At 73.7% G+C, this 47,885-nt stretch carries 47 protein-coding genes and 1 pseudogene (1 of these 48 cut by a window edge); 15 read left to right on the top strand and 33 right to left on the bottom strand.

What is annotated here, in order from left to right; translation table 11 throughout:
- On the top strand, window positions 1–920 hold a 920-nt coding region (locus tag E1212_RS09170), incomplete at its 5' end, for a L,D-transpeptidase family protein (RefSeq protein ID WP_203416686.1).
- Here the strand turns inward: E1212_RS09170 and E1212_RS09165 are convergent.
- The 6 genes from E1212_RS09165 to E1212_RS09140 all read right to left on the bottom strand — a co-directional run bounded on the left by E1212_RS09165 (window position 908) and on the right by E1212_RS09140 (window position 6,136).
- Window positions 908–1,546: a class F sortase gene (locus E1212_RS09165; RefSeq protein ID WP_131981513.1), complete on the bottom strand. Its 639-nt coding sequence runs from the start codon at window positions 1,544–1,546 to the stop codon at window positions 908–910. The genes E1212_RS09170 and E1212_RS09165 overlap by 13 nt on opposite strands.
- Window positions 1,547–1,615: 69 nt before the next feature.
- Entirely contained in the window at window positions 1,616–2,467 is an 852-nt protein-coding gene (locus tag E1212_RS09160; RefSeq protein ID WP_131981511.1) for a DUF4397 domain-containing protein, read from the bottom strand.
- Window positions 2,464–4,416 carry a phospholipid carrier-dependent glycosyltransferase gene (locus E1212_RS09155; protein WP_131981509.1) on the bottom strand — a complete coding sequence of 651 codons (1,953 nt, stop codon included), beginning with the start codon at window positions 4,414–4,416 and terminating at the stop codon, window positions 2,464–2,466. The genes E1212_RS09160 and E1212_RS09155 overlap by 4 nt, the downstream gene beginning before the upstream one ends.
- A 207-nt stretch (window positions 4,417–4,623) precedes the next feature.
- Window positions 4,624–5,367, bottom strand: coding sequence for an anti-sigma factor (locus E1212_RS09150; protein WP_131981545.1), 744 nt, complete (start codon window positions 5,365–5,367; stop codon window positions 4,624–4,626).
- Window positions 5,364–5,957 carry an ECF RNA polymerase sigma factor SigK gene (gene sigK / locus E1212_RS09145; RefSeq protein WP_131981507.1) on the bottom strand — a complete coding sequence of 198 codons (594 nt, stop codon included), beginning with the start codon at window positions 5,955–5,957 and terminating at the stop codon, window positions 5,364–5,366. The genes E1212_RS09150 and sigK overlap by 4 nt, the downstream gene beginning before the upstream one ends.
- A complete protein-coding gene (locus tag E1212_RS09140; protein ID WP_131981505.1) occupies window positions 5,951–6,136 on the bottom strand; it encodes a hypothetical protein in 186 nt (61 codons plus the stop codon). The genes sigK and E1212_RS09140 overlap by 7 nt, the downstream gene beginning before the upstream one ends.
- Before the next feature lie 82 nt (window positions 6,137–6,218).
- On the opposite strand from E1212_RS09140, the gene E1212_RS09135 reads away from it, so the two are divergent.
- On the top strand, window positions 6,219–7,667 hold the full coding sequence (locus E1212_RS09135) for an SDR family oxidoreductase (RefSeq protein WP_131981503.1): 1,449 nt from the start codon (window positions 6,219–6,221) through the stop codon (window positions 7,665–7,667).
- Here the strand turns inward: E1212_RS09135 and E1212_RS09130 are convergent.
- From E1212_RS09130 to E1212_RS09120, 3 genes and pseudogenes are all read right to left on the bottom strand, one after another.
- Window positions 7,664–7,816, bottom strand: a pseudogene (locus E1212_RS09130) (MMPL family transporter); the annotation flags it as partial. The gene E1212_RS09135 and the pseudogene E1212_RS09130 overlap by 4 nt on opposite strands.
- A gap of 186 nt (window positions 7,817–8,002) precedes the next feature.
- Window positions 8,003–8,695, bottom strand: coding sequence for a fasciclin domain-containing protein (locus E1212_RS09125; protein WP_131981501.1), 693 nt, complete (start codon window positions 8,693–8,695; stop codon window positions 8,003–8,005).
- 73 nt (window positions 8,696–8,768) lie between these two features.
- Window positions 8,769–10,340 (bottom strand): molybdopterin-dependent oxidoreductase, encoded by a 1,572-nt coding sequence (locus E1212_RS09120; protein ID WP_131981499.1) that lies wholly within the window; start codon window positions 10,338–10,340, stop codon window positions 8,769–8,771.
- Between the two features lie 285 nt (window positions 10,341–10,625).
- Between E1212_RS09120 and E1212_RS09115 the strand changes: the two genes are divergently transcribed.
- Entirely contained in the window at window positions 10,626–14,354 is a 3,729-nt protein-coding gene (locus E1212_RS09115) for an ABC transporter ATP-binding protein (RefSeq protein WP_131981497.1), read from the top strand.
- A gap of 177 nt (window positions 14,355–14,531) precedes the next feature.
- Here the strand turns inward: E1212_RS09115 and E1212_RS09110 are convergent, their stop codons facing one another.
- Window positions 14,532–15,821, bottom strand: a complete 1,290-nt coding sequence (locus tag E1212_RS09110) for a TIM barrel protein (RefSeq protein WP_131981495.1) — start codon at window positions 15,819–15,821, stop codon at window positions 14,532–14,534.
- 228 nt (window positions 15,822–16,049) lie between these two features.
- On the opposite strand from E1212_RS09110, the gene E1212_RS09105 reads away from it, so the two are divergent.
- The gene (locus E1212_RS09105; protein WP_131981493.1) at window positions 16,050–16,415 is read left to right on the top strand and encodes a hypothetical protein; all 366 of its coding nucleotides are present in this window, start codon (window positions 16,050–16,052) and stop codon (window positions 16,413–16,415) included.
- A gap of 3 nt (window positions 16,416–16,418) precedes the next feature.
- Here E1212_RS09105 and E1212_RS09100 read toward each other — a convergent pair whose 3' ends face one another.
- Window positions 16,419–17,108 (bottom strand): FadR/GntR family transcriptional regulator, encoded by a 690-nt coding sequence (locus tag E1212_RS09100; protein ID WP_131981491.1) that lies wholly within the window; start codon window positions 17,106–17,108, stop codon window positions 16,419–16,421.
- A 76-nt stretch (window positions 17,109–17,184) separates the two neighbouring features.
- Here E1212_RS09100 and E1212_RS30385 point away from each other — a divergent pair, with 76 nt between their 5' ends.
- Together E1212_RS30385 and E1212_RS30380 are read left to right on the top strand one after the other, a co-directional pair.
- On the top strand, window positions 17,185–18,396 hold the full coding sequence (locus E1212_RS30385; protein WP_131981489.1) for an alpha-hydroxy acid oxidase: 1,212 nt from the start codon (window positions 17,185–17,187) through the stop codon (window positions 18,394–18,396).
- A 30-nt stretch (window positions 18,397–18,426) separates the two neighbouring features.
- Window positions 18,427–19,281 carry a fumarylacetoacetate hydrolase family protein gene (locus E1212_RS30380; RefSeq protein ID WP_131981487.1) on the top strand — a complete coding sequence of 285 codons (855 nt, stop codon included), beginning with the start codon at window positions 18,427–18,429 and terminating at the stop codon, window positions 19,279–19,281.
- A gap of 123 nt (window positions 19,282–19,404) precedes the next feature.
- Here E1212_RS30380 and E1212_RS09085 read toward each other — a convergent pair whose 3' ends face one another.
- The 3 genes from E1212_RS09085 to lysS form a co-directional block, all read right to left on the bottom strand.
- Window positions 19,405–19,740 carry a histone-like nucleoid-structuring protein Lsr2 gene (locus tag E1212_RS09085; protein ID WP_119659182.1) on the bottom strand — a complete coding sequence of 112 codons (336 nt, stop codon included), beginning with the start codon at window positions 19,738–19,740 and terminating at the stop codon, window positions 19,405–19,407.
- A gap of 76 nt (window positions 19,741–19,816) precedes the next feature.
- The gene (locus tag E1212_RS09080; RefSeq protein WP_131981485.1) at window positions 19,817–20,407 is read right to left on the bottom strand and encodes an amino-acid N-acetyltransferase; all 591 of its coding nucleotides are present in this window, start codon (window positions 20,405–20,407) and stop codon (window positions 19,817–19,819) included.
- Complete coding sequence (gene lysS, locus E1212_RS09075; protein ID WP_203416680.1) at window positions 20,404–21,897, bottom strand: lysine--tRNA ligase; 1,494 nt, start codon at window positions 21,895–21,897, stop codon at window positions 20,404–20,406. The genes E1212_RS09080 and lysS overlap by 4 nt, the downstream gene beginning before the upstream one ends.
- Before the next feature lie 107 nt (window positions 21,898–22,004).
- Here lysS and E1212_RS09070 point away from each other — a divergent pair, with 107 nt between their 5' ends.
- Window positions 22,005–22,340: an STAS domain-containing protein gene (locus tag E1212_RS09070; RefSeq protein ID WP_131981483.1), complete on the top strand. Its 336-nt coding sequence runs from the start codon at window positions 22,005–22,007 to the stop codon at window positions 22,338–22,340.
- Window positions 22,341–22,343: 3 nt separating this feature from the next.
- On the opposite strand, the gene E1212_RS09065 is transcribed toward E1212_RS09070, so the two are convergent.
- Together E1212_RS09065 and E1212_RS09060 are read right to left on the bottom strand one after the other, a co-directional pair.
- Window positions 22,344–23,264, bottom strand: a complete 921-nt coding sequence (locus E1212_RS09065) for an acetylxylan esterase (protein WP_420814362.1) — start codon at window positions 23,262–23,264, stop codon at window positions 22,344–22,346.
- Window positions 23,261–24,196, bottom strand: coding sequence for an NAD-dependent epimerase/dehydratase family protein (locus tag E1212_RS09060; protein WP_131981481.1), 936 nt, complete (start codon window positions 24,194–24,196; stop codon window positions 23,261–23,263). Before E1212_RS09060 ends, E1212_RS09065 begins: the two co-directional genes overlap by 4 nt.
- A 69-nt stretch (window positions 24,197–24,265) precedes the next feature.
- Here E1212_RS09060 and E1212_RS09055 point away from each other — a divergent pair, with 69 nt between their 5' ends.
- Window positions 24,266–25,177: an RNA polymerase sigma-70 factor gene (locus E1212_RS09055; RefSeq protein ID WP_203416676.1), complete on the top strand. Its 912-nt coding sequence runs from the start codon at window positions 24,266–24,268 to the stop codon at window positions 25,175–25,177.
- Window positions 25,178–25,198: 21 nt separating this feature from the next.
- On the opposite strand, the gene E1212_RS09050 is transcribed toward E1212_RS09055, so the two are convergent.
- The 4 genes from E1212_RS09050 to panC form a co-directional block, all read right to left on the bottom strand.
- Window positions 25,199–25,978, bottom strand: coding sequence for a type III pantothenate kinase (locus tag E1212_RS09050; protein ID WP_131981479.1), 780 nt, complete (start codon window positions 25,976–25,978; stop codon window positions 25,199–25,201).
- Between the two features lie 5 nt (window positions 25,979–25,983).
- The gene (gene nadC, locus E1212_RS09045) at window positions 25,984–26,874 is read right to left on the bottom strand and encodes a carboxylating nicotinate-nucleotide diphosphorylase (protein ID WP_203416674.1); all 891 of its coding nucleotides are present in this window, start codon (window positions 26,872–26,874) and stop codon (window positions 25,984–25,986) included.
- A gap of 84 nt (window positions 26,875–26,958) precedes the next feature.
- On the bottom strand, window positions 26,959–28,626 hold the full coding sequence (locus tag E1212_RS09040; RefSeq protein ID WP_131981537.1) for an L-aspartate oxidase: 1,668 nt from the start codon (window positions 28,624–28,626) through the stop codon (window positions 26,959–26,961).
- A 53-nt stretch (window positions 28,627–28,679) separates the two neighbouring features.
- Complete coding sequence (panC, locus tag E1212_RS09035; protein WP_238992286.1) at window positions 28,680–29,525, bottom strand: pantoate--beta-alanine ligase; 846 nt, start codon at window positions 29,523–29,525, stop codon at window positions 28,680–28,682.
- 75 nt (window positions 29,526–29,600) lie between these two features.
- Here panC and E1212_RS09030 point away from each other — a divergent pair, with 75 nt between their 5' ends.
- The 3 genes from E1212_RS09030 to E1212_RS09020 are packed head-to-tail and all read left to right on the top strand — an operon-like array spanning window position 29,601 to window position 32,246.
- Window positions 29,601–30,395, top strand: a complete 795-nt coding sequence (locus E1212_RS09030) for an ABC transporter permease (RefSeq protein WP_131981473.1) — start codon at window positions 29,601–29,603, stop codon at window positions 30,393–30,395.
- Complete coding sequence (locus E1212_RS09025; protein WP_203416670.1) at window positions 30,388–31,191, top strand: ABC transporter permease; 804 nt, start codon at window positions 30,388–30,390, stop codon at window positions 31,189–31,191. The genes E1212_RS09030 and E1212_RS09025 overlap by 8 nt, the downstream gene beginning before the upstream one ends.
- Window positions 31,188–32,246 (top strand): ABC transporter ATP-binding protein, encoded by a 1,059-nt coding sequence (locus E1212_RS09020; protein ID WP_131981471.1) that lies wholly within the window; start codon window positions 31,188–31,190, stop codon window positions 32,244–32,246. The genes E1212_RS09025 and E1212_RS09020 overlap by 4 nt, the downstream gene beginning before the upstream one ends.
- On the opposite strand, the gene E1212_RS09015 is transcribed toward E1212_RS09020, so the two are convergent.
- Genes E1212_RS09015 through E1212_RS09005 form a run of 3 tightly spaced genes read right to left on the bottom strand, consistent with a single transcriptional unit; the run spans window position 32,247 to window position 36,067 of the window.
- Window positions 32,247–33,164: a Rossmann-like and DUF2520 domain-containing protein gene (locus E1212_RS09015; RefSeq protein ID WP_131981469.1), complete on the bottom strand. Its 918-nt coding sequence runs from the start codon at window positions 33,162–33,164 to the stop codon at window positions 32,247–32,249.
- The gene (locus E1212_RS09010) at window positions 33,161–35,296 is read right to left on the bottom strand and encodes an ABC transporter permease (protein ID WP_131981467.1); all 2,136 of its coding nucleotides are present in this window, start codon (window positions 35,294–35,296) and stop codon (window positions 33,161–33,163) included. The genes E1212_RS09015 and E1212_RS09010 overlap by 4 nt, the downstream gene beginning before the upstream one ends.
- Before the next feature lie 3 nt (window positions 35,297–35,299).
- Window positions 35,300–36,067, bottom strand: coding sequence for an ABC transporter ATP-binding protein (locus E1212_RS09005; RefSeq protein ID WP_131981465.1), 768 nt, complete (start codon window positions 36,065–36,067; stop codon window positions 35,300–35,302).
- 101 nt (window positions 36,068–36,168) lie between these two features.
- Here E1212_RS09005 and add point away from each other — a divergent pair, with 101 nt between their 5' ends.
- A complete protein-coding gene (add, locus tag E1212_RS09000; protein ID WP_203416668.1) occupies window positions 36,169–37,146 on the top strand; it encodes an adenosine deaminase in 978 nt (325 codons plus the stop codon).
- 4 nt (window positions 37,147–37,150) lie between these two features.
- On the opposite strand, the gene E1212_RS08995 is transcribed toward add, so the two are convergent.
- A complete protein-coding gene (locus tag E1212_RS08995) occupies window positions 37,151–38,206 on the bottom strand; it encodes a LacI family DNA-binding transcriptional regulator (protein WP_131981463.1) in 1,056 nt (351 codons plus the stop codon).
- Between the two features lie 124 nt (window positions 38,207–38,330).
- On the opposite strand from E1212_RS08995, the gene E1212_RS08990 reads away from it, so the two are divergent.
- Entirely contained in the window at window positions 38,331–39,551 is a 1,221-nt protein-coding gene (locus E1212_RS08990) for an MFS transporter (RefSeq protein WP_203416666.1), read from the top strand.
- Here E1212_RS08990 and E1212_RS08985 read toward each other — a convergent pair.
- Genes E1212_RS08985 through E1212_RS08975 form a run of 3 tightly spaced genes read right to left on the bottom strand, consistent with a single transcriptional unit; the run spans window position 39,544 to window position 41,821 of the window.
- Window positions 39,544–39,948 (bottom strand): VOC family protein, encoded by a 405-nt coding sequence (locus E1212_RS08985; protein ID WP_131981461.1) that lies wholly within the window; start codon window positions 39,946–39,948, stop codon window positions 39,544–39,546. The two genes, E1212_RS08990 and E1212_RS08985, sit on opposite strands and share 8 nt — an antisense overlap.
- A gap of 23 nt (window positions 39,949–39,971) precedes the next feature.
- Window positions 39,972–40,646 (bottom strand): response regulator transcription factor, encoded by a 675-nt coding sequence (locus E1212_RS08980; protein ID WP_203416664.1) that lies wholly within the window; start codon window positions 40,644–40,646, stop codon window positions 39,972–39,974.
- Entirely contained in the window at window positions 40,643–41,821 is a 1,179-nt protein-coding gene (locus tag E1212_RS08975; RefSeq protein WP_203416662.1) for a sensor histidine kinase, read from the bottom strand. The genes E1212_RS08980 and E1212_RS08975 overlap by 4 nt, the downstream gene beginning before the upstream one ends.
- Window positions 41,822–41,893: 72 nt before the next feature.
- Between E1212_RS08975 and E1212_RS08970 the strand changes: the two genes are divergently transcribed.
- The gene (locus E1212_RS08970; protein ID WP_131981459.1) at window positions 41,894–42,574 is read left to right on the top strand and encodes an NADPH-dependent F420 reductase; all 681 of its coding nucleotides are present in this window, start codon (window positions 41,894–41,896) and stop codon (window positions 42,572–42,574) included.
- On the opposite strand, the gene E1212_RS08965 is transcribed toward E1212_RS08970, so the two are convergent.
- Complete coding sequence (locus E1212_RS08965; RefSeq protein ID WP_131981457.1) at window positions 42,558–43,523, bottom strand: ArsR/SmtB family transcription factor; 966 nt, start codon at window positions 43,521–43,523, stop codon at window positions 42,558–42,560. The genes E1212_RS08970 and E1212_RS08965 overlap by 17 nt on opposite strands.
- A 58-nt stretch (window positions 43,524–43,581) precedes the next feature.
- On the opposite strand from E1212_RS08965, the gene E1212_RS08960 reads away from it, so the two are divergent.
- Window positions 43,582–44,772 carry an MFS transporter gene (locus E1212_RS08960; protein ID WP_131981455.1) on the top strand — a complete coding sequence of 397 codons (1,191 nt, stop codon included), beginning with the start codon at window positions 43,582–43,584 and terminating at the stop codon, window positions 44,770–44,772.
- On the opposite strand, the gene E1212_RS08955 is transcribed toward E1212_RS08960, so the two are convergent.
- The 5 genes in view from E1212_RS08955 to E1212_RS08935 are tightly spaced (at most 59 nt apart) and all read right to left on the bottom strand, a layout consistent with a single transcriptional unit that may run on beyond the window.
- Window positions 44,750–45,178, bottom strand: a complete 429-nt coding sequence (locus tag E1212_RS08955; protein WP_131981453.1) for a hypothetical protein — start codon at window positions 45,176–45,178, stop codon at window positions 44,750–44,752. The genes E1212_RS08960 and E1212_RS08955 overlap by 23 nt on opposite strands.
- A complete protein-coding gene (locus E1212_RS08950) occupies window positions 45,175–45,540 on the bottom strand; it encodes a hypothetical protein (RefSeq protein WP_131981451.1) in 366 nt (121 codons plus the stop codon). The genes E1212_RS08955 and E1212_RS08950 overlap by 4 nt, the downstream gene beginning before the upstream one ends.
- Before the next feature lie 12 nt (window positions 45,541–45,552).
- Complete coding sequence (locus E1212_RS08945) at window positions 45,553–47,238, bottom strand: DUF885 domain-containing protein (RefSeq protein ID WP_131981449.1); 1,686 nt, start codon at window positions 47,236–47,238, stop codon at window positions 45,553–45,555.
- A 59-nt stretch (window positions 47,239–47,297) separates the two neighbouring features.
- On the bottom strand, window positions 47,298–47,768 hold the full coding sequence (gene panD, locus E1212_RS08940; protein ID WP_131981447.1) for an aspartate 1-decarboxylase: 471 nt from the start codon (window positions 47,766–47,768) through the stop codon (window positions 47,298–47,300).
- Window positions 47,769–47,772: 4 nt separating this feature from the next.
- Window positions 47,773–47,885, bottom strand: partial view of a PH domain-containing protein gene (locus E1212_RS08935; RefSeq protein WP_131981445.1) — the 3' end only. 1,333 nt of this gene lie beyond the right edge of the window; 113 of the gene's 1,446 nt are visible here — the last part of the coding sequence; its start codon lies off the right edge, out of view; it ends in the stop codon at window positions 47,773–47,775.

The following is a 47,885-nucleotide window of genomic DNA, read 5'->3' as shown; positions in this document are numbered from 1 at the left end:
CTCCCACCACGACCCCCACGCCCGCCGCCCTCATGGCCGCCGGCGCCACCGGCGACCAGGTGCGCGAGCTGCAGGCGCGACTCAAGCAGCTGCAGTGGTACGCGCCCGACATCAACGGCGAGTTCGACGACGTCACCGCCGCCGCGGTCTCCGGGTTCCAGGAGAAGCGCGAGCTGCCCGCCACCGGCGAGGTCGACCAGGTCACCTGGGACAAGCTCGTCGCGATGACGCACACGCCCACCGAGGACGAGCTGAACAACGTCCTGACGGCCGGCCCGACCATCCTCGGACCCGGCGACACCGGCGACCAGGTCCGCGAGCTGCAGGCCCGGCTGAAGCAGATCGACTGGTACAGCGGCGACGTCACCGACACCTACGGCGACACCACGGCCGCGTCGGTCAAGGGCTTCCAGGAGAAGCGCGAGTTCCCCGCCACCGGCGAGGTCGACCAGCGCACCTGGGACAAGCTGGTCGCGATGACCCGCACGCCCACCGACGACGAGCTGAACAACCGCGAGCCCGAGAACAACGGCGGCGGCGCCGCCGGCCTCGACGAGCGCTGCCTCACCGGCCGGGTGCTGTGCATCGACAAGTCGACGACGTCGCTGCGCTGGGTGGTCGACGGCGAGGTGCGCATGACGCTCGACGTCCGGTTCGGCACCGAGGAGACGCCCACCCGCGAGGGCGCCTTCGACGTGTACCGGAAGTCGCGCGACCACGTGTCGTCGATCTATCACACGCCCATGCCGTACGCGATGTTCTTCGACGGCGGCCAGGCGGTGCACTTCTCGCCCGACTTCGCCGAGAACGGCTACAACGGCGGCTCGCACGGCTGCGTGAACGTCCGCGACCGCGACGCCATCGCCTCACTGTTCGACCAGGTGAACATCGGCGACAAGGTCATCATCTACTGGTCCTGAAGGGTCGCGAAGACCACCAGGTTGTCGACGTAGTGGCCGGCCGCCTCATCGAAGGTGTGGCACGTGATGAGGCGGAGCTGGCGGTCCGGCACCGGCCCGTAGACCTCGTCGGCCGGGAACTCAGCCTGCGCGACGGTGCGGCTGCCGTCGACCTCGAAGACCGCGGTGGCGCCGTCTCCGAGCTCGACCTCGACGCGGTCGCCGGGCCGGAGCCGGGCCAGCCGGGCGAACACCGCCGGACCACTCGGCGAGTCCACGTGCCCGGCGATCACCGCCGGACCGGGGGCGCCCGGCACCGGCCCGCCGGCGAACCAGCCGGCCGTCTGCCAGTCCACCGGCGCGGCCAGCCGGCCGTCGCCGTCGCGGTGCAGCGTCTCCAGCGCGCTGTCGACGCCGATGGCCGGGATCCGCACGCGGACCGGCACGGTGTCGACGGCGGGGATGGGCCGCGGCCCGGTGGTCGCGGAACCGTTCGTCGCCTCGGGTGGGCTCGACGGCGCCGCGGCGGTCGCCGTCGTCGCCGGGCCGTCGCCCGCGGCCGACACCGTCGCGTCGCCTCCCGCGCAGGCGCCGGCGGACGCGGCCAGGACGACCGCGACCGCCAGCGCCGTGGCGGTCGGTCTCATGCCGCCATGACATCGGCAGGTCGGCTCATACGGCGCCGTCTCCTTCGCTCCACTCAGTCATCGGTCTCGCTACCGCATGAGCCTTCCCGGGCGGCGGCGCACCCAGGCGCCCGCACCCCCGGCACCGGCCAGGACGAGCACGGCCAGCGCGAGCGTGGCCGCCGTCGACGGGGCGGACGGCTCCTCCGCGAGCCCGCGGCCGCCGGTCTGCACGCCGCCCGCCGGCGCCTCCGGAGTGCCGGTGCTGTCGACGACGCCGATGACGTTCAGCTCGCCGTCGACGTCGAGCACGAACAGGGTGTTGACGCTGCCGGCCGCGAGGTCGACCTCGGCGCTGCCGGTGCCCGCGTCGCTGCTGATCTCCAGCGTCCATCGTCCGCCCGCGACCTCGGAGTAGCCGGTCGCCGTGCCGAACGCGGCGTCGTCGGCCAGGACCTCGCCGGTGTCGGTGCTGACGTCGACCGACGGCGACGAGACCGCCGCCGAGATCAGCCGGACCCGTGCGTTCCCCGCGGCCGGCGGGGTGAGGTCGTCGACGAGGATCCGGCCGGAGAGGTCGGCGTTCATGCCGACCGCGGCCACGGTGATCGCGACGCCGTCCTGGATCTCGACGGCCGCGGTGATCACCGGCTCGGAGTCCGGCGGAGCGCCGGCCGGGCGCATCGCGGCGGTGTACGTGCCGACGGGAAGCCGCGCGTAGTTCGAGACGTCACCGTAGCCGACGTCCTGCAGCTCCAGCACCGACGCGCCGTCCAGACCGGTCAGGCTGACGTCGACCTCGGGGGTGTCGGGCGAGAGGTGCGCCAGGCGGGCCCAGCCCTCGGCGGCCGGCTCCTCGGTCCCCTGGGCGCCGGCGGCGGTGCCGGCGACCAGGGCGGCGACCCCGACTGCTGTGGCCAGCGATGCGACGAAACGCTTCATGACGATGACTCCTCGGTGGTGTTCTCGGGCGGTGCGGGGAGCAGGCCGCGGGGTGCGGCCAGCGAGTAGGTGGCGACCACGGTGGTCGCGTCGGTGTCGACGTGCGACGGCGTGAACGGCGCCGGCTGCCCGAGCAGCCAGAGCGCCAGCCGGGCGGCCTCGTCCTCGGTCGGCAGCCCGCTCAGCACCAGCTGCCGCCGGATGCCGGCGGCCTCACCCGGCAGGGCGGGCAGTGCGACGCCCAGCTCGTGGGTGCCGGAGAGCTTGCCGAGGATCAGCACCAGCCGGGCGTCGACGCGTCCCTCCGCCGCGAGCCCGCGGGCGTCGGCGTCGAAGGCCAGCGCGTCGTTGCGCAGCAGCTGGCCGGTCGCGTACCGGACCCGGCGGCGCTCCTCGGCGGCCACGGCCACGGCGGCGTCGCGCCCGAGCGGGTGGATCGCCCGGATCTCGACCCGCTCGGCGCCACTGCCGAACACGGCGACGGCGCTGGACTCGGCCAGCGCGGTCCGCAGGCCGGGCCGGTCGGTGTCGTCGGAGCGCAGCGCCGCCGTCGACACGATGTAGTCGTAGTGGACCCAGCCCGGCGGCTGCGGCTCGAACGCCCGCCGTACCGGGATCGCGGCGCCGAACGGCGGCCGCCCACCTGGCTCGGCGGCGACCGGGAAGCTGGTGAACGGCAGCACGCCGCCGTCCTCGAACCCGGAGCGGACGAGGTCCGGGCGCATCGTGTGGTCGACCACGAGCCGGCTCTCGCGCGGCACGTTCGCCTCGAGCCAGCGCTCCGCCTGCTCGACCGGTGCGATCGGGTTGTCGCGCAGCAGCGGACGCAGCTCGCCGGGCCAGGTCGCCGCGATCGCGACCACCGTCGCCGCGGCCGCGGTGACCGCCATGATGCCCAGCGGCACCGCCTCGGGCCGGCCGCGCACCCGCAGCAGCGCCGCGGCCAGCCGGTGCGCCGCCGCCGGTATCAGCAGGGCCGCCAGCGGCAGCACGGCGACCGGCAGGGCGGCCGGCGCGGACCCGCCGGGCAGGACGATCAGCGCGACGAGGCCGAGCAGGGCGGCGGCGACCGGCTGCAGCGGGCGGAACGGCAACGCCGCGACCGCGGCCAGCGGGCCGAGCGCGATCAGCACGGGGTCCAGCGCCCAGAGCTGCTGCGTGGTCATCTCACCGGGGAGCGGGTCGCGGCCGATCTGGTCGACCAGCGCGGACGCGTAGGCGCCGACTCCGGCCACCGCGGCCACCGCCGCCAGTACGATCCGCGCCGGTCGCGCACCGGCCTGCTGCCACATCGTCCACACGACGAACGGCGCGAACAGCAGGAATGCCGGCTCGGTCAGCCCGGCCACGGCCAGCGCCACTCCGGCGGCCGGGAACGCGACCGGTTGCCGTCGGCGCGCCGTCGCCAGCGCGAACGCCAGCAACGTCCACAGCACCGCGACGTTCTCGACATGGACCAGCCGGTGCAGGTGCAGCCCCAGCGGGGAGACCGCGAAGAGGACGACGGCCACCGCCGCGGCCGGGCGGGGCACGGCCAGCCGGCGGGCCAGGACCCACAGCAGGACGACGCCCAGCAGCAGGACGACCAGCATCGCCTCGCGGCCGGCCGCGACGGTGTGCTCGGCGCGGTCCAGCGCCCCGGCCGGGCCGATCCAGGCCGCCAGCTGGGCCAGGCCGGCGTCGGCGGGCAGCGACCAGGCGCCGTCGGCGATCCGCTCGACCGTCCGCCCCTCGGCCTGGGTGAATCCGGGCGAGCGGGCCATGCCGGCGGCGTGCACGTAGCCGGCGAGCACCAGCAGCGGGGCCAGCCAGGCGAAGCCGGGGCCGTGCCGGCGGAACCAGGCGCGCACCGGGCGGGGCCGCGGCGGGCGCGGCGGCACCGGGATGGGCAGCTGGAGCTCGTTGAGGTCTCGCGGCAACGCAGGCAGCGTGGACACGGTGTCGCGCATCGCCGACGCCTCCCCCCGAGGTGTCGCACAGACCTGCGCCCCGGCCCATGGCACGGCAGGGCCGCGCCATGATCGCCAGGCAGGTCAGGCTCGCGGTTTCCTGACCATCAGGCGAAACAGTGCCTGGTACGTCTTCGCCCGGAGTGTATACCGGAACTGACCAATATCACCCGAATTGTCATGATCCACTTGTGACAAGAGCCATGATCAGGCCGGCAAGTCGATCATCATGACGGGATCCGAGGTCGGCTGTGGCGACCCGCCGTCGGGCTCCACGGTGATGCCCATGCGGTCCACGCCGGCCAGTCCGCGGGCCGTCACCGGGCCCACGTGGCCGTCCGGCGGGTTGCCCAGCACGCCGGCCGACACCACCGGTCCGTCCTCGTGCATGAGCCACAGCTGGTACGTATGTCCCTCGGGCGCCGGGGCCATGCCGTCGCCGATGAACACGGCGACGTCGAGCGACCGCGCCACCAGCACGGTGCCCCGGCTCGCGCCGTCCTCGCCGACCCGGATCATCTGCATGTCGTCGGCCTCGACCAGCTGACGCATCTGCGCGCCGACCTGCTGCGACCGGTCGAGGTCGTCCTGCACGTCGTCGAGCCGGATACCGAGCACGACGATGCCGGCCACCAGCGCCGCGACCAGGCCGGTCGCGACCCGCGGCCACCAGCGGCGCAGCACCGGTGCCGGGCCGCCGGCCGTGCGCGGCGGCAGCGGCCGCACCTCGGCCACCCGGGCCAGGACCTCCTCGCGCATGCGCCGCGGCGGCGCGACGGCGGTGACCGCGCCCAGCCGGGCGGCGGTCTCGCGCAACTCGTCGACCTCGACCCGGCAGTCGGCGCAGCGCTCCAGGTGCGCCTCGAACCGGCGCGCCTCGTCCTCGGGCAGCGCGTGCAGCGCGTACGGCGCGGCCAGCGTGTGGATGCCGGCGTCCGCGGGCCTGCTCATCGCCCCACCCCCATGCAGTCGCGCAGCCGGACCAGGCCGTCGCGCAGCCGCGTCTTGACCGTCCCGAGAGGAGTGTGCAGCAGCTGCGCGACCTCGCGGTAGGTGTATCCGTCGTAGTAGGCCAGCGCCACCGACTCGCGCTGCAGGCCGGTCAGCGAGTCCAGGCAACGGCGCACCTGCTCGCGCTCGACGTTCGCCTCGACCTCGTCGGCCACGTGGTCGTACGGGCGCTCGTCGTCGCGTCGCGCCACCCGCTCGTCGCGGTCGCTGTCGGCCTGCTCGCGACGGACCCGGTCGACGGCGCGGCGGTGCGCGATGGTCATGATCCAGCCGCGAGCGCTGCCGCGGTCGGCCTGGTAGCGCGACGACGTGCGCCACACCTCGACCAGGACGTCCTGCGCGACCTCTTCGGCCAGCGCCCGGTTGCGCACCACCGTGGTCGCGATGCCCAGCACGGGACCGGCCATGGCGTCGTAGACCTGCTCGAACGCGGCGTGATCGCCCCGTGCGCAACGGTCGAGCAGCCGGCCGAGCCGATCGCCCGGCCCGGGTTCCGGCTCACCCGCCGGCACCGATCGCAACGTCACCATCCCGCGTCCTCCGCCGTCATCGTCCCACCGCCCTGCGAGAGGTTCGTGGCCGTCGTGCGTGCGGATTGGTCGCGGCCGGCACCGATGCGGACCGCACACGCGGCGGCCAGTGCCGGATGGTCGTGCACGCGCAGGTCGCGGGTGAACGGCACCACGGCCGCCCGGCGGTCGTCGGTCACGTCGGTCCTCTCGTCGGTCCCGGCACCCCCGTACCCGTCGTTCGATGCCCATCCGCGGCCCGGATGGGTACGAATCCCGGACATGAGGGTTCTCGTCGCCGGCGCGACCGGCTACATCGGCAGCCGCCTGGTCCCACGCCTGGTCGCCGCCGGGCACACCGTCCGCTGCCTGGCCCGCGACCCCGGCAAGCTGCGCGACCAGCCCTGGGCCGGCGAGGTCGAGGTCGTGCGCGGCGACGTGCTGGACCGCGAGAGCCTCGACCCCGCCATGGCCGAGGTCGACGTGGTGCACTACCTCGTGCACTCGCTGACCTCGCGCGGCTTCGCCGAGACCGACCGGAGGGCGGCGACGACGGTGGCAGCGGCGGCCGCCGACGCCGGGGTGGGCCGGGTGGTCTACCTGGGCGGGCTGCACCCGCCGGTCACCGCCGGGCTCTCCGACCACCTGGCGTCGCGCACGGAGGTCGGCCGGATCTTCCTCGACGGCCCGGTGCCGGCGGTCGTGCTGCAGGCCGGGGTCGTCATCGGGTCCGGCTCGGCCAGCTTCGAGATGCTGCGCTACCTCACCGAACGGCTGCCGGTCAGCGTCACGCCGCGCTGGGTGCACACCCGCACCCAGCCCATCGCGATCCGCGACGTGCTCGCCCACCTGGTCGCGGCCACGAGCCTGCCGGGCGAGCCGAACCGGACCTTCGACATCGGCGGCCCGGACGTGCTGACCTACGCGGACATGATGCGCGGCTACGCCCGGGTCGCCGGGCTGCCGCGGCGGGTCATCGTGCCGGTCCCACTGCTGACGCCGTGGCTGTCCGCGCAGTGGGTCAACCTGGTGACGCCGGTGCCTCGCTCCCTCGCCGTCCCGCTGATCGAGTCGCTGGAACACGAGGCCGTCTGCACCGAGGACGACCTGCGCGACCTGCTCCCGGAGCCGGTCGACCCGACGCCATACGAGCGAGCGGTCGAGCTGGCATTGGCCCGCATGCGCGACGGCGAGGTCGAGAGCCACTGGTCCGCCGCGTCGCCCGCCGGTGCGCCGTCGGACTCGCTGCCCAGCGACCCGTCCTGGTCCGGTGGCTCGGTGCGGGTGGACCAGCGGACGGTGCATTGCGCCGTCCCTCCGGAACGCCTGTGGCGCGTCGTCGAGGGGATCGGCGGCCAGAACGGCTGGTACTCGTTCCCGCTGGCCTGGGCGGTGCGCGGCTGGGCCGACCGGCTGGCCGGCGGGGTCGGGCTGCGCCGCGGCCGCCGCGACCCGGCCCGGCTGCATCTCGGCGAGGCACTGGACTGGTGGCGGGTCGAGGCGATCGAGCGCGGCCGGCTGCTGCGGCTGCGCGCCGAGATGAAGGTGCCGGGAAGCGCCTGGCTCGAGCTGACCGTCACCCCCGACGGCGACGGCTCCCTCTACGGCCAGCGTGCGGTGTTCGTGCCGCGCGGGCTGACCGGCCAGCTCTACTGGTGGATGTTGTGGCCGTTCCACGGCGTCATCTTCGGCGGCATGGCGCGCAACATCGTCCGCACCGCCTTGCGCTAACGGCCGCCTCGGCGGGGCCACCAGATGCGGGACCCGATGTCGTACGCGAGGGCGGGGACCAGCAGGGACCGCACGACGAACGTGTCGAGCAGGACACCGAACGCGACCAGGAAGGCGATCTGCGCCCGGAACAGGATCGGGTGCTGCCCCGGGACCGACGAGGAGGGATGGCCCGCCATGATCTGGCCCGTTCGTGTGGTGGGAGGGCTGCCCGCCGCCTCCGGCGCGCGATGCCGGCGCCGTCGCCTTCGGACAGACCCTGCCGTCGGCCCGGGCACGGCGCAACGCCGCGCTCGTGGCCGGCGGCTGGGGTCTGCTCACCACCGCCGCGGGTCTCACATCGGCGGCATCAGGACGCCGTCGATGAGGTAGACGGTGGCGTTGGCCGTCGTGACGCCGCCGCAGACGACGCTCGCGTCGTTGACGGTCATCGCGTCGGGCGTGCCGGCGACGGTCACGGGCGCGCCCTGCACCGTCGTCTGCTCGCCGATCACCTGGTCGGGCGTCAGCTGGCCGGGCACCACGTGGTACGTCAGCACCGTCGTCAGCAGGTCGGCATCGGTGGACAGGGTGCTCAGCGTGGCCGGGTCGACCGCGGCGAACGCGTCGTCGATCGGCGCGAACACGGTGAACTCGCCGCCGTTGAGGGTGTCGACGAGGTTCACCCGCGGGTTGAGCTCCCCGGACACCGCCGAGACCAGCGTGGTGAGGATCGGGTTGTTCGACGCGGCCACGGCGACCGGGTCGTCGGACATGCCCTCGACCGAGCCCTCGCCGTCGGGGACCTGGGCGGCGTAGTCGGCGCAGCCCGGGCCGACCGGGCCGGCCATGGCCTCCCCGGTCGTCTCGTCGGCCGGAGTGCTCTCCTCGTCCTCGGGCGTCTCCATCGCGGAGCCGTCCTCGGGCGCGGCGGTGGTGCCGCCGCCGGTGGTCGCCTCGCCGCCGTCGTCGCTACAGGCGGAGAGGGTCAGGGTGAGGGCGGCCGCCGTCGCGAGGAGGACGGGGGCTCGCCTGGTCAGAAGTGTCATGAGGGTTTCCTGTCGATCGTGTGGGGACTTGGAAGGTGCTCGGTGTGCTCGGTGTGCTCGGTGGTGCTCCGTCTCAGCTCACGCGCACCACCACCGAATGCCAGCCGCTCGATCCGTCCGGGAACGGCGGCGCCTGCTCGGCGGTCTGGATTTCGCCCGAGCCGTCGGTCGCACGGACCCGCAGGGTGTGGTTGCCCGGCTCGGCGTCCCACGCCCAGAACCACTGGCGCCAGGTGTCGATCGAAGCCTCGTCGGCGAGCTCGGCGGCCTGCCAGTCGCCGTCGTCGACCCGCACCTCGACCGACCGCACGCCGCGGTGCTGCGCCCAGGCCGTCCCGGCGACGACGGTGCGCCCGGCGGGTACCTCGGCGAACGAGCCGGGCACGTCGATGCGCGACGCCGTCTTGATCGGCGCCTTCGCCGCCCAGCCGCGGTCGGTCCAGTAGGCGGTGGCGCGGTCGAACCGGGTGAGCTCGAGGTCGGTCACCCACTTCGTCGCCGATACGTAGCCGTACAGGCCGGGCACCACGAGCCGGGCCGGGAAGCCGTGCTCCACCGGCAGCGGCTCGCCGTTCATGCCGATGGCCAGCAGCGCGTCGCGCCCGTCGGTGACGATGTCGAGCGGCGTGCTCGCCGTGAACCCGTCGACGCTGGTCGAGAGCAGCATGTCGGCATCGCCGGCCGGGTTCGCCCGGGCCAGCAGGCCGGCCAGCGGGTAGCCGAGCCAGACGGCGTTGCCGGCCAGCTCGCCGCCGACCTCGTTCGAGACGCAGGTCAGCGTGATCATCCGCTCCACCAGGTCCAGCCCGAGGAGCTCGTCGAAGTCCAGCTCCACCTCGCGCTCGACCAGCCCGTGGATGCGCAGGCGCCACTCGTCGGGGACGACCTTGGGCACGTCGAGCGCGGTGTCGACGCGGTAGAAGTCGCGGTTCGGGGTCCGGAACGGCGTCCTGCCCTCGACGTCGACCTCGACGCCTGCCGGGACCGCGGGCGCCGGGTCGGCCGGCGACGGCAGCCGCAGCGCGGCGCGGGCATCTCGGACCTCGGCGAGCGTCTGCCCGAACCGCCGGCCACCGAGAGCCGTGACCACGGCCAGCCCCGCGACGGCCGCCGTCAGCAGCAGGACCTGGCGGCGTGGCGGCCGCGCGGCCGATACGGATTCCCCCGAGACCATCGGGTCCGCATCCGCCGCGCGGGCTCGGAGCCGGCCCGCCAGCAGAGTGAGCGCGGCGGCTCCGGCGACGGCACCCGCGGCGGTGGGCAGCGCCCAGGCCGCGGTGGCCGCCGGACGGTTCAGGGCAGCGGCGACGGCGACCGCGCCGAGCACGGCCAGCACCGTCACGCCGGCCCAGCGTCGCCACAGCTCCAGCAGCCCACCGGCCGCCGAGACGACCAGCAGGACGACCGCCATGCCGGCCAGCAGGACCTGCTTGTCGTTCTCGCCGAACGTGCGGATGGCGAAGCTCTTCAGCCACTCCGGCGTGAGGTCGACGAACGTGTTGCCGACGGCCAGGAACGGTGCGGCGGCCGGCTCGACCACCAGCGCCGCGACCAGCTCACCGGCGCCCAGCGTCAGCCCGCCCGCCGCGATCCCGGCTAGAGCGGCCGGGCCCCGGGTGCGCCAGCGGTGCGTCGTCGCGGTCATGCCCGGTGTTCGGCGCGGTGCGTGGCCCGGATGGGTGTGGATCCGAGAAACCGCCGTTCGGCCCAGGGGTCACGAGTGGCGGCATGCCGAACACGAGTGCGACGCTGAGCAGAACGGGAGAACCCGGATGGTGGTGCCCGACGTGCCGGCGGTCGAGCTTCCGGCCGGCCTCGAGATCGCGAACTCGCTCCGGACCGTTGATCCACGTCACCACCCGGGCGTAGGCTTCTCGGCGGCCCCGTTCGGGGTGTCCGCCAATCCGACCCGCTGCCTCGGGAGATCCCTGTGCCCAGCCGCACCGTGTCCGCGCGTCCCTCAGATCAGTCCTCCAGCCGGCCGTCAACGCCGGCGCCCGCCGTCGCCTCAGCCGAGCCGTCACAGCCGCCCGGCACGTTCCGCCGGCTCGCCCCCTACCTCCTCGGCCACCGCGGCACGCTGATCGTCTCGGTCGTCGTCGCGCTGGCCTGGGCGGTCACCGTCGCCGCCGTTCCCGTCCTCCAGGGTCGCGTCGTCGACGACGCGATCACCGAGCGGACCGCTCCGCTCATGCCGATGATCCTGCTGCTCGCCGGCCTGGCCGTCGCCCGCTTCGTGCTGTCGAGCTGGTGGCGCTACACGGGCGGCAAGACCGCCTTCCGCATCCAGGACGACCTGCGCCGCGACGTGTACGACACGCTGCAGCGGCTCGACTTCACCGGCCACGCGCAGCTGCAGAGCGGCCAGCTGGTGTCGCGCATCAGCGGCGACCTGCGCTACGTGCTCATGCTGCTGAGCTGGATCCCGCAGGTCGCCGCCACGCTGGTGTCGTCATTGCTCGCGGTCGTCGTCATGTTCCTGTTGTCGCCGCTGGTGGCCACGCTGGTCGTCGCCGTCATCGTCGTCGTGTTCGTGGTGACCAACCGGCAGCGCCGCCAGGTGTACGCGGCCGGCTGGGACGCCCAGGACCGCGAGGCGGAGATGACCTCCCGGGTCGAAGAGGCCGTCACGGGCGTCCGTGTGGTCCGGGCGTTCGGCCAGCAGCCGGCCGAGACCGCGCGGCTGCACCGGTCGCTGCTCGACATGTTCGGCGCCCGGGTCCGGGCCGTGCGCCTGCGGGCGCCGTTCATGGCGTCGCTGCAGGGCGCGCCGCTGTTCGGCCAGGTGCTGGTGCTGCTGGCCGGGGGCCTGCTGGTCATCGAGGGGCACCTGACGATCGGCGTGTTCCTGGCGTGCACGGGCTACCTCGCCGAGCTCATCGGAGCCGCGCGCGTGGCCGGCATGGTGCTGACCAACGCGCCGCTGTGCCGGGCCGCCACCGAGCGGGTCGGCGAGCTGCTCGACCTGCAGGCCGAGATCACCGAGCCGTTGCGCCCCGTCGACGTCCGCGAGCGCGGTGGCGCGGTGTCGTTCCACAAGGTGCGCTTCGCCTATGCCGACGGCGACGGCCACCAGGTGCTGCGCGAGTTCACCCTCGACGTCCGGCCGGGCGAGACCGTCGCGCTGGTCGGGCCGTCGGGCTGCGGGAAGTCGACGGCGCTGTCCATGCTGCCGCGGTTCTTCGACGCCGACGCCGGCACCGTCACCGTCGACGGCATCGACACCCGCCGGTGGTCACTGCCGGAGCTGCGCCGCCGCATCGGCGTGGTCTTCGAGAACAGCTTCCTGTTCTCCGACACCATCGCCGCGAACATCGCCTACGGCAAGCCCGACGCGAGCCTCGACGAGATCCGGGCCGCCGCCCGGGCCGCCGCGGCCGACGAGTTCGTCGAGGCGCTGCCCGACGGCTACGACACCGTGGTCGGCGAGCAGGGCATCACGCTCTCCGGCGGGCAGCGCCAGCGGGTGGCGCTGGCCCGGGCGCTGCTGTCGGAGCCGGACATCCTGCTGCTCGACGACGCCACGTCCTCCGTGGACGTCAAGGTCGAGGAGCGCATCCATGCCAACCTCGAGCCGTTCCTCGCTGCGCGGACGGTGCTGCTGGTCGCCTACCGCGAGTCGACGCTGCGGCTGGCCGACCGCGTCGTCCTGGTCGACGACGGCCGCGTGGTCGACGAGGGCGGGCACGCGGAACTGCTCGAGCGCAACGACCTGTACCGCGACCTGTTCGGCGACGGGGCCGGCACCGACGCCACCGCGGATCGGCCGGCCGACCTGATGTCGCACGCCCGGGCCGGCCGGTTCGAGGCGACGGCGTCGGCGTGGGAGTCGCGGCAGGACGCCACCGGCTCGCTGCCCGGCGTGCAGCTGGCGGTCCCGCCGGCGGTCGCCGCACGGATCGCCGCGCTGCCGCCGACGGCCGATCCGCCCGGCGTCGACCTCGAGCGCGAGAGCGGCGCCCGCGGGCCGCTGCGGATGGCGTCGTTCCTGCGCCCGTACATCGGCGGCCTGCTGGTCGGCCTGGCGCTGGTCGTCCTCGAGGCGGCCATCACGCTGGTCAACCCCATGCTGGTGCAGCGGGCGGTCGACGACGGCATGCGCGCCGGCTCCGAGTCCGCGCTGCTGTGGGTGTGCGTCGCCGCGGCCGTGCTGGTGGCACTGCTCTGGCTGGACCAGCGCACCGGCTACCTGTGGACCACCCGCAGCACCGAACGGCTGCTGCTGGCCATGCGGGTGCGGATCTTCGGCCAGCTGCAGCGGCTGGGCATCGACTTCTACGACCGCACCCAGGCCGGCCGCGTCATGACCCGCATGACCTCGGACGTCGACGCGATCGCCCAGTTGTTCCAGGTCGGGCTGATCAACGCCATCGTCAGCGTGGCGACGTTCGCCGGCATGACGCTGGTGGTCCTCGCACTGGATCCCATGCTGGCGCTGGTCGTGCTGGGCGTGGTGCCGTTCGCCGGTGCCGTCACCTGGTGGTACCGGCTGCGCGCCTCGGTCGCCTACGACGACGCCCGCGAGCTGCTCTCCTCGCTCAACGCCGACGTCCAGGAGAGCATGGCCGGCATCCGGGTCACGCACGCGTTCCGGCGCGAGGCGGTGAACCTCGGGCGGTTCGCCGGCCTCGGCCGCCGTTACGTCGACGCCAGTCTGCGCGGGCTGTACGCGACGTCGGTGTACGTGGCCGCGATCGAGCTGCTCTCGGTGCTGGCCATCGCGGCGGTGCTGTGGGTGGGCGCGCAGCGCATCGAGGCCGGCACGCTGGCCCTCGGCACGCTGATCGCGTTCCTGCTGTACCTCGCGCAGGTGTTCGCGCCGGTACAGCAGCTGTCCGCGGTGTTCGACGTCTACCAGCGGGCGCGCACCGGGCTGGTCCGGGTGCGCGCGCTGCTGGCGCTGGAGACGTCGACGCGGGTCCGTCCCGACGCGGCACCGGTCGACCACGTCGCCGGCGACCTGCGGTTCGAGCGAGTGCGGCTGCGCTACGCCAGCGCCGCCACCGATGCGCTGCGCGACGTCGACCTGCACGTGCCGGCCGGGCAGCGGGTGGCGTTCGTCGGGCGCACCGGAGCGGGCAAGTCGACCCTGTCGAAGCTGATCGCGCGCTTCTACGACCCTACCGACGGCACGGTGCTGGTCGACGGCCGGCCGCTCGACGGGCTCGACGTCACCAGCTACCGGCGGCACCTCGGGTACGTGCCGCAGGAGCCGTTCCTGTTCTCACGCACCATCCGCGAGAACATCGCCTACGCGCGTCCGGACGCCAGCGACGCCGAGGTCGAGGCGGCCGCCCGGGCCGTCGGGGCGCACGAGTTCATCACCCGGCTGCCGGGCGGCTACCACCACGTCGTGGCCGAACGCGGCCGCTCGCTGTCCGCCGGCCAGCGCCAGCTCGTGTGCCTGGCCCGGGCACTGCTCGGCGACCCGTCGATCCTCATCCTCGACGAAGCCACGTCCAACCTCGACCTCGCCAGCGAGCGCAAGGTCAACCAAGCCATGCGCGTGGCGTCAGCGGGCCGCACCACGATCGTCGTCACGCATCGGCCGCAGTCGCTGCACTGGGTCGACCGCGTCATCGAGATAGCGGACGGCCGCATCGCCACCGACGAACCGGCACCCCACTACGTCGCCCGCGTCCTGAGCCGAGCCAGCTGACCGACCGAACCCCGGGCGAGCCGCACCGAACCGCACCGAACCGCAGCCCCCGGGGTCGGGCGGGGCGGGGGATGCGGAGCCGGCGCAGCATCCCCCGCCCCGCCACGCACCGCAACCAGGGCTGACGCAAAGAGTTCACCCGGCCGGCCGAGGGTCGCTCGGCCGGCCGGGGAGTCCTCAGCGCGCCATGTTGGCCATGTTGGTGCCGCTGATGACGGCGTGGCGGAGCGAGCGGCCCGGGTCGCCGGCGCCGCCGGGAGCGGTGTCGTCCTCGTAGTTCGGGTTGTGGTAGCCGCGCGGGCGGTGCCGGCGGAAGATCGCGTCGTAGTCGATGTCGCTGCGGGGGTCGCCGAACGGGATCATCCGGTAGCCCTCGCCGGTGCCGGGCGGCTGCTCGTCGCGGCGTTCGCCGTCCTTGGCGTGGTAGAGCGGGTAGCGCAGCGGCTGCGCGGCGATCTGGTCGATGGGGCTGAAGATGCTCTCGCGGCGCTGGCCCTCCCAGTCGTAGTACCAGCGGAACCGGTGCTGCGCCGAGTGCGCCCAGTAGATGTCGATCTCGCAGAGGCACTTCGTGCTGGGGGTGATGTCCAAGTAGTACTGCATCCGGCGGATGCCGGACTCGCCGCGCACCATCTGCGGCTGCGGCAGCGGCGCGCCGGTCACGCGGTCGACCGTCACCTGCACCATGGGACCGTCCTGCAGGAAGCCGTAGGCATCGGCGTGGTTGTGCGGGTACATGCGGATCCGGTAGCCGTTCCAGGAGAGGTCGTTGATCGCCTCCCACTTCTGGGCGGCGAGGTCCCAGGCCTCCTTGGCGCCGCCTCCGGTGGGGTCGCCGCCGGTGCCCATGTACGGCATGCCGAGGATCGAGGCGAACTCGAGCTCGACCTGGAAGCGGTCGTAGTCGTCGGCGGTCATGCCGCCGTTGGGACCGCCGGGCCAGCTGTTCGGGATGAATCCGTGGTTGCCGATGGCCTCCAGCCCGGCCTCGTCGAGGAAGCCGCGCAGGGTGCGCGCGTAGTTCAGGTAGGCCGGGAAGTTCTGCCGCAGCAGCGTGCCGCTCTGAGTGAGCGGCGGGACGTTGCCGCCCTGGTTCTCGGCGTGCTGGCTGTAGCCGGCGAACTCCACCTGCTTGAAGCCGGCGTTGGCGAGGAACAGGAAGACCTCGCGGAAGCCGCCGGGCAGCGGCACCGTCGGGCCGAGGTCGTTCGGGTCGGTGGGGAAGTTGGGGCCGCCGAGCTGGCCCATGGTGGGCGCCGGGTTGTTCCAGATGCCGCGCCGCGCCGTGGCGTCGCGCTGGGTGTACAGGATCGTGCCGCGCTTGCCCGGGGGCAGCAGCGGGTTCGGCACGTTCTGCACCGCCGCGCCGGCCAGCGTCGGCGCGGCCGGCGCGATGGCCACCGCCGCCAGCGTTCCGGCGCTGATCGTGATCAGCCGGCGCCGGCTCAATCTGTTGTCCTGAGCCATGTCGTCTCCTCGCTCCGTCGATGTGCGGGACCGTTGCTCGAGATCGCATCGCGCACCGGAGCCGGCTGCGGCCGGGACTTTCTACGAGAGCTGTGGAAAGCCGCCCCGATGTTGGGGAAACACTAGCGGCATCTCGCCGTAACTCGACCCGACGAGATCAAGATTGTCCGATTTGTGCCATGTCGGCAGGCTGCCGTGCCCGAGGCCGTGCCACAGTGGAGCATGCCGGTGTCCGCGGACGTCCGCCGCCTGTGCCAGGACCTGCTCGAACCGGGCGAGCGGATCGACTACCTCGTCCCGGTCACGCTCGCCTGGATCGGCGCGCTGCCGGCCGAGATCGACTGCTACCTCGCGGTCACCGACCGGCGCATCGCGGTGCTGACCGGCAGCCAGTGGCGTCGCGGCCGGCCGACGGAGGTGAACCTGCAGTTCCCGCGGACCACCCGGCTCGGCCCGGTCGACTTCCGCCCGGTGCCCACCGTCGACCTCGGGAGCCGGTCCTACGAGATCGACGAGGAGTACGTGGCGGCCGTCCATGCGGCCGACGCCGAACTGGACGGCCTGCTGCCCGAGGACCCGTTCCCCGACGGCTGATGCTCAGGCCAGCCGCGAGGCCCGGTAGAAGCCCTCGATGTGCTCGGCCACCAGCCGGGCCGCGGCGTCGCCGTCGCCGCCGGTGACCGCCGCCAGCACGGAGCGGTGCTGCGCACGCAGACCCGCCGCGGCCGACCCCCAGTCCGGCAGGTTCGGCGCCGCGGCCATGACGTAGCCGTGGATCGCCTCGCGCAGCGACGCCATGATGGTCGACACCAGCACGTTGCCGGCCAGCGCGGCCAGCGCGACGTGGAACTCGGCGTCGAGCAGGTGGAAGCGCTCGCGCGGCAGCTCGGGGTCGTCCATGGCGTCGAGCAGCCGCCCGGCCGCCGCCAGCTGGTCCGGCTCCGCGCGGCCGGCCGCCTCGCGCACCGCCCACGACTCGAGCAGCACCCGGGTCTGGACGATGTCGCCCATGGGCAGGTGGCTGGTCGCCAGGTGCAGCCGCAGCGTGGCCGTCAGCGGCGAGCCGGGGTCGGCGACGATGACCGCGCCGGCCTCGGGTCCGGAGCCGACCGCCGTCCGGACCACCCCCATGGCCTCGAGCACGCGGATGGCCTCGCGCACCGACGGGCGGCTCACGCCGAGCTGCCCCGCCAGCGCGCGCTCACCGGGCAGCCGGTCGCCCAGCCGCAGCTTGCCGGCGGCGAGGTCGGCCTCGACCTGGCGCAGCACGAGCTCGTGGGTCCTCACCAAGACATCCTCACGTTCTGCAACCTAGCTGATACTGTGTGGTCTGACCACAGGATCGACGTCCCCGGAGCACCGCATGACCGAACGGCAACTCCCCCGCTGGTCCGAGCTCGAGCCGCTGCTGCGCGCGAAGCCGCCGGTGCTCAATCCGACCGACCGGCGGCTGGCGAAGGCGTTGACCATCGCCGACCTGCGGCGCATCGCACGCATGCGCACGCCGCGATCGGTCTTCGACTACACCGACGGCGCGGCCGAGGCCGAGATCAGCCTGCGCCGGGCGCGGTCGCTGTTCGCGCAGCTGGAGTTCCAGCCGTCGATCCTGCACGACGTGTCCGAGGTCGACACCACGACGACCGTGCTCGGGCAGCCGTCCGCACAGCCCTTCGCGTTCGCGCCCACCGGCTTCACCCGGATGATGAACCACGAGGGCGAGGCCGCCGTCGCCCGCGTCGCCGAGCGCACCGGCATCCCGTACTCGCTGTCGACCATGGGCACCACGTCCATCGAGGACGTCGCCGCCGCGGCGCCGCGGGCGCGCAAGTGGTTCCAGCTCTACGTCTGGAAGGACCGCTCGGCCGGCGAGGACCTGGTGAAGCGTGCCGCGAACGCCGGCTACGAGGCGCTCATGCTCACCGTCGACGTCCCCGTGGCCGGCGCCCGGCTGCGCGACGTCCGCAACGGGTTCACCATCCCGCCGTCGCTGACCGCCAGGACCGTCATCGACGCGGCCGTGCACCCCGCCTGGTGGATGAACCTGCTGACGACGAAGCCGCTGCAGTTCGCGTCGCTGACGTCGTGGAAGGGCACCATCGCGGAGCTGCTGAACATGCTCTTCGACCCGACCATGACCATCGAGGACCTCGCCTGGCTGCGCTCCATCTGGTCCGGCCCGCTCATCGTCAAGGGCATCCAGACCGTCGATGACGCCAGGCGGGTGGTGGGCGCGGGCGCCGACGCGATCGTTCTGTCCAACCACGGCGGCCGCCAGCTCGACCGGGCGCCCGTGCCGCTGCGCATCCTGCCCGAAGTCGCGGCCGCGGTCGGCGGTCAGGCCGAGATCTACCTCGACACCGGCATCCTGAGCGGTGCCGACATCGTGGCGGCGAAGGCGCTGGGCGCCGACGCCTGCCTGGTCGGCCGGGCCTACCTGTACGGCCTGATGGCCGGCGGCGAACGCGGCGTCGCGCGGGCCGCCGACATTCTGACCACCGAGGTCCGGCGCACCATGCAGCTGCTCGGCGTCCGGACCGTGAACGACCTGAACCCGGACCACGTCCGGCTGCCCTGACCAGCAATCACATCTTCGAGGAGACACGACATGCAGCTGATGCGCATCGGTGAGCGGGGTTCGGAGCGCCCGGTGGTGCGGGCCGATGACGGGTCGCTGTACGACCTGGGCACGGTCACCGGCGACATCGACGGCGCCTTCCTGGCCGGCGACGGCATCGGCCGTGCCCGGGCGGCGCTGGCCGCGGGCGCCTTGCCGCAGATCCGCGACGGCGTGGGCCGGCGGATCGGCGCACCGATCGCACGGCCCGGCAAGGTGGTGTGCATCGGGCTGAACTACCGCGACCACGCCGCAGAGACCGGCGCGGTGCTGCCGGCCGAGCCGATCGTGTTCATGAAGGCGCCGAACACCGTCATCGGCCCCGACGACACCGTCCTGGTTCCCCGCGGCAGCGAGAAGACCGACTGGGAGGTCGAGCTCGGTGTGGTCATCGGCGCCGAGGCCCGCTACCTCGACACCCCCGACGACGCCCTGAACGTGATCGCGGGATATGCGATCTCCAACGACGTGTCAGAGCGGGCGTTCCAGCTCGAGCGGGGCGGGCAGTGGGACAAGGGCAAGTCGTGCGAGACGTTCAACCCGCTCGGCCCGTGGCTGGTTCCGGCCGACGAGATCGACGACCCGGGCAAGCTGGGGCTGCGGTTGTGGGTGAACGGGGAGCTGCGCCAGGACGGCACCACCGCGGACCTGATCTTCGGCATCGGGCACGTCGTCTGGTACCTGTCGCAGTTCATGGTGCTCGAGCCCGGCGACCTGGTGAACACCGGCACCCCCGCCGGGGTCGCCATGGGCATGCCCGGCCAACCCTACCTGCGCGCCGGTGACACCATGGCGCTGGAGATCGACGGCCTCGGCCGCCAGCAGCAGACCCTCGCCGACGCCTGACCCGCGTCCGTCACTCCGCTCCGAACACACGCGAGGGGCCGGCTGCCCATCACTGGGCGCCGGCCCCTTCCGCGTCAAATCCCCCGGTGCATCTCCCCCGGCGATGCCTTGACGGCCGCGACATCACCCGTGAGCGGACTCGTACTTCGCCAGGATGTCGGACGGGATGCGTCCCCGGTCGGACACCTTCAGGCCCTGGTCGCGGGCCCACTCGCGGATGGCGGTCGTGTCGGTGCGGCTGGCCCGCCCACCGGTGGCGGCGGCGCGGCCACGTCCCCGCCGGGCCGAGGCGCGGCGTGCCGAGGCGACGTAAGGCGCTAGGGCGTCGCGGAGCTTGCCGGCATTCTTGGCCGACAGATCGATCTCGTACGAGGCGCCGTCCAGGGCGAAGCTCACGGTCTCTGTGGCTTCACCGCCGTCGAGATCGTCGAGCAGAATCACCTGAACCTTTTGTGCCATCGTTGATCCTTCCTGCGGGGTGCACTCGAAGATTTGGTCTTGACTAGCCTATTGTTACGCTCTGGAACGGGAATTTTCAATTCATCTGCCGCGAGTCGTCGCGACTGATTTGCTGCGTGCTACCCATTAGCCGGAGCATCCGAACGTTACCCAGAGTATTCGGCTTCACCCGGTCGAGGTCGAGGAACTCGGCGACCCCTTCGTCAGCCGAGCGCAACAACTGCGCGTACACGTCGGTGTCGACCGGTGTGCCTTCCACTCGCTCGAATCCGTGCCGGGCGAAGAAGTCGACCTCGAAGGTGAGGCAGAACACCCGCACGACGCCGAGTTCCGCTGCCACTTCCAGCAATCGCGACAGTACGGCATGACCGACACCGCGCCCGCGCCATTCCGGGTCGGCGGCCAGGGTGCGGACCTCGGCGAGGTCTTCCCACATGACGTGTAACGCGCCACAGCCGATGACGGTGCCCGGCGCACCGTCATCGGCGACGGTTTCCGCCACCCAGAACTCCTGGATGTCCTCATAGAGGGTGACGGTCTCTTTCGACAGCAGGATCCGCCGCGCGGCGTATCCGTCGAGCAGGCCGCGGATGTACCTCACATCGGCCGTGCGGGCCCGCCTGACCCGAAAGCGCTGATCCGGCTCGATTTCGGCCGGGGCCGTCATTCCGGCTTCACCAGCGGGAACAAGATCGTCTCGCGAATGCCCGCATCGGTGAGCAGGATCATCAACCGGTCGATTCCCAGGCCCATGCCACCGGTGGGTGGCATGCCGTATTCGAGCGCGCGCAGGAAGTCCTCGTCGAGTTGCATGGCCTCGGGGTCGCCGGCCGCCGCACGCAGCGACTGCGCCGTCAGCCGTTCGCGCTGCAGGACCGGGTCGACCAGCTCGGAGTACGCGACCCCCATCTCGACGCCGCGGATGATGAGGTCCCAGGCCTCGGCCAGCCGGGGGTCGTCGCGGTGCGGCCGGGCCAGCGGGCGGACCTCCTCCGGATAGTCGCGGACGAAGGTCGGGGTCATGAAGGTGTGCTCGGCCAGCTTCTCGAACAGCTCGAGCACGACCTCGCCGTGCCCCCACGACGGGTCCAGCCCGACCTCGTGCTTCTCGGCCAGCTCGCGCAGCCGCTCGACCGGGGTGTCGGCCGTGACCTGCTCGCCGACGGCCCGGGAGACGGCCTCGTGCAGGGTGACGTGCTGCCAGGGCGCCTCGAGGTCGATCTCGCCGCCGCGACCGTCGGGCACCACCGTCCGGCCGACGGCGCGGGCGGCGTCGACGATGATCTCGCGGGTCAGCGCGGCCTGGGTGTCGTAGTCGCCGTACGCCTCGTAGGACTCGAGCATGGTGAACTCGGGACTGTGCGTGGAATCGATACCCTCGTTTCGAAATACGCGGCCGATCTCGTACACCTTGTCGACGCCGCCCACGATGGCCCGCTTCAGGTACAGCTCGATGGCGATACGCAACGTCATCGGAATGTCGAAGGCATTCAGGTGCGTGTGGAAAGGACGCGCCGTCGCCCCGCCGTGCACGAGCTGCAGAACGGGTGTCTCGACCTCGATGTAGCCGAGGCGGTGCAGCGTTTCTCGCACCGACCGGGTGACGATGGCACGAGTTCGCACCATGGATCGGGCCGCCGGATTGACGACGAGGTCGACGTAACGCTGCCGGACCCGGGTTTCCTCATTCAAATCCTTGTGCGCGACCGGCAACGGCCGCAGCGCCTTGGAAAGCATTGCCCAGCGGCCGGCCGACACCGACAGCTCACCGCGCTTACTGACGATGACCTCGCCCTCGACGCCGACGTGATCGCCGATGTCGACCAGATGCTTCCACGACGCCAGACTCTCCTCGCCGACACGATCGAGCGACAGCATCACCTGGAGTTCGGCGCCATCGCCTTCGCGCAGCCGGGCGAAACAGAGTTTCCCGGTGTTGCGCAGGAAGATCACTCGGCCGGCGACCGACGCGCGGTCACCGGTTTCGGCACCCGGGGCCAAGTCGGGATAAGCCGCCCGCAACGCCTCGAACGTGTGGCTGCGCGGGAATCCGAGACGATACGGCGGCTCCCCCGAGGCCAGCAACTCCGCACGCTTCTCGCGCCGGATGCGCATCTGCTCGGGCAAATCCTGATCGGCCGGCGGCAGTCCACTCATGGGGGACAAGCCTAGGCCGTGCGGCTTCAGCGTTTGTCATGGGCAGGCGCCTCTTGCTTGCCGGTGGGTACGACGGCGATCACACTGTTCGGCAGGAGGTGAGGTCGATGAGCACAGTGCAGGTCGTCGACCGTGGTGCCCGCGAGATCGTCGTGTTCCTCTCCGGTGACGTCGGCACCGATCCCGACGACGAGTTCGGCGCGGCGGTCGAAGAGGTCGACCGGCTCGAACAGCTCAACGCTCTCGATCACGTGGTCGTCGACATGCATCGCGTCACCGGCATGACCGACTCGGCCATCGGGTTCCTGCGCGAGCTGTCGTCCCGCGGCCGGCGGTCGGGGTTCGAGGTGTCGTTCGCCGCGCTGAGCGGCCCGGCCCACCGGGCCATCGAGGCGAACGGCTGGTCGTTCGTCGAGCACAGTCCCGACCCCGGCCGCGACTGACGCTCACCGGGTGAGGAACGCCCGGGCCGCGGCGACGTAGCGGTCGTGGTCCGCCTCGGCGGCGGGTCCGTCGGCGTGCCCGGAGCCCAGGACGACCAGCTCCGCCGGGCCGCGCAGCGCGTTGTGGACGGCGAACTGGCCCGGCGGTGGCACGACGGCGTCGGCGAGCGCGGGCGCCACCAGTGTGGGGATCGTCATGCGTGCGGCCGCCGTCGCGGCGTCGAAGAACCGCAGGACCTCGCGGGCCTCCGGGTGTGCGGCCACGTGCCGGCGCACCGCCTCGCCGCTGCCCTCGCACCGCATGGTCAGCCGCAGGTCGTGGTTGCCGAAGCTCGGCACGTGCAGCACGGCGGCCGCGAACCGCTCGTCCCATGGCAGCGCCAGCGCGCCGATGCCGCCGCCGAAGCTCCCGCCGAGGTAGGCCAGCCGCGCGGGCGGCGCCGGCAGCAGGGCGAGCAGCGCCGACGCCGCGCACCACAGATCGGCGGCGCACCCGCCGTGCACGTAGGTCTCGACGGAGCCGATGCCGTGCAGCACGTGTTCGGCCGCGCCCGCCGGGATGCCCGGCACCAGGCCGCGGTCGGGCAGCCCGCGGAACGCCGTGAACAGCGCAGCGGCCCCGTCGGGGACCAGGTCGAGCTCGGGCCCGTCGCGGCCGCCGTAGCCGTGCCCGACCACGAGCGCCAGCTCCACCGGGCCGTCGGGCCGCACCAGCCACCCGCCCAGGCGGACGCCGTCGAGCGAGGTGAACTCGACGTCGAGCACCCCACCCGGGCCGGAGCCCAGCACCACGGGTGCCGGGTCGACCGCGCGGGCGCGGGCGTGCGATCCGGACCAGAACGCCGCGAACCCCGGCGGCTCGGGCGGCGCGCCGACCCGCAGCAGCGCCGCCTCGTCGTAGCCGTAGGTCGCCGTCACGGTCACCGATCGTAGAAGCCCTGCCGCCAGCTCGGGTGGTCCGGCTTCCAGCCCAGCTCGCGCCGGGCCTTGGCGTTGGACGATCCGCGCAGTGTCGTCATGAACGTCACGCCGAACTCGCCGATCAGCGGCTTGGCCAGCCAGGCCGGAATGCGGCGCGGCGGCTTCGCGCCGATGGCGGCGGCCAGCTCGGTGATGACCTCCGCGGCCGGCGCGGGATCGTCGTCGACGATGTTGTACACGCCGGCCGCGCCGCCCTCGACCGCCGCGAGCGTGGCCCGCGCGGCGTCGTCGATGTGGACGACGGACCACACCGCGGTGCCGCCGCCGACGATCGGGAAGCGCCGCTTGCGCAGCAGGCCGGGGACCTCGTCGCCGGTCAGACCGGTGCCGCGGCCGTAGAAGCCGCCGTAGCGCAGCGCCAGCCCGTCGATGCCGGGTGTGCTGGTCGTGACCCGCTCCACGTGGGAGATGGCGCGCAGCGACTCGCGGCACGCGGCCGGCGGGTTCGGCTCCAGCGGGTCGTCCTCGGTCTTCACCGGTCCGCCGCTGCGGGCGTTGGGCCAGCCGGTGAAGCTCTGTGCGACGAACCGGGTCGCCCCCACGGCCAGGGCCGCGGCCATCAGGTGGTCGGTGCCCTCGGTGCGCAGCCGGTTGGTGACCGCGAACCCCTGGTCGAACCTCCGCATGTCGCCCATCCCGGCGCTCAGCGCGGTCTGCTGGTGCACGACGACGTCGGGCCGGGCCGCACGGACCGCGGCCATGACGCTGCCGGCGTCGAGCCCGTCCATCACGACGCCCTCGGCGCCGGCCGCGCGTAGACCGGCCGTCTTCGCGGCCGACCGGGTGCTGCCGACCACGTCGTGGCCGGCCTGGACCAGCATCGGGACCAGGGACCGTCCGACGGCGCCGGTCGCTCCTGCCAGGAACACTCGCATGTCCGCCTCCTCTTCTCCTGTCTCGCCCCTCCGACGAGGCGGTTCGGCGTCCTGTGACACGATCGGAAGGTGACCGACGTCACGACCACCCACGACGACCTGCGGCCGCTGATGTTCTCGGTGGCCTACCGCATGCTCGGCAGTGTGAGCGAGGCCGAGGACGTCGTGCAGGAGGCGTTCCTGCGCATGCACCACGCGTCGGAGTCGGGCACCCGGGCGGACAACCCCGAGGCCTACGCCACCACCGTCACCACCCGCCTGGCCATCGACGCGCTGCGCTCGGCCCGGCTCCGGCGCGAGCGCTACGTCGGACCGTGGCTGCCCGAGCCGCTGCTCGCCGTCGACGACGACCCCGCCCGGCGGGTCGAGGAGACCGAGACGCTGTCGACGGCGTTCCTCGTGGTGCTCGAGACGCTGTCACCGGTCGAGCGGGCGGTGTTCCTGCTGCGCGAGGTGTTCGGGTACGGCTACGACGAGATCGCCGCGGTGGTCGAGCGGAGCGAGGCGAACTGCCGGCAGCTCATGGCCCGGGCCCGCAAGCACATCGACGAGCGGCGGCCGCGGTTCGAGCCGTCGCGCGACCGCCGCGACGAGCTGGCCCGCTCGTTCTTCGCCGCCCTGAACGACGGCGACGTCGGCGCGCTGGAGCGGCTGCTCGCCGAGGACGTCGTGTTCCACGGCGACGGCGGCGGCAAGACCGCGGCGGTGCGCCACCCGCTGGTCGGCGCGCTGCAGGTGGCCCGGTTCCTGGCCGGCCTCGGCCGCACCGGCGCCGCGATGGGCCTGCTGATCGAGCCGGTGACGGTGAACGGCCAGCCCGGCATCCGCGTGGCCGGCGACGACGGCGTCCTGGGCGTGCTGTCGCTGACCATCGCCGACGACGGCCGCATCGCGGGCGTGCACAACCAGATCAATCCCGACAAGCTGCAGCACCTGGGCCCGGTGGGCGACCTCAACGCGCACCTGGCCGGGCGCGGCTGACCGCCGGCCGTCCCGGAGCCGTCAGGCCGGGTGGTTGCGGTCGAACACCAGCCGCAGGCCCATGAGCGTCAGCCAGGGCTCGTGGTGCTGGATGGTCGACGACTCGTCCAGCACCAGCGGCGCCAGCCCGCCGGTGGCCAGCACCGTCACACCGTCGAGCCCGACCCCGAGCTCGGTGGCCATGCGGGTGACCACGCCGTCGACCTGGGCGCTGAAGCCGTACAGCGCCCCGGACTGCAGCGCCTCGACCGTGTTCCTGGCGATGACCGACCGGGGCCGGACCAGTTCGACCCGGCGCAGCTGGGCCGCCGCGTTGCGCAGCGCCTCGAGCGACACGTCGATGCCGGGGGCGATGGCGCCGCCGATGTACTCGCCGCGCGCCGAGACGACGTCGAACGTGGTCGCGGTGCCGAAGTCGACGATGATGCACGGCCGCCCGGTGCCGTACCGGTGCATGGCGGCCAGCGCGTTGACGATGCGGTCGGTGCCGACCTCGCGCGGGTTGTCGGTGAGGATCGGCACGCCGGTCTTGACGCCCGGCTCGACCAGCAGCGCCGGCACGTCGGCGTAGTAGCGCTGCGTGAGCCAGCGCATCTCGCGCTGCACCACGGGGACCGTCGAGCAGATGGCGACGCCGTCGATCGTCTCGTCGGTCCCCGCGAACAACCCGCGCAGCAGTGCCATGATCTCGTCGGTGGTGCGGGTGGCCACGGTGGCCACCCGCCAGTGGTGCCGCACCTCGAGGCCGTCGAGCAGCCCGATGACGGTCTCGGTGTTACCGACGTCGATCGCCAGCAGCATGCGGATCAGTGTCCCTCGACGGCGACCATGTCGAGGCCGAGGTCCAGTGAGCGGACCGAGTGGGTCAGGGCGCCGGTGGACAGGTAGTCGACGCCGGTGGCGGCGAAGGCGCCGGCCTGAGCCAGCGTCAGCCCGCCGCTGACCTCGAGCCGGGCCCGGCCGTCGACCAGCTTCACGGCCTCGAGCACGTCGTCGACGCTGAAGTTGTCGAGCAGCACCAGGTCGGCGCCGGCCTCGACCGCCTCGGCGGCGCCGTCGAGGTCGTCGACCTCGACCTCGACCTCGATGTCCGGGTAGGCCCGCTTGACCGCCTGGTACGCCGCGGTGATGCCGCCGGCCGCCGCGATGTGGTTGTCCTTGATCAGCGCCGACTCCGCCAGCGTGGACCGGTGGTTGACCCCGCCGCCCAGCCGCACCGCGTACTTCTCCAGCGGGCGCAGCAGCGGTGTGGTCTTGCGGGTGTCGCGGACGGCGGCGTGGGTGCCGGCCAGCGCGTCGACCCAGGACCGGGTGGCGGTGGCGATGCCGGACAGCCGGCAGGCCAGGTTGAGCGCGGTGCGCTCGGCCAGCAGCAGCTGGCGGGTGCGGCCGTGCACCGTCAGCACCTTGGACCCGGCGCGGAGCTCGGCGCCGTCGGCGACGTGCCGCTCGGCCTCGACACCGGGGTCGGTGGCCGCGAAGACGGCCTCGGCCACCGGCAGGCCGGCGAGGACACCGGACTCGCGCGAGCCGAGCACGGCGACGGCGTGCTGGTCGGCGGGCACGGTCGCGGTGGTGGTGACGTCCTCTCCGCCGCCCAGGTCCTCCTCCAACGTGGCGCGGACGAGGTCCTCGACGTATCGGGGATCGAGACCCGCCTCGCGCAAGGCGAGTGTCACGGGCTCGGGCAGACTCATCGCTACTCCTTCATGTCTCATTCGACGTCCGGTGATGCAGAGAGCACGAGCCCTCTCCGGTCGACATCGGCCCGGACCGAGGACTCAGGGGGACCTCCGGTCCCCCGTCGCTCGTCGGTTCTGCATCACCCTCCGGGGCTCATACGTCGTCGTGAGCACGCCGTCCGGGTCCACGACGCTGACCAGGTGGCCGCGCCAGCGGGTGTCGTCCCGGTCGGCGAAGTCCTCACGCCAATGGCCGCCTCGCGTCTCTTCCCGCAGGGCGGCATGCCGACCGAGCGTAACCGCCACAGAGTGCAGATTCGTCGTCTCCCAGGAATCCGGCGTCATTCCGTCGCTCAGCGGCTCGGCCGCGAGGCCGGCCAGCCGGGCCGCCAGCGTCGTCAGCGACGCCTCGGACCGCAGCACGCCGGCGCCGGCCGTCATGGCCGACTGCACGAACGGGCGCGCGTCGGCGTCGAGCAGGCCGACCGGCCCTTCGCGCTCGACGGGGTCGCCGGGGTGGGCGTCGTCGAGCGACGACGCGAGGTCCTCGGCGATGCGGTGACCCCAGACCAGCCCTTCGAGCAGCGAGTTCGAGGCCAGCCGGTTGGCGCCGTGGACGCCGGTGCAGGAGACCTCGCCGCACGCGTACAGGCCGGGCACGCTGGTGCGGCCGCGCCGGTCGGTGCGCACGCCGCCGCTGGCGTAGTGCTGGGCCGGCGCGACGGGGACGAGGTCGGTGGCGGGGTCGATGCCGTAGGAGCGGCAGCGCGCGACGATGGTCGGGAACCGCTCCTCGAGGAACCTCCCGCCGAGGTGCCGGGCGTCGAGCCAGACGTGCTCGGCTCCGGTCTCGGCCATGGCGGTCATGACGCCCTTGGCGACGACGTCGCGCGGGGCGAGCTCCGCCAGCTCGTGCCGGCCCTTCATGAACCGGCGGCCCTCGACGTCGCGCAGGACGGCGCCCTCGCCGCGCACCGCCTCGGAGATGAGCGGCTGCTGCCCCTTGGCCGAGCGGCCGAGCCAGAGCACCGTCGGGTGGAACTGGACGAATTCGAGGTCGGCCACCTCGGCACCGGCCCGCAGCGCGGCCGCGACGCCGTCGCCGGTCGAGACCGGCGGGTTGGTGGTCGACGCGTAGACCTGGCCGAGCCCGCCGGTGGCCAGGACGACGGCCCGGCCGAGCGCCGCACCGACGCCGCTCTGCCGCCCCTCGCCGATGACGTGCAGGACGACGCCGCAGGCCCGGCCCGCGGCGTCGGTGAGGATGTCGGTGACCAGCGCGTGCTCGACCACCTCGATCTGCGGGTCCTCGCGGACCGCGGCCAGCGCGTCGAGCAGCGCTCGCGAGATCTCCTTGCCGGTCTGGTCGCCGCCGGAGTGCGCGATGCGGTCGCGGTGGTGGCCGCCCTCGCGGGTCAGTGCGATGTCGCCGTTGGGGGTGAGCTCGAACGCCGCGCCCAGCTCGACCAGCTCGCGGACCCGCCGCGGGCCCTCGGTGACCAGCGTGCGGACGGCGGCCTCGTCGCACAGCCCGACGCCCGCGACGAGGGTGTCGTGCAGGTGCTGCTCAGGGCTGTCCCCGGGTCCGAGCGCCGCGGCGATGCCACCCTGCGCCCACGCCGTGGCGCTGTCGGCGAGCCGGGTCTTCGTCACGAGCAGGACCCGGCCGGCCTTGCGCGCCTCGAGCGCCGTGGTGAGTCCCGCGATGCCGCTGCCGACCACGACGACGTCAGCCGACACCGTCCAGCCGGGCTCTTCGGTGCGCATGCGGCGGGGGATGCGTACTCCGGTCACGCGCCACAAGCCTACGCCCCGGCGTGTCAGGGCAGGTCGACGGCGATGTTGTCGATGAGGCGGGTGGTGCCGGCGCGGGCGGCCACCAGCAGGCGGGCCGGGCCGTGCCGCGGCTGCGGGGCCAGCTCGTCGGAGCGCAGCTCGAGATAGTCGACGACGACGCCCGGCTCGGCCCCGAGCTCGGCCGCGGCCGCGGCGACGACGGCGTCCGGCCCACCTGCCGCGGCGCCGGCGCCGGCCCGCAGCGCCCGCGAGAGCGCCAGCGCCGCCGTCCGCTCGTCCGCCGACAGGTACCGGTTGCGGCTGGACAGCGCCAGCCCGTCCTCCTCGCGGGCGGTCGGCACGCCGACGATCTCGTACGGCATCTCGAGGTCGGCCACCATGCGACGGACCAGCGTGAGCTGCTGGTAGTCCTTCTCGCCGAAGACGGCGTAGCTGGGCACCGTGAGGTTGAGCAGCTTCGCGACCACCGTCAGCACCCCGGCGAAGTGGGTGGGCCGCGCCGCGCCCTCCAGCTGTGCGCCGAGCGGCCCGGGCACGATGCCGACCTGCGGCTCGCCGTGCGGGTACAGCTCCTCCGCGGGCGGCGCGAACACGACGTCGACGCCCTCGTCGGCGCACACGGCGAGGTCGGCCTCGAGCGTGCGCGGGTAGCGCTCGAAGTCCTCGCCCGGCCCGAACTGCAGCGGGTTCACGAAGATGGTCACCAGGACGGTGCCGCCGCTGCCGACCAGCTCGCGGGCGGCGCGGACCAGCGCACGGTGGCCCTCGTGCAGCGCGCCCAGCGTCATGACGACGGCGCTCTCGTTCTCGCTCTGCGCCAGCGCCTGGGCGAGGTCGTCGCGGGTGCGGGCCACGATGGGGTGGTTCACGCCGTCACCGTACCGGGACGCCGACGGCATATTTCCGATGACACCGCCACAGGGGCCGAGTACCGTACGGCGACTGTGCGCCTGTTCGCCACACTCGTCGTCCTCGGCTTCCGCCGGTGGTCGACCTACCGGCTGGCGACCGCGGCCGGCGCGTTCACGAACACCGTCTTCGGCCTGATCAAGGCGTCCATCACGGTCGGCGCGATCGGGGCGGCCGGCGGGGAGCTGGCCGGCTACGACGCCCTCACCGGCGCCACCTACGCCTGGCTCGTGCAGGCGCTCGTCGCGCCGGTCAACGTGTTCAACTGGGCCGAGCTGGCGCTGCGCGTCCGCGACGGCGACATCGCCATCGACCTCGCCCGCCCGATGGACCCCCAGTTCGCCTATCTCGCCGGCTTCCTCGGCCGGGCGATCCACCAGTTCATCCCGCGCGGCGCACCGCCGCTGCTGGCCGGCGCCCTGGTCACCGGACTGGCGCTGCCCTCGACGCCGCTGCCGTACCTGCTCGGGGTGGTGAGCATCGTGCTGGCCATCGCGGTGTCGTTCTCGGTCTGGTGGCTGGTGAACCTGGCGGCGTTCTGGCTGATCGAGCTGCGCGGCGTGCTCACCCTCAACGTCGTCGCCATGGGCATCCTGTCCGGCCTGGTCATCCCGGTGCACTGGTTCCCGGACCGGCTGGCCACCGTCGCCGCGCTGACGCCGTATCCGTCGATGCTTCAGGCGCCGGTCGACGTCGTCATGGCACGGGCCGAGGGAACGGCGGCGCTGGGCGTGCTGGCCGTCCAGGCGGCCTGGCTGGCCGGCGTCCTGCTGCTGGGCCGGCTGGTGTTCGCCCGCGGCGCCCGGAAGCTGGTGGTGCAGGGTGGGTGAGCGACTTCGCCCTTATCGGGTGCTGGTCGGGTCGCGCATGCGGTCGCAGGCGGCGTATCGGCGCTCGTTCGTGTCCGATCTGCTGGGCAGCGTCGCCATCGGGCTCATGGAGTTCGCCGAGGTCTACATCGTCTTCGCCAACGTCGACGTGCTCGGCGGGTTGGACTTCGCTGCCGCCGCGCTGGTGTTCGCGCTGGCCAACGTCGGCTTCAGCCTCGCCGACCTGGTGGTCGGGCACGTCGACAACCTGCCGGTCCACCTGCGCGAGGGGACGCTGGACGCGTTCCTGCTCCGGCCGCTGCCGGTGCTGGCGCAGCTGGTCACCAGCGACGTGTCGCTGCGGCGGCTCGGCCGGGTCGGCGTCGCACTCGTCATCCTCACCGTCGCGTTGCCGCTCAACGACATCGGGTGGACGGCGGCCAAGGTGGCGCTGCTCGTGCTGACGCCGCTGACCGCGACCGCGGTGTTCGTCGGGCTGTTCGTCTGTGCGGCGGCGGTGCAGTTCTGGCTGGTCGAGGGCGCGGAGTTCACCAGCGCCTTCACCTACGGCGGCGCCTACGCCTCGGCCTACCCGGCCAGCATCTTCAGCCTGCCGATGCGGTTGCTGTTCACGTTCGTCGTGCCGGCCGCGTTCACCGCCTACCTGCCGGTGCTGGTGCTGCTGGACCAGCCCGGTCCGGCGGGCACGCCGCAGTGGCTGGGCTGGTGCACACCGCTGGCCGCCGCCGCCGTCTGGGCCGTCGCCCTGCTGAGCTGGCGAGCCGGCCTCCGCCACTACACCGGGACGGGATCATGACAGAGACGATCGTCGAGCTTCGGGACCTGCGCCGCGAGTTCGTCGTCCGGCGTCCTGCGCCTCAGCTGGGAAGCGTACGTCGGCTACCCCTGGCCGGCCGGCTGCGCCGCACCCGCACCGTCGTCGCCGCCGTCGACGGGCTGTCCTTCGACCTCGCCGAGGGCGCCGCCGTCGGCTACATCGGCGCCAACGGGGCCGGCAAGTCGACCACCATCAAGATGCTCACCGGCATCCTGGTGCCGACGGCGGGGACGGTGCGCACCTGCGGGCTGGACCCGGTGCGCCGGCGCCGCGAGCTGGCCCGGCAGATCGGCGTCGTCTTCGGCCAGCGCAGCCAGCTCTGGTGGGACCTGCCGCTGGCGGAGTCGTTCCGTGCGCTGGCGGCGATCCACCGGCTGCCGGACGCGACCTGGCCGGCACGCCGCGACGAGCTGGCCGACCGGCTCGACCTCGGTGGCTTCCTGGCCACGCCGGTGCGCCAGCTCTCGCTCGGCCAGAGGATCCGCGGCGAGATCGCGGCCGCGCTGCTGCACGCGCCCCGGCTGCTCATCCTCGACGAGCCGACCATCGGGCTGGACGTGCTGAGCAAGGAGCGGCTGCGCGTCTTCCTCTCCGAGCAGCGCGCGCTGCACGGCACGACGCTGCTGCTCACCACCCACGACATGGACGACGTGCAGCGGCTCACCGACCGCATCCTGGTGGTCGACCACGGCCGGCTGGTCTACGACGGCACGCTGCCGGAGCTGGCAGGCCGGGTGGGCGCGGAACGGGTCATGGTCGTCGACCTGGTCGAGCCCGTGCCGTCACTCGGCCCGATCCACGGCACCCGGAGCGTCGCCGTCGAGTCCGACGGCCTGCGGCACCGGCTCGCCTTCACCCCCGAGCGGACGACGGCGGGCGCCATCCTCGAGGCCGTGGGGCGACGGGGCCAGGTGCGCGACCTCGCCATCGAGGAGCCCGACGTCGAGGACGTCGTGCGCCGGCTCTACCTGGCCCAGTCTCCCAGGGTCAGCGGCGATCCCGCCGCCCCACCACGGCCACCGTTGCCGGCATGATCAGGGCGCCGGCGGCTCCGCCAGCACGTCGATCAGCGCCTCGGCGTCGCTCGCCTTGAGCCGGCCCGCCGCGAGCGCCCGCCCGGCCGTGCGCCGGGCCAGCGCCACATACGTGCTCACCGCCTCGGGCATGGCCGCGGTGATCTCGGTGAGGTGGCTGCCGACGGTGCCCGCGTCGCCCCGCGAGACCGGCCCGGTGAGCGCCTCGTCGCCCTGGCGCAGGCTGTTGTCGAGCGCGGCGGAGAGCAGCGGCGCCAGCACCTTGTCCGGCTCGGCCACGCCGGTGGCGCGCAGCAGGTCCATGGCGTCGTTGACCAGCGTGACCACGTGGTTCGCGCCGTGCGTCAGCGCGGCGTGGTAGAGCGCGCGGTGCTGCTCGGCGACGCGGATCGGCTCCGACCCCATCTCGACCACCAGCGCCTCGGCGACCGGCCAGAGCGGCTCGGGCGCCGTCACCCCGAACGTCGCGCCGGCCAGCCGCTGCAGGTCGACCGAGGTGCCGGTGAACGTCATGGCGGGGTGCAGGGCCAGCGGCAGCGCACCGGCGTGCGTGGCGGGGTCGAGCACGCCCACGCCGTAGCGGCCGCTGGTGTGCACGACCAGTTGACCGGGTCGCACGGTGCCCGTCATGGCCAGCCCCTCGACGAGGCCGGGCAGCGCGTCGTCGGGGACGGCGAGCAGCACCAGCCCCGACCGGGCGAACACCTGCGGCACGTCGACCAGCGCGACGCCGGGCAGCAGCGCGCCGGCGCGGGTGCGGCTGGTGAGCGAGACGCCGTAGCCGGCGACCACGTGGTGCCCGGCCCGGGCCAGCGCCGCGCCGAGCACCGCGCCCACCCGCCCGGTGCCGACGACGCCGATGTCGAGTCGCGCCGGCCGTTCCTCCGTCACACCGACCAGGCTAGGACAAGCGATCATTCCGCCGCGAGCGCCACGACCGGAGACGTCCGGGCGGCGCGCTGGCCGGGCGCGATCGAGGCGAGCACGCCGAGCACCGTCGCGACCGCGCCGCTGAGCGCGAGCAGTCCCCACGGAACCACGAACTCGAGCTCCTCGATGCTGCTCACCGCGGCCCAGGCGAACAGAGCTCCGGCCGCCGACCCGACGACGGCCGCCACCGCGCCCATGAGCGCCGCCTCGACGCCGAGCATGATGCGGGTCTGCCGGCGGGTCAGGCCGAGCGCGCGCAGCAGCCCGATCTCGCGAGTCCGCTCGTGCACGGACAGCGACAGCGTGTTCGCGATGCCGATGAACGCGATCACCAGGGCCAGCGCCAGGATCGCGAGCACCACGTTGACCGCCTCGTTCAGGTCCTGCTCGAAGTCGGCTCGGCGCTGGGCGAAGCTCTGGACGGACAGCTCCGGGTGGTCCGCGGTCGCCGCGACGATGGCCGCCCGCGCGTCGTCGCCGTCGACGCCGCCGGCCGCGTCGACCGCCAGCACGTCGCCGCCGTCCTCGACGACGGAGCCGATCTCGGGCAGCTCCTCGACGGCCCGCGCGACGGCGTCCGGGATCGGCTCGGCCGTCGCGGTGCGGACGGCGAAGTCGGCGGGCACCCGCCCGTCGACGACCACGCTGACGCTGTCGCGGGCGGACTCGACGACGGTGAGGAAGCCGGCCACCGTCGTGACCCCGATGAGCAGCGCCGCCGTGGTGGCGGCGACCCGGCGCGGGTTGCGGACGGCGTTCGCGGTGGCCAGGTCCGCCGTCGACCGCGAGCCGCCGCTGAGCCGGGCCGCGATGCCGCCCAGCATCCGCACCAGCGGCGGCACCATCGTCGGCCCGAGGATCAGCAGCCCGAGGAAGCAGACGGCCGCCCCGAAGACGACGGCGACCAGCCCCATCCCGCCGCCGGACGTCCCGGCGGCGGCCCCGGCGACCTGCAGCAGCGCGCCGGCCACCATCGCCAGCACGCCGAGCACGGCCCGGACCCGCCCCGCGGTCCGGCTGTCGGCGCCGTCGGGCACGGCCTGCAGCGCGGCCAGCGGCGACACCCGGGTCGCCGACCGCGCGGGCAGCAGCGCCGACCCCACGGTCATCAGCACGCCGATCACCACCGACCACGCCACCGTCGTCCCGGTGACGGTCAGCACCAGCGACGCGTCCAGCAGCGAGCCGACCGCCAGGGCGGTCAGCGCGCCGGCCGCGACCCCGGCGAGGCTGCCGGCCAGCCCGACGGCGGCCGACTCCGCCAGAACGCCACGCAGCACCTGCCGCCGGGTCGCGCCGACGGTGCGCAGCAGCGCCAGCTCGCGAGTGCGCTGGGCGACCAGGATCCGGAACGTGTTGGCGATGACGAACGCCGCCACGATGAGCGACACCGCGCCGAGCATGAGCAGCGGGATCCGCAGCGCCTCCCGCTGCGACGACGCGTCCACCAGCCGCTGCGCGAGCTCGGGCCCGGTCAGTGCCTCGAGGTCGCCGGGCAGCGCGGCCCGCACGGCCGCCGTGCCGGCGCCGTCGGCCAGCCGCAGGTCGACCCGGCTCGCGCCGGCCGGGTCGGCGAGCTCGCGCACGACCTCCCAGCTCGCGGTGATCTCGGGGTCGTCGCCGGCATCGGAGGACGGGTCGGCCAGGGCGGTGATCGGCAGGGCGACCAACTCGGCCGAGCCGTCGGCGGCGACGGTGATCTCCTCGCCCACGCCCAGCCCCAGGCGCTCGGCCGACCGCCGGTCCAGGACGACACCGTCGCCCTCGATCGAGGTGCCCAGCGGCGGGGCCAGCACCCGCGCGTAGCCGAACGGGTCGATCCGGCCGTCGGCGTCGGCGGTGTGCACGGTCGCCTCCTGCCGGGGCGCGGCCGCGGCCACCCCGTCGAGCCCGGCAATGGCATCGAGGTCGGCCTCGGACAGCGTCGCGTCCGGCGGCGGCAGCACCGCGAGGTCGACGCCCTCGGCGCCGGCCGCCAGCTCGCGCCGGGAGCCCGCGTCCAGCGAGTCGGTGAGGATCAGCGTCGCGGCGGTGAACCCCACCGACAGCACGACGACCAGGCCGGTCAGGACCAGCCGCAGCAGATGGGCGCGCAGCCCCGCCAGCACCACGGATCGCATCGGTCAGCCACCCAGCCGGCGCAGGCCGTCGATGACGGCGTCGGGCGTGGGGTCGGCGATCTCGCCCGCGACCCGGCCGTCGGCCAGCATGACCACGCGGTCGGCCGACGACGCCGCGACCGGGTCGTGCGTCACCATGACGACGGTCCGGCCCAGCTCGCGCACGCTGGTGCGCAGGATCGCCAGCACCTCGCCGCCGGAGCGCGAGTCCAGGTTGCCGGTCGGCTCGTCGGCGAAGATCACCTCGGGCCGGTTGATGAGCGCCCGGGCGACGGCGACGCGCTGCTGCTGGCCTCCGGAGAGCTCACTCGGCCGGTGCCGCAGCCGGTCGCCGATGCCCAGCACACCGACGACCTCGGCGAACCAGTCCCGGTCCACCCGGCGGCCGGCCAGCCTCAGCGGCAGCAGCACGTTGGCCTCGGCGTCCAGCGTCGGCAGCAGGTTGAACGCCTGGAAGACGAAGCCCAGCCGCTCGCGGCGCAGCAGCGTCAACCGGGTGTCGCTGAGCGCCGTCAGGTCGGTGTCGCCGAGCAGCGCCCGGCCCGACGTCGCGGTGTCGAGGCCGGCGAGGCAGTGCACGAGGGTCGACTTGCCGGACCCGGACGGGCCCATGATCGCGGTGAACCGGCCGGCGGCGAACGCGACGTCGACGGCGTCGAGGGCACGGACGGCGGTGTCGCCGCTGCCGTGCAGCTTGGTCAGGGCGACGGCGCGGACCGCCGGCGCGAGAACGGCGCTCGGGGCGCCCGGGACAGACGTCTGAAGGCTCACGGTCCCAGCGTCGCGAGAACGGTGGGGCGGATCGTCGGACCTGGGGGTTGACCCGGCATACGACCAAGGTCGCACGCCCAGGCTGGATAGGGTCGGCTCTCGTGCCGAACCGTCCCCTCGCGACGCTGCCGAAGGCGCAGTCCCACCTGCACCTCACCGGCGCGATGCGCCCGTCGACGCTGGACGAGCTGGCCGCCCGGCACGGCGTCGCGGTGCCGCCGCTGACCGGGCTCACCGGCGGGCCGCACGAGTGGGCGGTCTTCCAGGGCCGCTACGACGCCGCCCGGGCGGCGATCCGCACGGCCGAGGACGTCGCCCGGGTGGTCCGCGAGGCCGCCGAGGACGACGCAGCGGACGGCTGCGGCTGGTTGGAGCTGCAGGTCGACCCGACGTCGTACGCGCCGGTGCTCGGCGGGCTGGAGGCGGCGGTCGAGGCGGTGCTGACGGCGGCCGCCGCGGCGCCGCTGCCGATGGGCGTCGTCGTGGCGTCCAGCTGGGCCCGCTCCGGCGAGCACGCGACGACCCTGGCCCGCCTTGCCGCCCGCTACGCCGGCGACGGCGTGGTCGGGTTCGGGCTCTCCAACGACGAGCGGCTGGGCCGGATCGAGGACTTCGCGCCGGCCTTCCGCGTCGCCGGCGACGCCGGCCTGCTGCGCACCCCGCACGGCGGCTTCTTCACCGGCCCGGCGCACGTGCGTGCCTGTGTCGAGGTGCTCGGCGCGACCCGGGTCGGGCACGGCACTGCGGCCGCCACGGACCCCGTCGTGCTGGAGCTGCTGGCCGGGCGGGGCGTGGCGCTGGAGATCTGCCCGACGTCGTACCCGCCCTTCGGCGTGCACGCGCTGGACGAGATCCCGGTGCGAACGCTGCTGGCGGCGGGCGTGCGGGTGGCCCTCGGGAGCGACGACCCGCTGCTCTTCGCCGTCGGCCTCGGCGGCCAGTACGCGCTGTGCCGCGACGTGCTGGGGCTGACCGACGCCGAGCTGGCGGCGCTGGCCCGCGGCTCGATCACGTCGTCGGCGGCGCCGGCCGGCCTGCGCCAGGCGATGCTGGCCGGCGTCGAGACCTGGCTGGCGTGACCGCTCAGGCCGGTGGCGGCGCCGACGTGGTGCCCACCCGCAACTGCACCGGCAGGTGCACGTTCGAGGGCTGCTCGCCCTCGAGCAGCTCGGTGACCATGCGCCCGGTCAGCCGGCCCTTCTCGGTGATCGGCTGCACGACGGTGGTGAGCACGCGCTCGCCCAGCCAGGGGGTGTCGATGCCGTCGTAACCGACGACGGTGAGGTCGTCGGGGACGCGCAGCCCCAGCGACTCGGCCGCCCGGATGACGCCGACGGCGAGCAGGTCGCTCTGGGCGATGATCGCCGTGGGTCGCTGCGGCGCCGCAAGCAGCAGCCGGGCGGCCAGCTCGCCCTCTTCGACGACGTTGCTGCGCGCCTCGACGACGGGAACCGGGCCGAAGACGTCCTCGGTGCCGTCGAGCCGGGCCCGGCAGTCGACGAAGCCGATGTCGGCCCGGCGGGCGTCGTCGACCAGCCCGCGCCGGCCGTCGAGTCGCAGCGGCAGCGCGGCGACGGCGACCCGGTGGTGGCCCAGCGACGCGACGTGCCGGGCCAGCTCGGCCGCGCCGCCGTAGTCGTCGATGTCGAGCAGCGTGACGTCAGGACGGTCGGGCCCGTCGACCGCGACCACCGGCACGCCGCGGCTGAGGAACAGGTCGAGCAGGGGGTCGTCGTCGCGGCCGCAAGTGGCGAAGACGACGGCGTCGACCGGCATGCGCGACACCTGCTCGGTCGTCGGGCCGCCGTGCTGGGCGTCGCCGGAGAGCAGCAGCAGGCCGGTGCCGGACGGGCTGAGCGCCTCGGCGATGCCGTCCAGCAGCGCGACGGCGACCGGGTCGCGGAACGCGTAGAGCAGGCGCTCGCCGACGACCGCGCCGACGATGCCGGACCGGCCGCGACGCAGCGACCGGGCCATCGGGTCGGGCCCGGCGTAACCGAGCTCGCGCGCGGCGGCCAGCACCCGTTCGCGGGTCGCGTCTGCCACGGGCCCGGACCCGCTGAACGCCAGCGACGCCGTCGACGGCGACACCCCGGCCCGCGCGGCCACGGCCGCCAGCGTCGCCCGATGCTCGCCCACGTCACGCCTCTCGTCGATCTCGCACTTGCATCCGTCCACGTGCCATAGCAGAATATCGAATCGATTCGATCGAATCGATTCGACCGCCCGAATCCTGACGAATTCCTAGCACCGAGGACGCCCCGTGAGCCACTCCGCACCGGTCCAGCCGCCCGACCTGGCCAGGGCCGTTCGCGCGCGCAACGCCGTCGCCACGGTGTTCGCGCTGAACGGGCTGGCGGTCGCGAGCTGGATGGGACGGATCCCCGAGGTCCGCGACCTCCTGGGCCTGACCCCCAGCGAGATCGGGCGCGTGCTGCTCGCCCTGGCCCTCGGCTCCATCGTGGCGCTGCCGACGTCGGGCCTGGTCGTCGGCAAGATCGGCGCAGCTCGCACCGTGGCCGGCGGCTCGGTGCTCGTGGCCGTCGGGCTGGTGCTGGCCGGTCTGGGCAGCGACACGCTCTCCGCCGTCACCCTCGTCGCGCTGGGCCTGGTGTTCGTCGGCTACGGCTCCGGCTCGTGGGACGTCGCGATGAACGTCGAGGGCGCGGCGGTCGAACGGCTGCTCGGGCGCACCATCATGCCGCGCTTCCACGCCGCGTTCAGTTTCGGCACGGTCGCCGGCGCGAGTCTCGGCGCTGGTGCGTCGGCGGCCGAGATCCCCGTCGTCGTGCACCTGGGCGCAGTCAGCATCGTCGCGGTCCTGGTCACCGTCATGGCCACGCGCAGCTTCCTGCCCCGCACCATCGAGGTCGACGACGACGGCGAGCCCGTCCAGCACATCTCGGTGTTGACCGCTTGGCGCGAGCCGCGGACGCTGGTCATCGGCCTCATGGTCATGTGCGCCGCGCTCATCGAGGGCATCGCCAACGACTGGCTGGCGCTCGGGCTGGTCGACGGCTACGAGGTCAGCAATGCCGTGGGCACGATGGGCTTCGCGGTCTTCCTGGCCGCCATGACAGTCGGGCGCACCGCCGGCACCCAGCTGGTCGACCGCTTCGGCCGGCTGCCGGTGCTGCGCACCAGCGCCGTGCTCGCCGTGGCCGGTGTGCTGCTGGTGGTGTTCGGCGGGTCGCTGCCGGTCGCGCTGATCGGTACCGTCGTCTGGGGCTTCGGTGCGGCGCTGGGCTTCCCGCTCGGCATGAGCGCCGCCTCCGACGACCCCCGTCGCGCCGCGGCCCGGGTCAGTGTGGTCGCGTCCATCGGCTACACCGCCTTCCTCGCCGGCCCGCCCATCCTCGGCTACGTCGGCGACCATGAGGGCGTGCTGCATGCCCTGCTGGCCGTCGCCGTCGCCGCCACCGTCATGGGCCTGGTCTCACCCGCCGCGCGCGAGCAGAAGCCGGCCGAGGCCGGCGTCAGCTGAAGTCGGCGGCGGTCATGCCGGCCGGGTGCCCCGGCGGCCACTGAACGAGCTCGATCCGGTAGCCGTCGGGGTCGGTCAGCCAGGTCGTCCACATGCCCTCGCCGTGATCGTACGGCGGCTCGGCGGTGACGCCCCTGTCCGCGAGACCGGCGACCAGGGCCGCGAGGTCGTTCGTCTGGACGACCAGGTGGTTGACGGCGCCGGTGTCGGTCACCGGGCGGTCCGGGTCGTGCACGAGCTCGAGGCTGACGAACGGGTCGTCGGGCAGCTGCAGCATGGTCAGGCTGCCGAACGGGGTCTCGGGGACGCGGCCGCGCTCGGCATAGCCGAGAGCGGTGTAGAAGGCGAGCGAGCGGCCCAGGTCGGTGACCCGCAGGCCGAGATGGAGCATGCGCATGCGCGGCAGCGTAGTGCCGGGGCTCAGGTGGTGCCCGGCCGCACCAGCCCGGTCTCGTAGGCCAGCACCACCAGCTGCACGCGGTCGCGCAGGCCGACCTTCGCCAGCACGCGGCCGATGTGCGTCTTCACCGTCGCCTCGGTGACGAAGAGGGCCGCGGCGATCTCGGCGTTCGAGCGGCCGCGCACGACCTCGCGGACGATCTCGTGCTCGCGCTGGGTGAGGCCGGACCAGACGGCGTCGGGCGGCGTCGCGTCCTCGGGCAGGTGACCGGCGAACCGCTCCAGCAGCCGCTTCGTGGTGCTGGGGGCGACGACGGCGTCACCGGAGTGCACGGCGCGGACGGCGTCGAGCAGCATCGGCGGCGGGGCGTCCTTGAGCAGGAATCCGCTGGCGCCGGCCTTGATGGCGGCGAACGCGTACTCGTCGAGGTCGAACGTGGTCAGCACGATCACCTTCGGCGCGTCATCGCGCGAGCGCAGCCGCCGGGTGGCCTCGACGCCGTCGAGCACCGGCATGCGAACGTCCATGAGCACGACGTCGGCCGCGGTGACGGTCAGCGCGTGCAGCGCGGCGTCGCCGTCGCCGGCCTCGCCGACCACCTCGAGGTCGGGCTGGGAGTCGATGACCATCCGGAACCCGGCCCGGACCAGCTGCTGGTCGTCCACCAGGAAGACCTTGACCGGCTGCACGCTCACGCCCCTTCGCCGTACGGCAGGTCGAGGTCGACCCGCCAGCCACCACCGGTCGCCGGCCCCGCCGTCACCGTGCCGCCGTACATCGTCATCCGCTCGCGCATGCCCGCGAGCCCCTGCCCCAGTCCGTCGTCGACGGCGGCGGCTCCCCGCCCGTCGTCGCTCACCCGGGCGGTCAGCCGGTCGGCGGCGAAGACCAGCGCCACCCGCGCCCGCGCGGCCGGCCCGGCGTGCTTGAGCGCGTTGGTCAGCGCCTCCTGGATCACCCGGTACACCGCCAGCGAGGGCCCCGGCCGCAGCGGCCGCGGCGCCCCGGTGACATCGAGCTCGACCGGCAGTCCGGCCTGCCGCACCGACGTGACCAGCTCCGGCAGGCTGCCCAGCCCGGGCTGCGGGCGGACCGCGCCGCCGTCGCCGTCGTCGGTGGCCCGCAGCACCCCGAGCAGCCGGCGCATCTCGGCGAGCGCGCCGCGGCCGGTGTCGCCGATGGTCTTCAGCGCGTCGAGGGCGGCCTGCGGGTCCTGGTCGCCGGCGTACCGGCCGCCGTCGGCCTGCACGACGATGACGGAGAGGTTGTGCGCCACGACGTCGTGCATCTCGCGCGCGATGCGGGCCCGCTCCTCGGCGGCCGCCAGCTGCGCCCGCTGGTCGCGTTCGCGCTCGGCCTGGTGCGCCCGCTCGACCAGCTCGGCCACGTAGGCCTGCCGGACCCGGCGCACGTCGCCCATGGCCCAGGCGCCGACGACGAAGGCGGCCAGCGCGAGGCCACTGGCCACGAACGTCTGGGAGTTCTCGTCGGCCGGGACGTAGCGCACGGTGCCCAGCGCGACGCCGAGGAACCCGGCCGCGAGACCGGCCCGGCTGGCCCACCGCGGGCCGTACGCGCTGACGGAGTAGAGCCCGATGAGCAGCGCGAGGTCGTACGGCGCCAGCTCCAGCCCGGTGGCCCACTGGACCAGGCCGGACGCGACCAGCACGCCGAACGCCTCGATCGGCCGCACCCGCCGGAACACCAGTGCCGCGCACATGACGGCGCCGAGGACGAAGTGTGCCCAGCCGGGGTCGAAGGCGGCCGCCGAGAACAGCACCAGCGTGAGCAGCAACCCGAGCGCGATGACGGCGTCCGGCACGACGGGATGCCGGCGCACCCATGCGTACAGCCGGTCCCTGCGCCTCACGGGGAGCAGGCTAGCTCGGAACCTCGAGCAGCGTTGCGTCGTCGAGCATGGTGGACCCACGGGAGGATGCTCATGCGCGTAGCGGTACTCGGCACCGGCATGGTCGGCCAGGCGATCGCCGGCCGGTTCGACGAGCTCGGCCACGAGGTGCACGTCGGCACCAGGGACCCCGTCGCCACGATGATCCGCACCGAGCCCGACCAGCTCGGCAACCCGCCGTTCCCGGCCTGGCACGACCAGCACCCCGACGTCCGCCTGGCCACGTACGCCGAGGCCGCGGCCGCCGGCGAGCTCGTGGTCAACGCCACGCCCGGCGCCGTGTCGCTGCGGGTGCTCGAGGCCGCCGGCGCGGAGCACCTCGACGGCAAGGTGCTGATCGACATCTCCAACCCGCTGGTGTTCGCACCCGGCGGCCCGCCCACGATGTTCGTCAAGGACGACGACTCCCTCGGTGAGCAGATCCAGCGCGCGTTCCCGGGCGCCCGCGTGGTCAAGACGCTGAACACCGTCAACGCCGCGCTCATGGCGCACCCGGCGATGCTGGCCGGCGGCGACCACTCGATCTTCGTGTGCGGCGACGACGCGGACGCGAAGGCGCTGGTCACCGAGGTCCTCACCAGCTTCGGACATACCGACGTCATCGACCTCGGCGACATCGGCAGCTCGCGCGGCGTCGAGATGTACCTGCCGATCTGGCTGCGGCTGATGGGCGCGCTGGGCACGGCCCGGTTCAGCATCAAGGTCGTCCGCTGACGCCGTCGGCGGTGGCGCGGACCAGGCGGTCGCCGTCGGCCGTGCGGTAATAGAGGACGGAGCGACCGGCCCGGCGGCGCCGGACCAGCTGGGCGTCCAGCAGCACCTTGAGGTGGCCGCCGACGGAGCCGAGCGCGAACCCGGTCACCGCGACCAGCTGAGTCGTGCTCATCGGGTCGTCGAGCAGGCTCAGCAGCGTCGCCCGGACCGGCCCGATCAGCCGGGCGAGGGCGCCGGACGTGGTCGAGCGGCCCTCGGCCAGCAGCCCGGCGCACGGATAGACGATCGAGTAGCGGTGCGGACGGCGCCAGCCGACCCAGCCGCGGGCCCCGGTGACCGGGATGAACAACAGTTGCCCCTGATGCAGGTCGTGCGGAGGGTAGTCGTAGGCATTGATCCGCAGCCGGCCCTCGCCGAGCCAGCGCATACCCGGCCGCATGTCGTCCAGTGCCGACGCCCAGCCGCTGGTGCTGAGTCGGCGGGTCCGCGCGATGGCGTCGGCCTCGAACGCCCGCTCCCGGCGCTGCCAGTCCGGCTCGATCGTCTCGGTCCACACCCAGTCGAGCACGGCGGCGATGCGGTCCGGCAGGTCCGGCACGTCCAGCACCGGGTCGTCGCCGTCCAGGTCGGCCCGCAGCGCGGCGGCCGGGGTCGCGCGGATGCGCCGCAGCTCGTCGTCGAACGTGGGCTCGTCGTCGAGTGGCGGCGCGCAGAGGAAGTCGGCCAGCCAGGTGGGCAGCAGCGCGTCCCGCACGAACGCCCGGCCCACGGGGTCGGCGGCCATCCGGGCCTGGAACGCCGCCCGCGACTGGGCCGGGCGGACCAGCTGGCCCGGGCGGTTGGGCCGCTCCCCCGTCAGGACCCGGATGGCGGCGATGGTCTCGGCCAGTGCCGACACCCGGAACCGGCCGCCGGCGAGGACGTCGGCGTCGATCAGCCAGATGCCCATGTTTCGCCTCCACCCGAAACTCTAGCGACCCTCGAACGGCCGTGCCCAGACTGCCGCCATGCGCACCTACCGAGAACTGTTCGGCACGCCGGAGTTCGCTCCGCTGTTCCTCGCGTCGTGCGCGCAGGTCGCCGCGACGACGCTGACCGGACTCACCCTCGCCACGCTGGTATACGCCCAGACGGAGTCGCCGCTGCTGTCGGCGCTGAGCATGTTCGGGCCGTCGTTCGCCGCGGTGGTCGGCGCCACCACGCTGCTCTCGGTGACCGACCGGGTCCCGCCGCGGCCGGCGATGACGCTGGTGGCGCTCGCCACCACGGTGGGCTGCCTCGTGCTGGCGGCTCCGGGCCTGCCGCTGGCGGCGATGTTCGCGGTGATCCTCGGGCTCGGCCTGACGGCGTCGATCGGATCGGGGGTGCTGTACGGGCTCCTCGACGAGATCCTGCCGCCCGAGGGGTACGTGCTGGGCCGGTCGGTGCTCAACATGTCGGTCGGCGCGATGCAGGTGGCGGGCTTCGCGCTGGGCGGCGCCCTGCTCGCCGTGGTGCCGCCCAGGACGGCGCTGCTCGTGGGAGCGGCGCTGGCCGCCGGCTCGCTGCTGGTCGTCCGGCTGGGGCTGAGCGCCCGGCCGGCCCGCGGCTCTGGCCGTCCGTCCCTCGCCATCACCTGGAGGGTCAACCGGAGCCTGCTCTCGTCGCCGGCCCGCCGGGCGGTCTACCTCGCGATGTGGGTGCCCAACGGCCTGGTCGTGGGCTGTGAGGCGCTGTTCGTCCCCTACGCGCCGCACGCCGCCGCCGTCCTCTTCGTCGCGGCCGCCCTGGGCATGCTGCTCGGCGACCTGGCCGCCGGGCGGCTGCTGTCGCCGGCGGCTCGGCAGCGCTACATCACGCCGCTGCGCTTCGCCCTCGCCGTGCCGTACCTGCTGTTCGTGTTCCCGCTGGACCTGACGGTCGCCGCCGGCGCGGCCGCCGTCGCGTCCGTCGGCTTCATGTCGACGCTGCTGCTGCAGGAGCGGCTGATCGCCCTGACCGGCAAGGAGGTACGGGGTCAGGCCCTGGGGCTGCACGCCTCCGGCATGAAGGCGATGCAGGCGGCCGGCGCGACGCTGGCCGGTCTGGTCGCGCAGGTCCTGCCCGTCGGGCTGGCCATGGCCACGATGGCGGCGCTGTCGATCGCCGTCACCGCCCTGCTCACCTCGCGCCTGCGGTTGTCCGATCCGGATCGGCTCACCGCCGCGGCGGTTCGCTGACGTCCGGCTCGGCAGAACGGGTCCGGCGCAGCCAGAGCAGGCCGAGCACCGGGAGCACCAGCGGCACGAACCCGTAGCCGCGCCCGTACAGCGACCACACGGTGTCGTCCGGGAAGTCGCCGGGGTCGAACGCCGTGACGGTGCCGACGGTCAGCACGCCGATCAGCTCGACGGTGACGGCGGCCAGCGCCACCCGGCGGGACGTCGCGCCGGGCCGGGCCAGCGCCACCGTCGCGACCACGTACACCAGGGCGGCGAACGCCGACAGCAGGTACGCCAGCGGCGCCTCGTCGAAGCGGGTCGCGATCTGCACCGCGGCCCGGGCCGTCGCCGACAGCGCGAACACCGCGTAGACGGCGATGAGCAGCCGGCCCGGCCCGCTGGACCGCCGGGGCGCCTCGCTCATGCGGCGCCCGCGTCCCAGATCTGCTGCATGCGCACCACCAGCACCGGCACCACCAGCGCGGCGACCACGAGCACCGACGTGCCCCAGCGCGACTTCTCCGCCAGCGCCCAGAACAGCCCGAGCGGCACGATGATCAGGTTCATCAGCAGGTAGCCGATGAACGTCGCGGTCTCGTCGGGGGCACCGTCGCCGATCATGAGGACGATCGCCACCACCACCTGGAGCAGGATCAGCAGCTCCACCACGCCGGCGCCGATGACGTACGGCTCGCGCGGCGCCTGGTTGCGGACGACCGCCACCAGCGCCCACGCGGCGTAGGCCAGCGAGGCGACGATGACGGCCCAGTCGACGACGGCAACCATGGCGTCAGCCCGTCACGGCAGCCGGGCCAGCTCGTCGGTGAGGTCGTCGAGACCGAGCGATCCCATCGAGAGCGCGGCCATGTGCCAGGCCTTGAGGTCGAAGCCGGCGCCCTGGTTCGCCCGCGCGGCGTCGCGGCCGGCCAGCCAGGCTCGCTCGCCCAGCTTGTAGCTGATGGCCTGGCCGGGCACGCCCAGGTAGCGGATGATCTCGGAGTCGAGGAAGGCGGGGTCGCGGCCGTTGAACGCGCCGAAGAACTCGCGGGCCAGCTCCGGCGTCCACACCTCGCCGGGGTGGAACGTCTCGTCGCCGGGGATGCGCAGGCGCAGGTGCATGCCGATGTCGATGATGATCCGGATGGCCCGCATGATCTGCGCGTCGAGGTAGCCCAGCCGGTAGGCCGGGTCGGTGAGGTAGCCCAGCTCGTCCATGAGCCGCTCGGCGTAGAGCGCCCAGCCCTCGGTGGTCGCGCTCACCGAGCCGAGGCTGACCTGGTAGCGCGACAGCTGGTCGGCCACGTGCACCCACTGGGCCAGCTGCAGGTGGTGGCCCGGGACGCCCTCGTGGTACCAGGTGCTGACCAGCCCCCACACCGGGAACCGGGTCTCGCCGAGCGTCGGCAGCCAGGTGCGGCCGGGCCGGCTGAAGTCGAGCGACGGACGGGTGTAGTACGGCGCGGCGGCGCTGCCCGGCGGCGCGATCATCGCCTCGACGTGCCGGATCGGCTCCGCGAGGTCGACGTGGGTACCGTCGAGGTCGGTCATCGCCTCGTTCATGAGGTTCTGCAGCCAGTCGCGGATCTCGTCGACGCCCTCGATCGCCTCGCCGTGCTCGTCGAGGTGGCGCATGACGGCCAGCGGCGTGTGGCCGGGCAGGACGGCGTCGGCGGCCCGCTTCATCTCGTCGCCGATGCGGTGGAACTCGGACCAGCCGTAGGCGTAGGCGTCCTCGAGGTCGAGGTCGGCGCCGGTCCAGCGGCGGGCCAGCAGCGCGTACCGCTCGCGCCCGACGCCGTCGGGCGTGCCCTCGCTGGCCGGGCGGTAGGTCGTGGCCAGATAGTCGCGCAGCTCCGCCACCCCGGCGGTGGCCGCGGCGGCCGCCTCGGTCAGCTCGGCGCGCTGCGCCTCTGGGCCCCGGCCGGCGAACGCGGTGTACCAGTCCGACGACAGCCAGGTGCCGAGCTGCTCGACGACGGCGTCGACCTGGCGCGGCGCGGCGTACTGCCCCTGCCGGTCGCCCTCCTCGAGCGCGGCCCGGAACCCCTGCGCGGCACCGGGCACGTTGCGCAGCCGGCGCCCGACGACCGCCCAGTCGTCGTCGGTCTCGGTCGGCATGATCTGGAAGATCGCCCGCAGCGACTGCACCGGGGTGAGGATGTTGCTGAGCTCGCGCAGCCCCTCACCGGCGTCGTGCACCGCCAGCGACGCCGTCAGCCGCTCACGGAGCAGCCGGGCGGCCCGTCGCTCCTGCGCCGGCAGACCGCCGTTGCCCGCGGCGGCCGCCTCGGCGGCGTCGAGCTCGGCCAGCGTGGCCCGGGCTGCCGAGGCCACGGCCCCCTGGCCCTCGGGCGACAGGTCGGGCATCGCGTCGGCGCCGGGCCTGATGCCCAGCGCCGTGCCGACGATCGGGTCCAGGTCGGCGATGGTCTCGACGTAGCGGTCGGCGATGGCGCGGGGGGTGTCGGCGTCGTGGTGGGGCACCGGCCCATCATGCCTCGCGTCGCGCGGGCGCGTGCGGCACCCCCGGGGCGACCGGCGCGTCAGCCGGCGGCGACGGTTGGCAGCCGACGACCGCGAGGTTCGACGTCGGTCTCCGATGTGGCCGTGTCGCCGCGCAACAGGGCGGGGTCGCCCGGGACCGGCTCGGCGGCGTCGTGGCCGGTGCCGACGATGCGGTTGGCGGAGTCGACGTGCACCACCCGCGGCCGCAGGCGGCGCGCCTCGGCGTCGTCGACCAGCGCGTAGCTGATGAGGATGACGAGGTCGCCGGGCTGGACCAGCCGGGCGGCGGCGCCGTTGATGCCGATGACGCCGGACCCGCGCGGGCCGGCGATGGCGTAGGTGGTGAGCCGGGCGCCGTTGGTGATGTCGACGATGTCGACCTGCTCGCCGGGAAGGAGGTCGGCGGCGTCGAGGAGGTCCTCGTCGACCGTGACCGATCCCACATAGTGGAGGTCGGCCTGCGTCACGGTGGCGCGGTGGATCTTGCCCTTCATCATGGTGCGGAACACGCGTCTACTCCTGGTCTCGCTCGCTCGATGCGGCCGGTGGGCCGTCACCGTCGGCGTCGCCTGCGGGTGCGGGTGCCGACTGCTGCCGGTACCTCGCCATCCATTGTTCTGGAACAT

Source organism: Jiangella ureilytica, from assembly GCF_004348545.1.
Taxonomy (GTDB): domain Bacteria; phylum Actinomycetota; class Actinomycetes; order Jiangellales; family Jiangellaceae; genus Jiangella; species Jiangella ureilytica.
The sequence above is the reverse complement of the archived record's forward strand: the minus strand, read 5'-3'. Positions and strand labels throughout refer to the sequence as shown.

Bases quoted from the DNA above. Each gene is read 5' to 3' on its own strand.
- E1212_RS08965 (WP_131981457.1), bottom strand. From the start codon at position 43,523: ATGGGCATCTGGCTGATCGACGCCGACGTCCTCGCCGGCGGCCGGTTC.
- E1212_RS08985 (WP_131981461.1), bottom strand. From the start codon at position 39,948: ATGCGCATGCTCCATCTCGGCCTGCGGGTCACCGACCTGGGCCGCTCG.
- E1212_RS09020 (WP_131981471.1), top strand. From the start codon at position 31,188: ATGACAGAGACGATCGTCGAGCTTCGGGACCTGCGCCGCGAGTTCGTC.
- E1212_RS09155 (WP_131981509.1), bottom strand. From the start codon at position 4,416: ATGCGCGACACCGTGTCCACGCTGCCTGCGTTGCCGCGAGACCTCAAC.
- sigK (WP_131981507.1), bottom strand. From the start codon at position 5,957: ATGGTGACGTTGCGATCGGTGCCGGCGGGTGAGCCGGAACCCGGGCCG.
- E1212_RS09120 (WP_131981499.1), bottom strand. From the start codon at position 10,340: ATGACCGCGACGACGCACCGCTGGCGCACCCGGGGCCCGGCCGCTCTA.
- E1212_RS09110 (WP_131981495.1), bottom strand. From the start codon at position 15,821: ATGGCTCAGGACAACAGATTGAGCCGGCGCCGGCTGATCACGATCAGC.
- E1212_RS08950 (WP_131981451.1), bottom strand. From the start codon at position 45,540: ATGGTTGCCGTCGTCGACTGGGCCGTCATCGTCGCCTCGCTGGCCTAC.
- E1212_RS08970 (WP_131981459.1), top strand. From the start codon at position 41,894: ATGCGCGTAGCGGTACTCGGCACCGGCATGGTCGGCCAGGCGATCGCC.
- E1212_RS09160 (WP_131981511.1), bottom strand. From the start codon at position 2,467: ATGAAGCGTTTCGTCGCATCGCTGGCCACAGCAGTCGGGGTCGCCGCC.
- E1212_RS09040 (WP_131981537.1), bottom strand. From the start codon at position 28,626: ATGCGCACCGAAGAGCCCGGCTGGACGGTGTCGGCTGACGTCGTCGTG.
- E1212_RS09070 (WP_131981483.1), top strand. From the start codon at position 22,005: ATGAGCACAGTGCAGGTCGTCGACCGTGGTGCCCGCGAGATCGTCGTG.
- E1212_RS09165 (WP_131981513.1), bottom strand. From the start codon at position 1,546: ATGAGACCGACCGCCACGGCGCTGGCGGTCGCGGTCGTCCTGGCCGCG.
- E1212_RS08960 (WP_131981455.1), top strand. From the start codon at position 43,582: ATGCGCACCTACCGAGAACTGTTCGGCACGCCGGAGTTCGCTCCGCTG.
- E1212_RS09010 (WP_131981467.1), bottom strand. From the start codon at position 35,296: ATGCGATCCGTGGTGCTGGCGGGGCTGCGCGCCCATCTGCTGCGGCTG.
- nadC (WP_203416674.1), bottom strand. From the start codon at position 26,874: ATGAGTCTGCCCGAGCCCGTGACACTCGCCTTGCGCGAGGCGGGTCTC.
- E1212_RS30380 (WP_131981487.1), top strand. From the start codon at position 18,427: ATGCAGCTGATGCGCATCGGTGAGCGGGGTTCGGAGCGCCCGGTGGTG.
- E1212_RS09080 (WP_131981485.1), bottom strand. From the start codon at position 20,407: ATGACGGCCCCGGCCGAAATCGAGCCGGATCAGCGCTTTCGGGTCAGG.
- E1212_RS09050 (WP_131981479.1), bottom strand. From the start codon at position 25,978: ATGCTGCTGGCGATCGACGTCGGTAACACCGAGACCGTCATCGGGCTG.
- lysS (WP_203416680.1), bottom strand. From the start codon at position 21,897: ATGAGTGGACTGCCGCCGGCCGATCAGGATTTGCCCGAGCAGATGCGC.
- E1212_RS30385 (WP_131981489.1), top strand. From the start codon at position 17,185: ATGACCGAACGGCAACTCCCCCGCTGGTCCGAGCTCGAGCCGCTGCTG.
- E1212_RS08955 (WP_131981453.1), bottom strand. From the start codon at position 45,178: ATGAGCGAGGCGCCCCGGCGGTCCAGCGGGCCGGGCCGGCTGCTCATC.
- E1212_RS09085 (WP_119659182.1), bottom strand. From the start codon at position 19,740: ATGGCACAAAAGGTTCAGGTGATTCTGCTCGACGATCTCGACGGCGGT.
- E1212_RS09015 (WP_131981469.1), bottom strand. From the start codon at position 33,164: ATGATCGCTTGTCCTAGCCTGGTCGGTGTGACGGAGGAACGGCCGGCG.
- E1212_RS09125 (WP_131981501.1), bottom strand. From the start codon at position 8,695: ATGACACTTCTGACCAGGCGAGCCCCCGTCCTCCTCGCGACGGCGGCC.
- E1212_RS09060 (WP_131981481.1), bottom strand. From the start codon at position 24,196: ATGCGAGTGTTCCTGGCAGGAGCGACCGGCGCCGTCGGACGGTCCCTG.
- E1212_RS09150 (WP_131981545.1), bottom strand. From the start codon at position 5,367: ATGAGCAGGCCCGCGGACGCCGGCATCCACACGCTGGCCGCGCCGTAC.
- E1212_RS09135 (WP_131981503.1), top strand. From the start codon at position 6,219: ATGAGGGTTCTCGTCGCCGGCGCGACCGGCTACATCGGCAGCCGCCTG.